This is a genomic window from Streptomyces sp. NPDC053750 (assembly GCF_044544295.1).
Lineage (GTDB): Bacteria > Actinomycetota > Actinomycetes > Streptomycetales > Streptomycetaceae > Streptomyces.
In genome coordinates, this window is the sequence record NZ_JBITXB010000010.1 from 56610 (window position 1) to 112787 (window position 56178).

At 73.1% G+C, this 56178-nt stretch carries 53 protein-coding genes and 1 pseudogene (2 of these 54 running past the window's edge); 26 read left to right on the forward strand and 28 right to left on the reverse strand.

What is annotated here, in order from left to right:
• On the forward strand, window positions 1–440 hold the end of the coding sequence (locus ACIGO6_RS26285; protein WP_399880226.1) for a PDR/VanB family oxidoreductase. Its footprint begins 496 nt before the window's first position; the window shows 440 of its 936 coding nt (coding positions 497–936); its start codon lies off the left edge, out of view; its stop codon occupies window positions 438–440.
• Here ACIGO6_RS26285 and ACIGO6_RS26290 read toward each other — a convergent pair.
• Window positions 391–1209: an IclR family transcriptional regulator C-terminal domain-containing protein gene (locus ACIGO6_RS26290; RefSeq protein WP_399880229.1), complete on the reverse strand. Its 819-nt coding sequence runs from the start codon at window positions 1207–1209 to the stop codon at window positions 391–393. The genes ACIGO6_RS26285 and ACIGO6_RS26290 overlap by 50 nt on opposite strands.
• A 251-nt stretch (window positions 1210–1460) precedes the next feature.
• On the opposite strand from ACIGO6_RS26290, the gene ACIGO6_RS26295 reads away from it, so the two are divergent.
• The 4 genes from ACIGO6_RS26295 to ACIGO6_RS26310 are packed head-to-tail and all read left to right on the forward strand — an operon-like array spanning window position 1461 to window position 4802.
• On the forward strand, window positions 1461–2429 hold the full coding sequence (locus ACIGO6_RS26295; RefSeq protein WP_399880231.1) for an ABC transporter substrate-binding protein: 969 nt from the start codon (window positions 1461–1463) through the stop codon (window positions 2427–2429).
• A complete protein-coding gene (locus ACIGO6_RS26300; RefSeq protein ID WP_399880234.1) occupies window positions 2426–3199 on the forward strand; it encodes an ABC transporter permease in 774 nt (257 codons plus the stop codon). Before ACIGO6_RS26295 ends, ACIGO6_RS26300 begins: the two co-directional genes overlap by 4 nt.
• Complete coding sequence (locus tag ACIGO6_RS26305; protein ID WP_399880237.1) at window positions 3196–3975, forward strand: ABC transporter permease; 780 nt, start codon at window positions 3196–3198, stop codon at window positions 3973–3975. The genes ACIGO6_RS26300 and ACIGO6_RS26305 overlap by 4 nt, the downstream gene beginning before the upstream one ends.
• A 20-nt stretch (window positions 3976–3995) precedes the next feature.
• Window positions 3996–4802, forward strand: a complete 807-nt coding sequence (locus ACIGO6_RS26310) for an ABC transporter ATP-binding protein (RefSeq protein ID WP_399880240.1) — start codon at window positions 3996–3998, stop codon at window positions 4800–4802.
• Here ACIGO6_RS26310 and ACIGO6_RS26315 read toward each other — a convergent pair.
• The 7 genes from ACIGO6_RS26315 to ACIGO6_RS26345 form a co-directional block, all read right to left on the reverse strand.
• The gene (locus ACIGO6_RS26315) at window positions 4796–5476 is read right to left on the reverse strand and encodes a GntR family transcriptional regulator (RefSeq protein ID WP_399880242.1); all 681 of its coding nucleotides are present in this window, start codon (window positions 5474–5476) and stop codon (window positions 4796–4798) included. The genes ACIGO6_RS26310 and ACIGO6_RS26315 overlap by 7 nt on opposite strands.
• Entirely contained in the window at window positions 5473–6474 is a 1002-nt protein-coding gene (locus tag ACIGO6_RS26320) for a proline racemase family protein (protein ID WP_399880245.1), read from the reverse strand. Before ACIGO6_RS26320 ends, ACIGO6_RS26315 begins: the two co-directional genes overlap by 4 nt.
• Before the next feature lie 16 nt (window positions 6475–6490).
• Window positions 6491–7381 (reverse strand): dihydrodipicolinate synthase family protein, encoded by an 891-nt coding sequence (locus ACIGO6_RS26325; RefSeq protein ID WP_399880248.1) that lies wholly within the window; start codon window positions 7379–7381, stop codon window positions 6491–6493.
• Window positions 7382–7419: 38 nt separating this feature from the next.
• On the reverse strand, window positions 7420–8814 hold the full coding sequence (locus ACIGO6_RS26330) for an NAD(P)/FAD-dependent oxidoreductase (protein WP_399880251.1): 1395 nt from the start codon (window positions 8812–8814) through the stop codon (window positions 7420–7422).
• Entirely contained in the window at window positions 8804–9103 is a 300-nt protein-coding gene (locus ACIGO6_RS26335; RefSeq protein WP_399880253.1) for a (2Fe-2S)-binding protein, read from the reverse strand. Before ACIGO6_RS26335 ends, ACIGO6_RS26330 begins: the two co-directional genes overlap by 11 nt.
• Entirely contained in the window at window positions 9100–10251 is a 1152-nt protein-coding gene (locus ACIGO6_RS26340) for an NAD(P)/FAD-dependent oxidoreductase (RefSeq protein ID WP_399880256.1), read from the reverse strand. The genes ACIGO6_RS26335 and ACIGO6_RS26340 overlap by 4 nt, the downstream gene beginning before the upstream one ends.
• Before the next feature lie 85 nt (window positions 10252–10336).
• Window positions 10337–10996, reverse strand: a complete 660-nt coding sequence (locus ACIGO6_RS26345) for a hypothetical protein (protein WP_399880258.1) — start codon at window positions 10994–10996, stop codon at window positions 10337–10339.
• 232 nt (window positions 10997–11228) lie between these two features.
• Here ACIGO6_RS26345 and ACIGO6_RS26350 point away from each other — a divergent pair, with 232 nt between their 5' ends.
• Both ACIGO6_RS26350 and ACIGO6_RS26355 read left to right on the forward strand, forming a co-directional pair.
• On the forward strand, window positions 11229–11885 hold the full coding sequence (locus tag ACIGO6_RS26350; protein ID WP_399880261.1) for a helix-turn-helix domain-containing protein: 657 nt from the start codon (window positions 11229–11231) through the stop codon (window positions 11883–11885).
• A 172-nt stretch (window positions 11886–12057) separates the two neighbouring features.
• Window positions 12058–12294, forward strand: a complete 237-nt coding sequence (locus tag ACIGO6_RS26355) for a hypothetical protein (protein ID WP_399880264.1) — start codon at window positions 12058–12060, stop codon at window positions 12292–12294.
• Window positions 12295–12358: 64 nt separating this feature from the next.
• On the opposite strand, the gene ACIGO6_RS26360 is transcribed toward ACIGO6_RS26355, so the two are convergent.
• The 3 genes from ACIGO6_RS26360 to ACIGO6_RS26370 all read right to left on the reverse strand — a co-directional run bounded on the left by ACIGO6_RS26360 (window position 12359) and on the right by ACIGO6_RS26370 (window position 15382).
• The gene (locus ACIGO6_RS26360) at window positions 12359–13039 is read right to left on the reverse strand and encodes a 4'-phosphopantetheinyl transferase (protein ID WP_399880267.1); all 681 of its coding nucleotides are present in this window, start codon (window positions 13037–13039) and stop codon (window positions 12359–12361) included.
• Between the two features lie 14 nt (window positions 13040–13053).
• Entirely contained in the window at window positions 13054–13929 is an 876-nt protein-coding gene (locus tag ACIGO6_RS26365; protein ID WP_399880269.1) for a metallophosphoesterase family protein, read from the reverse strand.
• Window positions 13930–14044: 115 nt separating this feature from the next.
• Window positions 14045–15382 carry a 6-phospho-beta-glucosidase gene (locus ACIGO6_RS26370; RefSeq protein ID WP_399880272.1) on the reverse strand — a complete coding sequence of 446 codons (1338 nt, stop codon included), beginning with the start codon at window positions 15380–15382 and terminating at the stop codon, window positions 14045–14047.
• Between the two features lie 173 nt (window positions 15383–15555).
• Between ACIGO6_RS26370 and ACIGO6_RS26375 the strand changes: the two genes are divergently transcribed.
• On the forward strand, window positions 15556–16398 hold the full coding sequence (locus ACIGO6_RS26375; protein WP_399880275.1) for a PaaX family transcriptional regulator C-terminal domain-containing protein: 843 nt from the start codon (window positions 15556–15558) through the stop codon (window positions 16396–16398).
• On the opposite strand, the gene ACIGO6_RS26380 is transcribed toward ACIGO6_RS26375, so the two are convergent.
• Genes ACIGO6_RS26380 through ACIGO6_RS26395 form a run of 4 tightly spaced genes read right to left on the reverse strand, consistent with a single transcriptional unit; the run spans window position 16389 to window position 20181 of the window.
• Window positions 16389–16844, reverse strand: a complete 456-nt coding sequence (locus ACIGO6_RS26380) for a MaoC family dehydratase (protein ID WP_399880278.1) — start codon at window positions 16842–16844, stop codon at window positions 16389–16391. The genes ACIGO6_RS26375 and ACIGO6_RS26380 overlap by 10 nt on opposite strands.
• A complete protein-coding gene (locus ACIGO6_RS26385) occupies window positions 16841–18364 on the reverse strand; it encodes a long-chain fatty acid--CoA ligase (RefSeq protein WP_399880281.1) in 1524 nt (507 codons plus the stop codon). Before ACIGO6_RS26385 ends, ACIGO6_RS26380 begins: the two co-directional genes overlap by 4 nt.
• Window positions 18365–18376: 12 nt before the next feature.
• On the reverse strand, window positions 18377–19252 hold the full coding sequence (locus tag ACIGO6_RS26390; protein ID WP_399880836.1) for an amidohydrolase family protein: 876 nt from the start codon (window positions 19250–19252) through the stop codon (window positions 18377–18379).
• 11 nt (window positions 19253–19263) lie between these two features.
• Window positions 19264–20181, reverse strand: a complete 918-nt coding sequence (locus ACIGO6_RS26395) for an SDR family NAD(P)-dependent oxidoreductase (protein ID WP_399880284.1) — start codon at window positions 20179–20181, stop codon at window positions 19264–19266.
• Between the two features lie 206 nt (window positions 20182–20387).
• Here ACIGO6_RS26395 and ACIGO6_RS26400 point away from each other — a divergent pair, with 206 nt between their 5' ends.
• From ACIGO6_RS26400 to ACIGO6_RS26425, 6 genes are all read left to right on the forward strand, one after another.
• On the forward strand, window positions 20388–20813 hold the full coding sequence (locus tag ACIGO6_RS26400) for a MarR family winged helix-turn-helix transcriptional regulator (protein ID WP_399880839.1): 426 nt from the start codon (window positions 20388–20390) through the stop codon (window positions 20811–20813).
• 79 nt (window positions 20814–20892) lie between these two features.
• Window positions 20893–22260, forward strand: a complete 1368-nt coding sequence (locus ACIGO6_RS26405) for an MFS transporter (protein ID WP_399880287.1) — start codon at window positions 20893–20895, stop codon at window positions 22258–22260.
• Window positions 22257–23627, forward strand: a complete 1371-nt coding sequence (locus tag ACIGO6_RS26410; protein ID WP_399880290.1) for a prolyl oligopeptidase family serine peptidase — start codon at window positions 22257–22259, stop codon at window positions 23625–23627. The genes ACIGO6_RS26405 and ACIGO6_RS26410 overlap by 4 nt, the downstream gene beginning before the upstream one ends.
• Window positions 23624–24415 carry an IclR family transcriptional regulator gene (locus ACIGO6_RS26415; RefSeq protein ID WP_399880293.1) on the forward strand — a complete coding sequence of 264 codons (792 nt, stop codon included), beginning with the start codon at window positions 23624–23626 and terminating at the stop codon, window positions 24413–24415. Before ACIGO6_RS26410 ends, ACIGO6_RS26415 begins: the two co-directional genes overlap by 4 nt.
• Window positions 24416–24604: 189 nt before the next feature.
• Entirely contained in the window at window positions 24605–25561 is a 957-nt protein-coding gene (locus ACIGO6_RS26420) for an Ig-like domain-containing protein (RefSeq protein WP_399880296.1), read from the forward strand.
• A 179-nt stretch (window positions 25562–25740) separates the two neighbouring features.
• A complete protein-coding gene (locus ACIGO6_RS26425; RefSeq protein WP_399880299.1) occupies window positions 25741–27141 on the forward strand; it encodes a glycoside hydrolase family 16 protein in 1401 nt (466 codons plus the stop codon).
• Window positions 27142–27376: 235 nt separating this feature from the next.
• Here ACIGO6_RS26425 and ACIGO6_RS26430 read toward each other — a convergent pair whose 3' ends face one another.
• Window positions 27377–28303, reverse strand: a complete 927-nt coding sequence (locus ACIGO6_RS26430) for an oxidoreductase (protein ID WP_399880302.1) — start codon at window positions 28301–28303, stop codon at window positions 27377–27379.
• 97 nt (window positions 28304–28400) lie between these two features.
• On the opposite strand from ACIGO6_RS26430, the gene ACIGO6_RS26435 reads away from it, so the two are divergent.
• Window positions 28401–28976 carry a TetR family transcriptional regulator gene (locus ACIGO6_RS26435; RefSeq protein WP_399880305.1) on the forward strand — a complete coding sequence of 192 codons (576 nt, stop codon included), beginning with the start codon at window positions 28401–28403 and terminating at the stop codon, window positions 28974–28976.
• Between the two features lie 358 nt (window positions 28977–29334).
• Here ACIGO6_RS26435 and ACIGO6_RS26440 read toward each other — a convergent pair whose 3' ends face one another.
• Window positions 29335–30285, reverse strand: coding sequence for an AraC family transcriptional regulator (locus ACIGO6_RS26440; protein ID WP_399880308.1), 951 nt, complete (start codon window positions 30283–30285; stop codon window positions 29335–29337).
• A 157-nt stretch (window positions 30286–30442) separates the two neighbouring features.
• On the opposite strand from ACIGO6_RS26440, the gene tkt reads away from it, so the two are divergent.
• From tkt to ACIGO6_RS26475, 7 genes are read left to right on the forward strand one after another with little or no spacing between them, the layout of a single operon-like run.
• A complete protein-coding gene (gene tkt / locus ACIGO6_RS26445) occupies window positions 30443–32527 on the forward strand; it encodes a transketolase (protein ID WP_399880311.1) in 2085 nt (694 codons plus the stop codon).
• A gap of 30 nt (window positions 32528–32557) precedes the next feature.
• Window positions 32558–33703, forward strand: coding sequence for a transaldolase (tal, locus tag ACIGO6_RS26450; RefSeq protein ID WP_399880314.1), 1146 nt, complete (start codon window positions 32558–32560; stop codon window positions 33701–33703).
• Window positions 33700–35499: a glucose-6-phosphate dehydrogenase gene (gene zwf / locus ACIGO6_RS26455; RefSeq protein ID WP_399880317.1), complete on the forward strand. Its 1800-nt coding sequence runs from the start codon at window positions 33700–33702 to the stop codon at window positions 35497–35499. The genes tal and zwf overlap by 4 nt, the downstream gene beginning before the upstream one ends.
• Window positions 35496–36431: a glucose-6-phosphate dehydrogenase assembly protein OpcA gene (gene opcA, locus ACIGO6_RS26460; protein ID WP_399880320.1), complete on the forward strand. Its 936-nt coding sequence runs from the start codon at window positions 35496–35498 to the stop codon at window positions 36429–36431. The genes zwf and opcA overlap by 4 nt, the downstream gene beginning before the upstream one ends.
• Window positions 36424–38088 carry a glucose-6-phosphate isomerase gene (gene pgi, locus ACIGO6_RS26465; protein WP_399880323.1) on the forward strand — a complete coding sequence of 555 codons (1665 nt, stop codon included), beginning with the start codon at window positions 36424–36426 and terminating at the stop codon, window positions 38086–38088. Before opcA ends, pgi begins: the two co-directional genes overlap by 8 nt.
• A gap of 1 nt (window position 38089) precedes the next feature.
• Entirely contained in the window at window positions 38090–38971 is an 882-nt protein-coding gene (gnd, locus tag ACIGO6_RS26470) for a phosphogluconate dehydrogenase (NAD(+)-dependent, decarboxylating) (protein WP_399880326.1), read from the forward strand.
• A 54-nt stretch (window positions 38972–39025) separates the two neighbouring features.
• The gene (locus ACIGO6_RS26475; protein ID WP_399880329.1) at window positions 39026–40489 is read left to right on the forward strand and encodes a membrane-associated oxidoreductase; all 1464 of its coding nucleotides are present in this window, start codon (window positions 39026–39028) and stop codon (window positions 40487–40489) included.
• On the opposite strand, the gene ACIGO6_RS26480 is transcribed toward ACIGO6_RS26475, so the two are convergent.
• Together ACIGO6_RS26480 and ACIGO6_RS26485 are read right to left on the reverse strand one after the other, a co-directional pair.
• Window positions 40476–42272, reverse strand: a complete 1797-nt coding sequence (locus ACIGO6_RS26480; RefSeq protein ID WP_399880332.1) for a bifunctional sugar phosphate isomerase/epimerase/4-hydroxyphenylpyruvate dioxygenase family protein — start codon at window positions 42270–42272, stop codon at window positions 40476–40478. The two genes, ACIGO6_RS26475 and ACIGO6_RS26480, sit on opposite strands and share 14 nt — an antisense overlap.
• A gap of 15 nt (window positions 42273–42287) precedes the next feature.
• On the reverse strand, window positions 42288–43166 hold the full coding sequence (locus tag ACIGO6_RS26485; protein WP_399880335.1) for a shikimate dehydrogenase: 879 nt from the start codon (window positions 43164–43166) through the stop codon (window positions 42288–42290).
• A gap of 180 nt (window positions 43167–43346) precedes the next feature.
• Here ACIGO6_RS26485 and ACIGO6_RS26490 point away from each other — a divergent pair, with 180 nt between their 5' ends.
• Window positions 43347–44012 (forward strand): TetR/AcrR family transcriptional regulator, encoded by a 666-nt coding sequence (locus ACIGO6_RS26490; RefSeq protein ID WP_399880338.1) that lies wholly within the window; start codon window positions 43347–43349, stop codon window positions 44010–44012.
• Window positions 44013–44181: 169 nt separating this feature from the next.
• Window positions 44182–45540, forward strand: coding sequence for an MFS transporter (locus tag ACIGO6_RS26495; protein ID WP_399880341.1), 1359 nt, complete (start codon window positions 44182–44184; stop codon window positions 45538–45540).
• Window positions 45541–45650: 110 nt separating this feature from the next.
• Here ACIGO6_RS26495 and ribA read toward each other — a convergent pair whose 3' ends face one another.
• Window positions 45651–46310 carry a GTP cyclohydrolase II gene (gene ribA, locus ACIGO6_RS26500; protein WP_399880344.1) on the reverse strand — a complete coding sequence of 220 codons (660 nt, stop codon included), beginning with the start codon at window positions 46308–46310 and terminating at the stop codon, window positions 45651–45653.
• 63 nt (window positions 46311–46373) lie between these two features.
• Here ribA and ACIGO6_RS26505 point away from each other — a divergent pair, with 63 nt between their 5' ends.
• Window positions 46374–47135 (forward strand): creatininase family protein, encoded by a 762-nt coding sequence (locus ACIGO6_RS26505; RefSeq protein WP_399880347.1) that lies wholly within the window; start codon window positions 46374–46376, stop codon window positions 47133–47135.
• A gap of 140 nt (window positions 47136–47275) precedes the next feature.
• Here the strand turns inward: ACIGO6_RS26505 and ACIGO6_RS26510 are convergent.
• From ACIGO6_RS26510 to ACIGO6_RS26530, 5 genes and pseudogenes are all read right to left on the reverse strand, one after another.
• Window positions 47276–48250, reverse strand: a pseudogene (locus ACIGO6_RS26510) (lysylphosphatidylglycerol synthase transmembrane domain-containing protein); the annotation flags it as partial.
• Window positions 48223–49374 carry a hypothetical protein gene (locus tag ACIGO6_RS26515; protein ID WP_399880349.1) on the reverse strand — a complete coding sequence of 384 codons (1152 nt, stop codon included), beginning with the start codon at window positions 49372–49374 and terminating at the stop codon, window positions 48223–48225. The pseudogene ACIGO6_RS26510 and the gene ACIGO6_RS26515, both read right to left, overlap by 28 nt.
• Window positions 49371–50579, reverse strand: a complete 1209-nt coding sequence (locus ACIGO6_RS26520) for a glycosyltransferase family 4 protein (RefSeq protein ID WP_399880352.1) — start codon at window positions 50577–50579, stop codon at window positions 49371–49373. The genes ACIGO6_RS26515 and ACIGO6_RS26520 overlap by 4 nt, the downstream gene beginning before the upstream one ends.
• The gene (locus tag ACIGO6_RS26525) at window positions 50576–50974 is read right to left on the reverse strand and encodes a 6-pyruvoyl trahydropterin synthase family protein (RefSeq protein ID WP_399880355.1); all 399 of its coding nucleotides are present in this window, start codon (window positions 50972–50974) and stop codon (window positions 50576–50578) included. Before ACIGO6_RS26525 ends, ACIGO6_RS26520 begins: the two co-directional genes overlap by 4 nt.
• A 115-nt stretch (window positions 50975–51089) precedes the next feature.
• Window positions 51090–52100 (reverse strand): zinc-binding alcohol dehydrogenase, encoded by a 1011-nt coding sequence (locus ACIGO6_RS26530; protein WP_399880359.1) that lies wholly within the window; start codon window positions 52098–52100, stop codon window positions 51090–51092.
• Between the two features lie 109 nt (window positions 52101–52209).
• Here ACIGO6_RS26530 and ACIGO6_RS26535 point away from each other — a divergent pair, with 109 nt between their 5' ends.
• Window positions 52210–53016 (forward strand): CDP-alcohol phosphatidyltransferase family protein, encoded by an 807-nt coding sequence (locus ACIGO6_RS26535; protein ID WP_399880362.1) that lies wholly within the window; start codon window positions 52210–52212, stop codon window positions 53014–53016.
• A gap of 76 nt (window positions 53017–53092) precedes the next feature.
• Here the strand turns inward: ACIGO6_RS26535 and ACIGO6_RS26540 are convergent, their stop codons facing one another.
• The 3 genes in view from ACIGO6_RS26540 to ACIGO6_RS26550 are tightly spaced (at most 3 nt apart) and all read right to left on the reverse strand, a layout consistent with a single transcriptional unit that may run on beyond the window.
• A complete protein-coding gene (locus ACIGO6_RS26540) occupies window positions 53093–54337 on the reverse strand; it encodes an MDR family MFS transporter (protein WP_399880365.1) in 1245 nt (414 codons plus the stop codon).
• Window positions 54334–56127 carry an ABC transporter permease subunit gene (locus tag ACIGO6_RS26545; protein WP_399880368.1) on the reverse strand — a complete coding sequence of 598 codons (1794 nt, stop codon included), beginning with the start codon at window positions 56125–56127 and terminating at the stop codon, window positions 54334–54336. The genes ACIGO6_RS26540 and ACIGO6_RS26545 overlap by 4 nt, the downstream gene beginning before the upstream one ends.
• Before the next feature lie 3 nt (window positions 56128–56130).
• On the reverse strand, window positions 56131–56178 hold the end of the coding sequence (locus ACIGO6_RS26550; RefSeq protein WP_399880370.1) for an ABC transporter substrate-binding protein. 1455 nt of this gene lie beyond the right edge of the window; the window shows 48 of its 1503 coding nt (coding positions 1456–1503); its start codon lies beyond the right edge, outside the window; the stop codon is at window positions 56131–56133.

A 56178-nucleotide genomic window follows, 5' to 3' on the forward strand; every position in this document is an offset into this window, starting at 1 on the left:
AGGACGAGTCCGGACCGCTGGACCTCGCCTCCGTGCTCGACGACGTGCCGGAGGGAACCCTCGTCTACTGCTGCGGGCCGGAGCCGCTGCTGGACGCCGTCGAGGCGCGCTGCCCGGCCGGGGCCCTGCGCGTGGAACGGTTCCGGCCCAGGGCCCGGACGGAGGCCGGCGGCGACGCGTTCGAGGTCGTGCTGGCCCGCAGCGGCCGGACGCTCACCGTGCCACCGGACGTCTCCGTCCTGGACGCGGTCCGCGGCGCCGGTGTGGAGGTGCTGTACTCCTGTACGGAGGGGACCTGCGGCACCTGCGAGACCGACGTGCTGGAGGGCGTCCCGGACCACCGGGACTCGGTCCTCTCCGACCAGGAACGGGCCGCCGGTGAGACCATGCTCATCTGTGTGTCCCGGTGTCGTGGGCGGCGGCTCGTGCTGGACCTGTGATCCTCAGGTCGGCGTCGATCCGGGCGACGGTCGCCAGCAGGTGCGGCAGCAGGTCCCGGCGTACCGAGTCCACGGAGTGGCGGCCGGCGTGCACCGCGATGTTCACGCCGGCCACCACCTCGCCGTCGCGGTCCCGCACCGGCGCGGCGACCGACCTGAGGCCGTCCTCCAGTTCCTGGTCGACGAGCGCGTAGCCCTGGCGGCGCACCCGGCGCAGTTCCGCGCGCAGGGCGTCCGGGGAGGCGAGGGTGCGGGCGGTGTGCGGGCGCAGGTCGGCGCGGGCGAGGCGGGCCTCGATCGCGGCGTCGGGCAGGTCGGCGAGGATCACCCGGCCCACGGAGGTCAGGTGCGCCGGGAAGCGGGTGCCGACCGTGATCGACGCGGTCATGATGCGGCTGGTCGGGACGCGGGCGACGTACACGACGTCGTCGCCGTCCAGGACGCACAGCGAGGACGACTCCCGTACCTGCGCGACGAGTTGCTCGAGGTGCGGTGCGGCGATCTGCGGCAGCGTGAAACCGGCGAGGTAGGCGTAGCCGAGCTCCAGCACGCGCGGGGTGAGCCGGAAGTACCGGCCGTCGGTGTGGACGTAGCCGAGGTCGGCCAGGGTGAGCAGGAAGCGGCGGGCGGCCGCGCGGGTCAGTTCCGTGGCGCGGGCGACCTCGCTCAGGGTGAGCGCGGGACGGTCGGCGTCGAAGGCCCGGATGACGGCGAGGCCGCGTTCGAAGGACCTCACGAAGTGCGGTGCGCGGGCTGCGTCTGCGGGCATCTGGCCTCCGGCGAAAAGCCTCACGGCAGAGCGTGCGGTACGGACGACCGTACGAAGTGCGCACGCTATGAGTGCGTGACCCGCACTGTCAACGACCCCTCCTTGAATCCCCAACGACCCATCCGGTCAAGGGCATTGACCCGGACTCGGGACGGGCCCTACGTTCCCGCTGAACACGTTCCCGCTGAGCACGCCCGTGCTGTCTGCGCACAGCCTGTCGGAGTACCTGGTCCGGTCCCACAGGGGGAGTCATGCGTCGTCTGTTCGTCGGCCTCACGGCCGTGTCCGTCCTCACCGCCGCGACGGCGTGCGGCTCGTCCGGTTCCGGGGGGTCGGACGACGCCGGCTCGTCCGGCGGCACCACCGCGGTCACGGTGGGCCTCATCCCGATCGTCGACGTCGCGCCGCTGTACCTGGGGCAGAAGAAGGGCTTCTTCGAGGAGCGCGGACTGAAGCTGGACTTCTCCAGTGCGCAGGGCGGCGCGGCGATCGTGCCCGGCGTGGTCAGCGGCCAGTTCGAGTTCGGCTTCTCCAACATGACGTCCCTGATGATCGCCCAGTCCAACAACGTGCCGGTGAAGGCGGTGGCGAACGGCATCGCGTCGACCGGCGTGGTCGGCAAGGACTTCGAGGCGCTCACCGTCAAGGGCGACAGCCCGGTGAATTCGCCGAAGGAACTGGAGGGCAAGAAGGTCGCCATCAACACCTTGAAGAACATCAATGAGACCGCGGTGCGCGCCTCGGTGAGCAAGGCGGGCGGCGACCCCGACAAGGTGGACTTCGTCGAGCTGGCCTTCGACCAAATGCCCGCCGCTCTCGACGGCGGACGGATCGACGCGGCGATGGTGGTGGAACCGGCGCTCGCCACCATCAAGAGCCAGGGCGGACGGGAGATCGCCTCCCCCATGATCGACATCGCGCCGAAGCTCACGGTCGCCATGTACTTCACCTCCACCAAGTACGCCGAGGAGAACCCGGAGGTGGTGAAGAAGTTCCAGGAGGCCATGGCCGAGTCCCTGGCGTACGCCGACGCCCACCCCGACGAGGTCCGCGAGATCGTCACCACGTACACGAAGATCCCGGCGGACGTGCTGGCGAAGGTGACGCTGCCGAAGTGGCCGGTCGAACCGAACCGCTCCTCCCTCCAGGATCTGGGAAAACTCGGTTACGAGGACGGCCTGTTCAAGCGGTCCCCCGACCTGGACGCGCTGTTGCCGTGAAGGGGATGAACGCCGCACTCGGCGCGGCCGGGCTCGCGGCCTTCCTCGCCCTGGGCGAGGCGGCGCCGCGGCTCGGCCTGGTGAAGGAGGAGTACTTCCCGCCGACCAGCCGGATCGCCGACGCGCTCGGCACGGAGATCGCGGACGGCGCGTTCTGGACCGCGCTCGGGGACACCCTCACCGGCTGGGCGCTGGGCCTGGCGATCGCGGTCGGCGCCGGGATCGTCGTCGGGGTGGTCCTCTCGGTGGTGCCGTACCTGCGCGAGGCGACGGCGTCCACGATCGAGTTCCTGCGCCCCATCCCGTCCGTGGCGCTGATCCCGCTGGCGGTGCTGCTGTACGGCACCGAGCTGAGGTCGGTGCTGCTCCTGGTCGTGTACGCCGCCTTCTGGCAGGTGCTGATCCAGGTCCTGTACGGCGTCCAGGACGTGGACCCCGTGGCCGAGGAGACGGCGCGGTCGTACGGCCTCGGCGCCTGGGCACGCGTCCGGCACGTGCTGTGGCCGACCGCGCTGCCGTACGTCATGACCGGCGTGCGCCTCGCGGCGGCCGTCGCGCTGATCCTCGCCATCACCGCCGAACTGGTCATCGGCGCCCCCGGGTTGGGCGCGCGGATCGCCGTGGCGCAGACCTCGCAGGCCGTGCCCGAGATGTACGCGCTGATCGTGGTCGCCGGCCTGCTGGGGCTGCTGATCAACGTCGGGGCCCGGTCGGTGGAGCGGCGGGCGCTGGCCTGGCACCAGTCGGTGCGCGGGGAGGTGGCGGTGTGAGGCGGGCGCTGCTGCGGCTGGTGTTCGTGCTCGCGCTGCCCGCGGTGCTGGTGGCGCTCTGGTGGGCCGCCTCGGCCGGCAGCGAGGACGTGTACTGGCCACCGCTGCGCACGATCCTGGAGACCTTCCCGGACGTGTGGACCGGCGAGCGGTGGCGCGGCGACGTGCTGCCCAGCGTGCTCCGGCTCGCGGCGGGCTACGCGCTCGCGGCCGTCGCCGGTGTCGCGCTCGGCACGCTCATCGGCTCCCACCGGCGGGTGCGGGCGGTGTGCGAGCCGGTACTGGAGTTCCTGCGGGCCGTGCCGCCGCCGGTGCTGGTGCCGGTGATCATGCTGTTCGCGGGCATCGGGGACACGATGAAGGTCGTCGTCATCGCGAGCGGCTGTGTGTGGCCGGTGCTGCTCAACACGGTCGAGGGCGTCCGGGCGGTCGACGCGGTGATGACCGAGACGGCCCGCTCCTACGGCATCACGGGCACCGCACGGCTGCGGCACGTGGTGCTGCGCTCGGCGAGCCCGCAGATCTTCGCGGGTCTGCGCCAGGCGCTGTCGATCGGCATCATCCTGATGGTCATCAGCGAGATGTTCGCCGCCAGCAACGGGCTCGGCTTCACCATCGTGCAGTTCCAGCGTTCCTTCGCGATCCCCGACATGTGGACCGGCATCCTGCTGCTCGGCCTGCTCGGCTTCGTGCTCTCGGTCCTCTTCCAGCTGGTCGAACGGCGGGCCCTCGGCTGGTACCACGGCCTGCGCGCCGCCGCCCGCCGGTCCCGTTGAAGCTCCTGAAAGGGCGTTCCATGCTCGACGTACGCGGGCTGAAGAAGGTGTACGAGGGATCGGGACGGCGCGTCGAGGCGGTGCGCGACCTGACGTTCACCGTGGCGGCCGGTGAACTGGTCTGTCTGGTCGGCCCGTCGGGCTGCGGCAAGACGACCCTGCTCAAGTGCGTGGGCGGGCTGCTCGAACCGACGGCCGGCGAGGTGTTCCTGGCCGGGCGGAAGGTGTCCGGGCCGCCGCCCGGGATGGCGTTCGTCTTCCAGGAGTACGGGCGCAGCCTGTTCCCGTGGATGCGCGTCGGCGAGAACGTCGAACTGCCCCTGAAGCAGAAGGACCTGGGCAAGGCGCGGCGCCGGGAACTGGTCGCCGACTCCCTCGCCTCGGTCGGGCTCGCGGACGCCGCCGGGGCGTATCCCTGGCAGCTGTCCGGGGGCATGCAGCAGCGGGTCGCGATCGCACGGGCGCTGGCCTACGAGCCCGAAGTACTGCTGATGGACGAGCCGTTCGCGGCGGTGGACGCCCAGACCCGCGCCGACCTGGAGGACCTGGTGCGGCGGCTGTGGCGGGAGCGCGGGATCACGATCCTGTTCGTCACCCATGACATCGACGAGGCCGTCTACCTGGGCGAACGGGTGGTCGTGCTGTCCGCCTCCCCCACCGTCGTGCGCGAGCAGCTCGAGGTCGACCTGCCGGGCGCGCGGGACCAGGTGCACACCCGGGTGGCCCCGCGCTTCGCCGAGCTGCGCACCCATGTGTACGAGCAGATCCAGGCGGCCAAGCGCGGGGCGGGACAGCCGGTCAAGACGGACGCGCCGCCACCTCACTGACCGGGGCGCGCCGCCGCCCAGAGGCCGCGCACGTGTCCCAGGTGCCGCGTCATCACCGCGCGTACGGCCTCCTCGTCCCGGGCGAGCAGCGCGTCGAGGATCTCCAGGTGCTCCTCGGCCGACGCCTGCAGCCGCCCCTGCTCCACCAGCGCCGTCAGGCCGTACAGCCGGGAACGCCGGCGCAGATCCCGTACGACCTCCACCAGATGGGCGTTGCCCGCGAGTGCCAGCAGCCCCAGGTGGAAGCGCAGGTCGGCGTCCACGTACGCGATGAGGTCCCCGGCCGCGGCGGAGGTGACGATCTCCTCGGCGACCGGCCGCAGCGCCTCCAGGGAGACGGCGTCGGCGGTGCCGGCCAGGGCGGCGGTGGTCGGGATCTCGACGAGCGAGCGGATGTGGGTGTACTCGTCCAGTTGGCGGTCGGATACGGCGGTGACCCGGAAGCCCTTGTTGGGCACGGTGTCGACCAGCCCTTCCTTGGCGAGGTCGAGCATCGCCTCGCGGACGGGGGTGGCGGAGACGCCGAAGCGGGCGGCGAGGCCGGGCGCCGAGTACACCTCGCCGGGGCGCAGTTCGCCCGCGATCAGGGCGGCACGCAGCGCCTCGGCGACCCGCTCGCGGTGGCTGGGCTTCCTGCTGCCGAGGACGGGCAGGGCGGGACCGGTGGCGTTCACAGCACGAATCCGGCGGGGAAGGGGTCCTCCGGGTCCAGCAGGTACTGGGCGGTGCCGGTGATCCAGGCCCGTCCGGTGAAGCTGGGCAGCACGGCGGGCCGGCCCCCCACCTCCGTGGTGCCGAGCAGCCGGCCCGTGAACCGGGTGCCGATGAAGGACTCGTTCACGAACTCGGTGTGCAGCGGGAGTTCGCCCCGGGCGTGCAGTTGGGCCATGCGGGCGCTGGTGCCGGTGCCGCAGGGCGAGCGGTCGAACCAGCCGGGGTGGATCACCATGGCGTGCCGGGAGTGGCGGGCGGTGGAGTCGGGTGCGGTCACCTGCACATGGTGGCAGCCGTGGATGGACGGGTCCTCGGGGTGGACCGGCTCCTCCTCGGCGTTGACGGCGTCCATCAGGGCCAGTCCGGCCGCGAGGATGTCGTCCTTGCGGGAGCGGTCGAAGGGCAGCCCGAGCCGCTCCAGCGGCAGGACGGCGTAGAAGTTGCCGCCGTAGGCGAGGTCGTACGTCACCGTCCGGCCGTCGGGCAGGGTGGCCTTGCGGTCGAGGCCGACGGCGAAGGAGGGCACGTTGCGCAGGGTGACCGCGCCGGCCGCGCCGCCCTCCACCGCCACCTCGGCGACGACGACTCCGGCGGGGGTGTCGAGGCGGATGGTGGTGACGGGTTCGACGACCTCGATCATGCCGGTCTCGACGAGGACGGTCGCCACGCCGATGGTGCCGTGGCCGCACATGGGGAGGTAGCCGGAGACCTCGATGTAGACGACGCCCCAGTCGCAGTCGGGGCGGGTGGGCGGCTGGAGGATCGCGCCGCTCATGGCGGAGTGGCCGCGCGGCTCGTTCATCAGCAACTGCTTGACGTCGTCGCGGTGTTCGCGGAAGTACAGCCGCCGCTCGTTCATGGTCGCGCCGGGGATGGTGCCGATGCCGCCGGTGATCACCCGGGTGGGCATGCCCTCGGTGTGCGAGTCGACGGCGTGCAGGACGAGTCTGCTGCGCATGATGTGTGGCCCCCCTCTAGGCCAGTCCGGCCGCGAGGGCCTTCTCGGTGGCGGCGCGGACGGCGGCCTCCTGCGCGGGCAGCAGCGGCACACGGGGCGGACGGCAGGGCCCGCCGTGCCGTCCGGCGATGTCCATGGACACCTTGATGGCCTGCACGAACTCGACCTTCGAGTCCCAGCGCAGCAGCGGGTGCAGCTGCCGGTACAGCCGGTCGGCCGTGGCCAGGTCACCGGCGACGGCCGCGCGGTACAGCTCGACGCACGCGGCGGGCAGCGCGTTGGGGTAGCCGGCGACCCAGCCCTTCGCACCCGCGATCGCCAGCTCCAGCAGGACGTCGTCGGCGCCGATCAACAGGTCGAGTTCGGGGGCGAGTTCGGCGATGCGGTACGCGCGGCGGACGTCGCCGGAGAACTCCTTCACACCCTGGACGTACCCCTCGCCGTGCAGCCGGGCGAGCAGCTCCGGCACCAGGTCGACCTTGGTGTCGACGGGGTTGTTGTACGCGACGACCGGCAGGCCGGCCCGCGCGACCTCCGCGTAGTGGGCGAGGACGGAACGCTCGTCGGCGCGGTAGGCGTTGGGCGGCAGCAGCATCACCGCGCCGCAGCCCGCCTCGCGTGCCTGCTCGGCCCAGCGCCGGGCCTCGGCGGACCCGTAGGCCGCGACGCCGGGCATGACCCGCTCCCCGCCGATCGCGGCGACGGCGGTCTCGACGACGCGGGTGCGCTCCTCGGGGGTGAGTACCTGGTACTCGCCGAGGGAGCCGTTGGGGACGACGCCGTCGCAGCCGTTGGCCACCAGCCAGGCGCAGTGCTCGGCGTAGGCGTCGTGGTCCACGGAGAGGTCGTCGTTCAGCGGGAGTGCGGTGGCGACGAGGACGCCGCGCCAGGGGCGGTGGTCGGTCATGAGGGTCCTCTCTCGGGTTGTTCCGGGTGTTGCGGCTGTCACTGGTGGTCCCGGTGCTCCCGGTGCTCCGGGTCTTCCGGCTGCGGCCGGGCCAGTACGCCGAGGGGTACGGGGCGGGCGAACGGGCGCCGGGGCGGGGTGGGTTCGCAGCCCGCGAGGCCGGCGACGGCGGTGGCGCACATCCGGCCCTGGCACCAGCCCATCCCGGCCCGGGTCAGCAGCTTCACGGTGCGGACGTCACCCGCGCCGAGTCCGTCGACGGCCTCGCGGACGGCACCGGCGGTGACCTCCTCGCAGCGGCAGACGACGGTGTCGTCGGTGACCCGGTCGGTCCAGTGGGCGGGCGGCGTGAACGCGGCGTCCAGAGCCGTCGCGCAGGCCCGCAGCCGCTCGCGGCTCCGGGCGGCCGGCGCCCAGAGCGCGGGGTCGGGCTCGGTGCCCCGCAGCCGGGCGGCGATCGAGCGTCCGGCGATGTGGCCCTCGGCGAGCGCGAGGGCGGCGCCGCCGATGCCGGTGGCCTCCCCGGCCGCCCAGACGCCGGGGACGCTCGTACGCTGCTCGGCGTCGACGGCCACCGTCGGACCGTCCGGGCGGCAGCCGAGGCCGTCGGCGAGGTCGGTGTGCGGGAGCATGCCGTGGCCGACGGCCAGGGTGTCGCAGGGGATGTGCCGCCCGGTGCCGCGCCGGACGTGTCCGTCGGCGTCCAGGGCTGCGACGGTGACGCCGGTCAGCCGGTCGTCGCCGTGGGCGCGGACGACGGTGTGCCGGGTGAGGGGGCGGACTCGGTGGCGCAGGAGCCGGGCCGCGTGGCCGGCGCCCTCGGGGAGCTTGCCGGCCAGGGCGCGGGCGTGCCGGGCGACCCGCTTCGGATCGGCCGACTCCACGAGCGCCGCCACCCGCACCCCGGCCGCCGCGAGCCCGGTCGCCACCGGGAGCAGGAGCGGTCCGGTGCCGGCGACGACGGCGGTCCGGCCCGGCACCACCAGCCCGCCCTTGAGCATGGCCTGGGCTCCCCCGGCGGTGACGACGCCGGGCAGGGTCCAGCCGGGGAAGGGCAGGACGTGCTCGTAGCCGCCGGTGGCGAGCAGCACGGCACGGGCGTGCACGGTGGCCGGCTCCTCCTGCCCGGGTCCGACCAGCGCGTGCACGGTGAAGGCACCGTTCCGCTCCTCGACGAACCAGACGTGATGGTCCGTGAGAACCCGTACGTCACTGGCGGCGAGGCCGTCCCGCAGCCGCTCCCAGGTGCGCCACTGGTGGTGCAGCGCCTGTGGCCGCCGGGCGCCGAGCTCGGCGGCGGGCTGCCGGAAGAACTGTCCGCCGGGCCGGTCCGCCGCGTCCACGACCGTGACCCGCACCCCTCGCGCGGCGGCCGCCAGCGCCGCCGCGAGCCCGGCCGGGCCCGCCCCGATCACCGCGAGGTCAGTCCTCATGGCCGGTTCCCTCCTGGGTGCGGATCACGTCGCCCGGGCGTACGGGCACCAGGCAGGCGCGCTGGTTGGGGCGGTCGTTGACGGTGACGAGGCAGTCGAAGCACACGCCGATCCCGCAGAACACCCCGCGCGGGCGGCCCGCGCCCCGCGTGGAGCGCCAGGAGGTGATCCCGGCCCCCCACAGCGCGGCGGCGACCGTCCGGCCGGGCAGCACCTCGACGGTGCGGCCGTCGACGGTGGCCGTACGGGCGGACGCGGGCCGTGCGCGGACCAGCCGGAGCGGATTCACCGGGCCTCCTCGGGAAAGCGGTCGGGGCGGAACGGGGCGAGGTCGAGGGCGGGCCGCTCGCCGCTCAGCAGCTGGGCGATCAGATGTCCGGTGCCGGTGGACAGCCCGATGCCCGCGCCCTCGTGCCCGCAGGCGTGGAAGAGGCCGGGCACCCTGGGGTCGGGGCCGATCGCCGGCAGGTGGTCGGGCAGATACGGCCGGAACCCGGCGTACGTCCGCAGGGCCCGCACCTGCGCGAGGAAGGGGAACAGCCGGGTCGCGCCCGCCGCCAGCGCCCGCAGGGCCGGAAGGGACACCGACCGGTCGAAGCCGACCCGTTCGCGGCTGGCGCCGATGAGGACCGGTCCCGCGGCGGTGCCCTCCACGACGGGGGAGGTCTGCAGGGCCGCCGAGTCGCTGGCGACGTCGGCGACGTAGTCGGCGGCGTACACCTTGTGCCGCACCCGGGGCGGCAGCGGTTCGGTGACGAGGACGTAGCCGCGCCGGGGCAGCACCGGCAGCCGTACGCCGGCCAGGGCGGCCAGTTCGCCGCCCCAGGGTCCGGCCGCGTTGACGACGGCGGGGGCGTGCAGGTCGCCGCGGTCCGTGCGGACGCCGCGCACGGCACCGTCGGGACCGCGCAGGACGCCGGTCACCGTCCGGCCGGTGTGCAGCCGGGCCCCCGACGCGCGCAGCAGGTGGGCGGCGGCCAGGGCGGGCATGACCTGGGCGTCCTGCGGGTAGTGCACGGCGCCCGCCAGGCCGGGGGCGAGGCGGGGCTCGAGGTCGTGGAGCCGGTCGGCCGGGACGCTCACCGCCTCCACCCCGGCCGCCCGCTGGCCCGCGGCGAAGGTCTCCAGGCCGGCCAGCGCCTCGGGGGTCTCGGCGACGACGACCCCGCCCTTGGGTTCGTACTCGACGGCGCGGCCCAGTTCCCCGGCCAGCGCGGCCCACAGACGGCCGGACAGCAGGGCGAGTTCCAGCTCGGGTCCGGGTTCCTTGTCGGAGACGAGGAGGTTGCCCTCCCCCGCGCCGGTGGTGCCGCCGGCCACCGGGCCGCGGTCCACCACTCTCACGTCGAGCCCCGCACGGGCGGCGTACAGCGCGCAGGCCGCGCCCACCATTCCGGCCCCGACAACGACGACATCGCAGGTCAGCGACTCGATCACGTCAGTACTATGTCACACATCACCCCGACTGGGAACAGTGCGGGAACAGTGCGGGAACGGGGCCGCGACCGCTGGGCGCGGGGGTTCACTCGGCGGCCTGGACCACCCTCAGGTGGGAGGCGCCGCGACGGGTGTGCGGCGGGCGGTGCGGGGTGCGGCGCGGCTCGCGCAGGACCAGCGTCAACCGCGTGTAGCCCAGCTCCTCCAGCGCCCTGGGCGTTTCGACCACGACCCGGCACTCGGTGGTGCCCCAGCGGGGATCGGGGTGGTGCAGCGGCCGTACGGCGCCGTCGTGCTCGACGGCCTCCGGGCCGACGGCGCGCATCCAGTGCGGCAGGCCCTGCCGGTAGGCGGCCTCCATGATCGGGTCCTGGGCGATGTCGCGGCGCACGGCCTGCAGGCCGTGGTCGTGTCCGTACCGCTCCAGGGTCGCGGCGAAGTGCGCCAGCATCGGCAGGCACCAGCTCGACTCGTGCTCCCCGAGGACGGCGGACGCGTCCGGGTGGAAGAGGACGAACCTGAGGAAGTTGTCGCCCGGCATGGCCGTCGGATGCGGCCCGGCCCCCCGGAAGAGTGTCCGGAAGGCGCCGTTGGTCAGCACCACGTCCCAGCGGTGGTCGACGACGAGGGAGGGGAAGGGAACGGCCTCCAGGAGAGCCGTGTAGTCCTGGAGGTACGCCTGGGCCTCGGGGGTCGCGGGAGCGGGCCGCGGCGCCGGCCGCTGCCCTCCTGCCTGAAATGCCATCGGGAGGTCACCCCTCTTGCCTATGCGGCCTTCTCGCGGCGCCCCGATCCTGGTGCCCCGACGCGAGGCGTGTCAACTATCGTGGCATTTCGTGCCTGTTGACGGCTGAAATAGGCCACAGTTGTGGCGAGACCTGGATGTGAGTTCGAGCGGCAGGCTAATCTCCGGGAAGTTCACGGCAATCGCTTGTGAGAAGCCTGTGAGGCCTGTGAGAGACGTAGGAGATCTGTCGGTGACGGGTGGCTTCGAGGGTCCCGGTGGCCAACCGACGGCCGCGCTCCCCTGCGTCGTCGCCCGCGTCACCGCACTCGCGGACCGGCTCGGCGTGCCGCACGCCGAGGTCCTCGACGTCGGCCGGCTGTCCGCCGCCTCCGGCGTCCCCGAGCCCGTGGTGGGTGCCCTGCTGTGCGGGCGCCCGGCGGGCGAGCCCGATGTGCAGGCCCGGTTCGTGCAGCGGCTGGACCTGCTGCGCCGCACCCGGCTGAAGCCGAACGGCCGCAAGTACACCCAGCAGGAGATCGCCGACGGCGCCGGCATGTCCCGGCAGCAGGCGGGCGCCCTGATCAACGGCGACCGGCGGCCCACCATGGAGCACTGCGACGCCATCCAGCGCTTCTTCCGGGTGCACGCCGGGTTCCTGACCGCCGAGGACCCGGAGGCGCTCGCGGGCGCCCTGCAGCGCACGGAGCAGGAGCTGTTGCAGCAGCTCGCCGACCGTGAGCGGGAGGCGGCGACCGCCGCCGACGACCCGCTGGAGCGGCTGTTGCAGGACCACGGCGTGCGCGGCATCGCCTGGCGGGCCGCCCAACTGCCCACCGACCAGCACCGCGACAAGGTCGCCGAGTGGCTGGACATGCTCCTGGAGAGCGTCAAGCGCCCCGAGTCGTGAGCCCGGGGACAGGTGAGCTTCGTTGAGGCCGGTTCCCCCGGCCGACGGCTCGACGGGCCCCGGGCGGGCGCGGCTTGGGCGGGATTGTCAGTGGTGGGCGGCAAGCTGGGAGTGTGCCGCCGCCGTGCCGGGGGCGCGTGACCGCTGACGTCGTTGTGGGGAGAGCCGACCGATGACCACCGCCGTACTGACCGACCGCGAGCGCACCGCCGTTCAGGCCTATCTGCGGCTCCTGCACACCGTGCGGGCCGGCTTCGACACCGCTTCCGGACCGGCCGACGCCCCTCGACCGCCCGTCGTTCCGCCCTCCGTGCTGGCCGAGGCGGAGCAGGCGCTGGAGGCCGCCGGACTGGCCGGGAACGAGGCGGAGTTCTTCCGGCTGCTGACCGACTGGTGCCGGCGACCATGACCTGCGCCGCGTCACGGAAACGAGGGGGCGTTCTCCGCCCGCGCCACGCGCGTCGGGTGGCGGCTCAGGTGGGTGGGACCGTCACCGCCGTGGCGACCAGGCCGTGGCGGGCGGTCCAGCGGCCGTCGAAGTGGGTGCGGCGCCGGCCGCCCACCCACGGGCCCGGGACCAGGAGGGCGGCGTGCAGGGAGCCGCGGTGCGGGTCGCTCGGGTCCACGGCGATCTCTATGTCGGCCTCCGTGAAGTCCAGCCACTGCCCGGTGAGGGGGTACCACGCCTTGTAGACGGACTCCTTGGCGCTGAACAGCAGCCGGTCCCAGTGGATGCCGGGCCGCTCCTCGGCGAGTCGGCGCAGCCGCTGCGCCTCGCCCGGCAGGGACACGGCGGCCAGGACGCCGTCCGGGAGCGGACCGTCGGGTTCGGCGTCGATGCCGAGGGAGGCCAGGTCGGTGGCGTGGACCAGGGCGGCGGCGCAGTAGCCGTCGCAGTGGGTCATGCTGCCGACCAGGCCGGCCGGCCAGCGCGGTGCGCCGCGCTCACCGGTCAGCACGGGCTGGGCGGGTATGCCGAGCTTCTCCATGGCCCGGCGGGCGCAGGACCGTACGACGGTGAACTCGCGGCGGCGTTTGGCGACCGCCCGCGCCACGAGCGCCTCCTCCTCCGGGTACAGGGGCAGGTGTCCGGCGTCGTCGTGGCCGTGGGCCTCCACGGTGACGACCGGGTCGGGCAGCAGTTCCTCGATCACCGGCCCACCTCCTCTCACGGCGACGACGGCGACGGCGACGGCGACGGCGACGGCAGGATGCGGCGCAGTCGCCCCGGCGGCTCCGTCCGCTTGCGCCACTCGCGGGGGTAGCCCACCGACACCTCCTCGAAGCGGACCCCCTCGTGCCAGGTGGTCCGGGGTATGTGCAGGTGTCCGTAGACCATGGTGGCGACCCGGAACCGACGGTGCCAGTCGGCGGTCAGCCGGGTGCCGCACCACATGGCGAATTCGGGGTGCCACAGGACGTCGGTGGGGTGCCGGTCGAGCGGGTAGTGGTTGACGAGGACGGTCGGCACCTCGGCGGGGAGCGCGGAGAGCCGGCGCTCGGTCTCGGCGACCCGCGCCCGGCACCAGGCCTCACGGCTCGGGTGCGGGTCGGGGTGGAGCAGGTACTCGTCGTTGCACACGATGCCGGTGCCGCGGGCGTACGTCAGTCCGTCGTCCTTGGTCGCGCATCCGGCGGGCAGGAACGAGTAGTCGTAGAGCAGGAACAGCGGCGCGACGACCGCGGGACCGCCGGCTCCCTCCCACACGGGGTAGGGGTCCTCGGGTGTCGTCACGCCCAGCTCGCGGCACATCTCGACGAGGTGCTCGTAGCGGGCGACGCCGCGGAGGGTGACGGGGTCCTTCGGATGGGTCCACAGCTCGTGGTTGCCGGGCGCCCACACGACGCGGCGGAAGCGGTCCGCGAGGGTGCCGAGGGCCCAGCGGATGTCGGAGACGGTCTCCGCCACGTCGCCGGCCACCAGGAGCCAGTCGTCGTCGGAGGCGGGTCGCATCTCCTCCACCAGGGCGCGGTTCTCCGCGTAGCCGATGTGCAGGTCACTGATGGCCCACAGCTGCCCCGAACGGCCGGCCGTCGACCTCATCCCCACCCCTCCCGGACGCGCGTTCGACGCCACGAGATCACATCACGGGGCTCGGTCACAAGAGTGACGCGCGGGCAGCAGGCCACCCCTCTGCGCTCCCCCACGCCCTGCCTCCCTACTTCAGATAGGCCAGGCCCGGGTGGACGGCCGTGTAGCCGTCGACGAGGCGGTGGGCGACATTGACCGAGTCGACGAGGGGGTGCAGGGCGAAGGCGCGTACCGCGGCCGTCCGGGAGGCTGCCCGGGCCGCCGTGAGTACCTCGCGCTCGACGGCCTTGACCGCGCAGACCAGGCCGGTGGCGTGGCCGGGCAGCGGGTCCACGGCCACCGGGTGGGCGCCGTTCGCGTCGACCAGGCAGGGGACCTCGATCACGGCGTCGGCGTCGAGTGCGGACAGTGTGCCGCGGTTGCGGACGTTGAGGACGAGCGTGGCGCGCTCGTCGCGGGCGACGGCCCGCATCAGGGCCAGCGCCACCTTCTCGTAGCCGCCGGACAGGTCGTCGGCCTCGCGCTCGCCCGCGCCCGCCGCCTCCCGGTTCTCGGCCATGTAGGTGGCCTCGCGCTCGGCGCGGGTGCGGTCCCAGGTCGCCAGCGCCGGTGCTTCGGGGTGGCGCATCTCCTCGTAGAAGCGGGCCTGCTGGTCGCGCAGGAAGGCGCCGCGGGTGCGGTCGGCCTCCTGGTAGGCGCGGACGGTCTCCCGGTTGAAGTAGTAGTAGTGCAGGTACTCGTTGGGGATCGCGCCGAGCGAGCTCAGCCACTCGGGGCCGAAGAGCCGGCCCTCCTCGAAGGAGCCGAGCAGCGCCGGGTCGGCCAGCAGCCGCGGGAGTTCGTCGCGCCCGTCGACGCGCAGGCCGCGCACCCAGCCGAGGTGGTTGAGGCCGACGTAGTCGATGAAGGCCCGGTCCGGGTCGGCGCCCAGCACGCGGGCGATGCGGCGGCCGAGGCCGACCGGCGAGTCGCAGATGCCGATGACGCGGTCGCCGAGGTGCCGGGACATGGCCTCGGTGACCAGACCGGCCGGGTTGGTGAAGTTGATGACCCAGGCGTCCGGCGCCAGCCGGGCCACGCGGCGCGCGATGTCGACGGCGACCGGGACGGTCCGCAGCCCGTACGCGATGCCGCCCGCGCCGACCGTCTCCTGTCCGAGGACACCTTCGGCGAGCGCCACCCGTTCGTCGTCGGCCCGCCCTTGCAGGCCGCCGACGCGGATCGCGGAGAACACGAAGTCGGCGCCGCGCAGCGCCTCGTCGAGGTCGGTCGTGGCGGTCACCGCGGGCGCGTCGGGCACCCCGGCGGCCTGCTCGGCCAGGACCCGGGTCACCGCCGACAGCCGGGCCGCGTCCAGGTCGTGCAGCACGACGTGCGTCACGCGTCCCTCGGCTCGGTCCCCGAGGAGCGCCCCGTACACGAGCGGCACCCGGAACCCGCCGCCGCCCAGAATCGTCAGCCTCACGTCCGCATCCTTCCGTCACCCGTCACCCGTCACCCGGCCGCACTTCCGCCTGGTACCGGTCACCCGGCCGCACAGCCGCCTGGCGCCGATCATGGCACGCCCGGCCCGGCGGTCCGGCGCCCCGCCGACCACCGGGCCGTGGGCCGGTCGCCCGGAGGTACCGTGGCCGCGTGATGGGTGAACAGACGCCGCGGCCCCAGTCGCTCATGCTGACCTTCCTGGGCGACCAGGTGCTCGGGCGGGACGTCTGCGTGTACTCCGGCAGCGTCATCGACGTCTTCGCCCGCGCCGGGATCGGTGAGCAGGCGACCCGGTCCACCCTGACCCGCATGGTGGGCCGGGGGCTGCTGCGCCGCCAGCGCGAGGGACGCCGGATGTACTTCGGGCTGACGGACCGCTCGGCGGCGGTGCTGCGCGACGGCGAGCGGCGCATCTGGCACACCGGTGCGGTCAACCGGCACTGGGACGGCACCTGGACCCTCCTCGGCTTCTCCCTGCCGGAGTCCTGGCAGCGCCGCCGGCACGACCTGCGCTCCCGGCTGGCGTGGGCCGGGTTCGGGCCGCTGTTCAACGGGTTGTGGATCGCGCCCGGCGACGTCGACGTGACGTCCCTGGTCGCCGAGCTGGATCTGGCCGCCCATGTGAAGGTGTTCCGCGCCCAGGCCGACGCCGGCCTGGACATCGGCGCGATGATCGAGGAGACCTGGGAGCTGTCCGACCTGGCGGCGTCCTACGAGGCGTTCGTCCGGGACTGGCAGCCGTACGGGGAGCGGATGCCGGACGCCGAGGACGCCCTGGTGGCGCGGCTGCGGATGCAGACGGAGTGGCTGTGGCTGGTGCGCCGCGACCCGCGGCTGCCGGTCAAGCACCTCCCCGACGACTGGCCGGCCGAGCAGGCGGAGAAGACGTTCCGGACGGTGTACGACCGGCTCGCTCCGCGCGCCCGGGAGGCCTCGGAGCGCCTGCTCGACCTCGTGCCCGTACGGGACGGGACGGAGCGGGACGCTCAGGCGTAGAACCGCGACAGGCTCCGCAGTACCGCCGCCGGTTTGGTGCCGCCCTCGATCTCGAGGGTGCCGTCGACGGCGATCTGCACACCGCCGGGCACGTCCGTGACCTCGGCGAGCCGGCCGGTGAGCCGGATGCGCGAGCCCACCTTCACCGGTGCGGGGAAACGGACCTTGTCCAGCCCGTAGTTGACCTTCGTCGTCACGCCCCGGACGTCCAGCAGCTCGGTGAAGAGCGGGATGAAGAGGGAGAGGGTGAGGTAGCCGTGGGCGATGGGGGCGCCGAAGGGGCCGGCGGCGGCCCGCTCCGGGTCGACGTGGATCCACTGGTGGTCGCCGGTGGCGTCGGCGAACGTGTCGACGCGCTCCTGGGTGACCTCGATCCACTCGCTGGTGCCCAGGTCGCAGTCGGCCAGCTTCTTCAGCTCGTCGAGGCCGTTGACGGTGAGGCTCATGTGTTGTCCTTGACTGAGTAGTTGGTACCGAAACGAGCGCGCACCTGGGGTTTCAGGAGCTTCCCGGAGGCGGTGCGGGGCAGGGCGTCCGCGATCACCACGGACTTGGGGATCTTGTACCTGGCGAGGCGGCCGGCCAGCGACGCGAGCACCTCGTCGGGGTCGAGGGCGGCGCCCTCGCGGGGGACGACGACCGCGCGTGGCACCTCGCCCCACGTGGCGTCGGGTACGCCGATGACCGCGCACTCGGTGATGCCGGGGTGGGCGAGGAGCAGGTCCTCTATCTCGGCGGGGTAGACGTTCTCCCCGCCCGAGATGATCATGTCCTTGAGGCGGTCCGCGATGTAGACGTAGCCGTCCTCGTCGACGCGGGCGGCGTCCCCGCTGCGGAACCAGCCGTCGGCGAACGCGCCGGCCGTCTCCGTCGGCAGCCCCCAGTAGCCGGTCATGACGTGCGGGCCGCGCACCACGACCTCGCCCGCCTCGCCGACGTCGACCGGGGTGAGGTCCGGCCGCACGACCCGTACGTCGCTGAAGAAGTGCGGTACGCCCGCCGAGCCCGCCTTGGCCACGGCGTGCTCGGCGTCCAGGAAGAGCGTGCCGGGTGCGGCCTCGGTCATGCCGTAGCCCTGGAGGAAGGTGAGGCCGCGCCGCTGGTAGGCGGCGATGAGCGGGGTGGGGACCGGGGAGCCGCCGCAGGTCAGGATGCGCAGGGAGGACAGGTCGGCGTCCTCGAAGCGGGGGTGGCGCGCCACCTGGTCGTACATGGTCGGCACCCCGAACATGAAGGTGATCCGGTGCCGTTCGACCAGGTCGAGGGTGCCGCCCGGGTCGAAGGACTCCACCAGCACGCAGGCGCCGCCCTTGAGCAGCACCGGCAGGGTGAGCATGTTCAGGCCGGCCGTGTGGAACAACGGGGCGGAGACCAGGGCGCGTTCGTCGGCGATCAGGTCGTGGTCGACGAGGACGTTGACGGCGTTCCAGGTGAGGTTGGCGTGGGTGAGCATCGCGCCCTTGGGGCGGCCGGTCGTGCCCGAGGTGTACATGATGATGCAGGTGTCGTCGGGGGTGACCGTCTCGTCGATCGGTTCGTCGGCGGCGGCGCTCAGGGCGTCCTCGTACGCGGCCCCGGTCTGGATGCAGGTGCGCAGGTCCGTGGCCCCCGGCAGTCCGGAGACCGGCCCGGCGTGCGACGGGGCGTGGACGAGCACCTTGGCGCCGGAGTCGGTGAGCTGGTAGGCGATCTCCGGGCCGGCGAGGCGGGTGTTGAGCGGGACGAAGACGGCCCCCAGCGTGCCGGCGGCGAACAGGGTCTCCAGGTAGGAGGGGTGGTTGGGGCCGAGGTAGGCGATCCGGTCGCCGCGTCGCACGCCCCGGTCACGCAGGGCGTGGGCGAGGCGGGTGGTGCGCTCGTACAGCTGCGCGTAGGTGACCGTCGTGTCGTGGTGGATCAGGGCGGTGCGGTGCGGGGTCTTGCGGGCCCGGCGTGCGGGCCACGACCCCAGTCCCTCGTTGCGCATCGTGGGGCCCCTTCACGGTGTCGTCAGCCCGAGCAGCCGGGCGGCGTTCTCCTTGAGGATCTTCGGCCGGACCTCGTCCTTGATCGTCAGCTTGTCGAAGTCGGCGAGCCAGCGGTCGGGGGTGAGGACGGGGAAGTCGGAGCCGAAGAGGACCTTGTCCTTCAGCAGGGTGTTGGCGTACTGCACGAGTTGCGGCGGGAAGTACTTGGGCGACCAGCCGGACAGGTCGATGTGCACACCCGGCTTGTGCGTGGCGACGGCGAGGGCCTCGTCCTGCCAGGGGAAGGAGGGGTGCGCCAGGATGATCTTCAGGTGCGGGAAGTCGGCGGCCACGTCGTCCACATGGAGGGGGTTGGAGTACTTCAGGCGGATGCCGCCCCCGCCGGGGACGCCGGCGCCGATGCCGGTCTGGCCGGTGTGGAACAGGGCGATGGCACCGGTCTCCTCGATGACCTCGTACAACGCGTAGGCCACCGCACGGTCGTTGGGGAAGAAGCCCTGGATGCTGGGGTGGAACTTGAAGCCCTTCACCCCGTACTCCTCGACCAGGCGACGGGCCTGGCGCACACCCGCCCTTCCGCGGAAGGGGTCGATGGACGCGAAGGGGATCAGCACGTCCGCGTTGGCGGCGGCGGCCTCGGCGACCTCCTCGTTGGGGACCGGGGCGGTTCCGGTGGCGGACTCGGCGTCCACGGTGAAGATGACGGCGGCCATTCGCCGCTCGCGGTAGTACGCGGCCGTCTCCTCCAGGGTGGGCTTCCGCTTGCCCTCGACCTTGAAGTAGGCGGAGGACGCCGCGTGCAGGTCGTCGTCCAGGGAGGCGTGCCCCTTGGCGGACACCTCGGCGTGGGTGTGGACGTCGATCGCGACGAGCTCGTCGATGTTCATGGAGCGGGACATCACGCCTCCGGGACCTTGGGCGCGGGGATGCCGACCGTCTCCGGCTCGGCGCCGACGGACGTGGGCCAGGCGTCGGCGAGTGCCTCGGGGGTCCAGCCGCCGTCGGCGTACGCCGTCCTGATCTCCTGCGGGTGGGACCAGAGGGCCACCTTGTCGCCGCCGATGCCGATCGCCTGGCCGGTGACGCCGCGGGCGGCCTCGGAGGCGAGGAAGGGGACGAGGGCGGCGCAGTCCTCGGGGGTGCCGAAGCCCTCGCCCTTGCGCAGGAAGTCCGGCAGCGGCTCGCCGTTCCTCATCGCCTCGATGTACGGGGCGAAGGCGGGGATCGTCTCGGTCATCGCGGTGGCGGCGACGGGCACGATCGCGTTGACGGTGATGTTCGCGCGGGCCAGCTCCATGGACCAGGTGCGGGCCATGGCCGCGATGCCTGCCTTGGCGGCGGCGTAGTTGGTCTGCCCGAAGTTGCCGCGCTGCCCGGCCGGGGAGCCGACCAGGACGAGGCTGCCGCCCTCGCCCTGCTCGCGCATCCGGACGGCGGCGGCGCGGGCGCAGGTGAAGGTGCCCTTGAGGTGGGTGGTGAGCACCGCGTCGAAGTCGTCGTCGGACATCTTCCACAGCACCTTGTCGCGCAGGATGCCGGCGTTGGTGACCAGGACGTCGAGCCGGCCGAACTCCTCCACGGTGCGGGCCACCAGCCGGTCGGCGGCCTCGGCCGTACCGACCGGGACGACCTCGGCGACGGCGGTCCCGCCGGCCTCGCGGAGGGACTTCACGGCCGCCTCGGCCACGGCCTCGTCGACGTCGTTGACGACCACCGAGGCGCCGTGGGCGGCCAGGGCACGGGCGTAGGCGAGGCCGAGGCCACGGCCGCTGCCGGTGACGACGGCGGCCTTGCCGGTGAGATCGATGCTGGGCACGTGCGGGTCCCTTCGCTGGGGGCTGCGTTGCGATCGAAGCTAAGAGCAATAATTGTTGACGTCAATAGTTGTTGCCCACCTCCCCGGTGGGACAGACTGGACACAGTCAGCAGCAGCCGCCCCTCCCGGGGGCCTCGACCAGGGAGCCCGCCATCGCACGCCAGCACGTCACGAACCCCCAGCCGATCGACGCGGACGAGCCGTGGATGCGCGGACTGCACGCGGACACCGGCTATCTGCTCTACCGCCTGGGCCTGCGCTCGGGACAACTGTTCAACGCCTCGCTCCAGGAGTCGGGCCTCAGGCTGCGCCACTACGCGGTGCTGCGCCTGCTCGCCACCACCAAGGGCGCGCTGCAACGGGAGTTGAGCACCCGGCTCGGCTACGACCCGAGTGCGATCGTCGGCCTGGTCGACGACCTGGAGAAGCTCGGCTTCGCGGAGCGCCGCCCCTCCCCCGACGACCGCCGGAGCCGGATCGTCGCCCTCACCGACGACGGGCGCGCCTTCCTGCGGGACACCGACGCGGCGGGGGTGCGCGTGACCAACGACCTCCTGGGCCCGCTCGACCCGGCCGAACGGCAGACCCTGCACGCCCTGCTGCTGCGCGTCGCGGAGGACGGACTCAACTGATGTTGTGCAGATGATTGACGGCCGCACGATTGCTGCCTAACTTCACCGGGGCATCGGCACCGTCCCCAGGGAGCTCACCGTGCAGCCGTCCCCCTCGCCCGCCGTCCCTCAACCACCCACCGATCAGCGCCAGTTGCGCCGAGTCGCACTGTCCGGTCTGCTCGGCACCACCGTCGAGTTCTACGACTTCCTCGTCTACGGCACCGTCGCCGCGCTGGTCTTCGGCGATCTGTTCTTCCCCGGCGCCGACCCCGCGGTCGGCACCATCGCCGCCTTCGGCACCTTCGCCGCGGGCTATGTGGCCCGGCCGCTCGGCGGCATCGTCTTCGGCCACTTCGGCGACCGGATCGGCCGCAAGTCGATGATGCTGCTGACCATGGCCCTGATGGGCGGCGGCAGCTTCCTCATCGGCCTGCTGCCGACCTACGACGCCATCGGCGTGTGGGCGCCGGTGCTGCTGGTCGCCCTGCGCGTGGTGCAGGGCCTCGCGATCGGCGGCGAGTGGGGCGGCGCGACCCTGATGGTCGTCGAGCACGCCGAACGCACCCAGGGCACCCGGCGCGGCCTGTGGTCCAGCTTCACCCAGCTCGGCGCCCCGCTCGGCTCCGTGCTCTCGGCCGGCGTCGTCGCCCTCGTCTCCGCGCTGCCCGACGACGACTTCCGCTCCTGGGGCTGGCGGGTGCCGTTCCTGCTCAGCGTCGTCCTGCTGGCCGTCGGTCTGTTCGTGCGGCTGAAGGTCGCGGAGAGCCCGCTGTTCGCGCAGGGCAGGCGGGAGCCGACGGCCCGGCCGCCGGTCGTGGAGGTGCTGCGCCGGCCGAAGCCCGTACTGCTGGCCGCCTGCGTCGGCATCGGCGCGTTCACGGCCCAGTCCCTGCTGACCGGCTTCATGATCTCGTACGCCGTCGACCAGGGCTACAGCCGACCGCAGGTCCTGACCGCGGTGACCGTCGCCTCCTGTGTGGCGCTGGCCGTCCTGCCCGCCGCCTCCGCACTCTCCGACCGGGTGGGCCGCCGCCCCGTCGTCCTCGCCGGCGCGGTCGCCTGCGCCGCCCTCGCGTTCCCGGTGCTAGCCCTCGTCGACTCCGGCTCGCCCGGCCTGCTGATCCTCGCCCTCGTCCTCGGCCACGGCGTCGCCCAGTCCACGATGTACGGGCCGCTCGGCGCCCTGCTCACCGAGCTGTTCGGCACCAAGGTCCGCTACACCGGCGCCTCGCTCGGCTACCAGGCGGCGACCCTGATCGGCGCCGGTTTCTCGCCGCTGATCGCGAGCAGCCTCGTCGCCTCGTACGGCGGTGACAGCACCCCCGTCGCCCTGCTGCTGTGCGCGGGCGCCGCGGTCACCGCGCTCACCGTGTGGCGGATGCGCGAGACGCACACCAACGCCCTCGACTCCGGCGCACCCCAGGCCGCCACCCCCTCCCCCACCCCGGAAGGAACCCCCCGTTGAGGACCCGCCTCGCCCTGCTGACCGCCGCCCTGTGCGCGGCGACCGCACTGCCCGCGCAGGCCGCCACCGCCACGGACACCCACGCCGAGGGAGTGCTCCCCTCGGGCGCCGCCTACGTGATGGACGTACCGGCCGCCTGGAACGGCACCGTCCTGCTCTTCAGCCACGGCTACAACCCGGCCGGCACCCCCAACCCGGCGCAGAACGCCCCCGACGCCACGACGCGGGGCAAGCTGCTGGAGGCCGGGTACGCGCTCATCGGCTCCTCCTACGCCACGACCGGCTGGGCCCTGACGGAGGCGGTGCCCGACCAGCTCGCCACGCTGGATCTGTTCACCGAGCGGTACGGCACGGCCCGGCGGACGCTCGCCTGGGGCCGGTCCTACGGCGGCCTCGTCACCACGGCCCTCGCCGAGCGGCACGGCGACCGTTTCGACGGCTCGCTGGCGATGTGCGGCCTGGTGCAGGGCGGCGTCGCCAACTGGAACAGCACCCTGGACCCGGTGTTCGCCCTGCGCACCCTGCTCGCCCCCGACTCCGGCATCCGGCTGACGGGGTTCGCCGGCCAGGAGTCCGCGCGCGGCGCCGCCGAGGCGCTCACCGCGGCGACCGACGCCGCCCAGCGCACCCCCGCGGGCCGCGCCCGCATCGCCCTGGCCGCCGCCCTGCACAACATCCCCGGCTACAACACCCCCACGCAGACCGAGCCCGGCCCGACGGACTGGGCGGCCCAGCAGGCGGGCCAGTACACGGCCGTCCGCGGCCTCCTCCAGCAGCCCGCCTTCAGCTGGCGGCAGGAGGCCGAGAGCCGCGCCGGCGGCAACCCCTCCTGGAACACGGGCGTCGACTACACCGCCATGCTGCGCAGCTCGCCGCTGTACAAGGAGGTGACCGAGCTGTACAAGGCGGCGGGAGCGTCCCTGCGCTCCGACCTGGCGGCACTGAACCGCGCCCCCCGGATCTCCGCCGACCCCGACGCCGTGCGGTGGATGCGCGACACCAGCGCCCTCACCGGCCGGCTGAGCGATCCCCAGCTGATGATCCACACCACCGGCGACGCGCTGATCCCCGTCCAGGCCGAGAGCGCCTACCGGCGGGCCGCCACCGCCGCGGGCTCCCGGCCCCTGCTGCGCCAGGCGTACGTCGACGGCCCCGGCCACTGCACCTTCACCCCCGGCGAGACGATCGGCGCCCTGCACACGCTGGAGCACCGGCTGGACACCGGCCGCTGGGACACCTCGGCCTCCGCCCTCAACACTCGCGCCCGCACGGCGGATCCGGCGTCCGAGCCCCGCTATCTCCCCCACCACCCGGCGCCGTATCCTCGCCCCTACGACCTCGCCCACCCGGGAGACACCCGGCCATGAGCCCCCTCCCCCACTCTCGGCTTCGCTCGAGCGGGGGCACCCCCACCGCGCCCGACCGGCTGCTGTCCGTGCTCGCCGCGTTCGACCACGAGCACCCGGCGCTGTGCCTGACGGACATCAGCCGGCGGGCCGGGCTGAGCCTGACCACGGCGCACCGGCTGGTGGCCGCGCTCACCGAGTGGGGCGCGCTGGAGCGGGACGAGTCCGGCGTCTACCACATCGGGCTGCGGCTGTGGGAGGTCGCCGCACTCGCCCCGCGCGGCCTGGCCCTGCGGCAGACCGCCCTGCCGTACCTGGAGGACCTGTACGAGGCGACGCACGAGAACGTGCAGCTCGCCGTGCGGGACGGCGGAGAGGTCGTCTACGTCGAGTGGCTGTCGGGCCGTTCCGCGGTCGGCGTGCACATCCGCGTCGGGGCACGCTGGCCGCTGCACGCCACCGGGGTCGGGCTCGCGCTGCTGGCGCACGGCGACCCCGAGTTCCAGCGGGCGTACTGCGCGGGCCCGCTGGCCTCCTTCACCCCGCACACGATCACCGACCCGGCGCGGCTGCGCCGCGTACTGGCCGAGGTGCGGCGCGTCGGCGCCGCGGTCAGCGACCGACAGGTCACCGACGACGCACTGTCGGTGGCCGCCCCGGTACGCGGTCCGGACGGTACGGTGTCCGCCGCCGTCTCGGTCGTCGTACCGCACGCCGGCGCGGCCGTCCCGACGCTCGTCCCGGCGGTGCGGCTGGCGGCGCGGGGGATCTCACGGGCGCTGGGGTGGCGGCCCCGGGTCACCGAGTGAGCCGCGTGCTCCGGTAGCGACCGCGCCGCAACCGGTCGGCCACCGAGAGCCACCAAACCGGCATCCGGGACCTGTCTGCCACATTTCTCACAGCCGTCATAGCCCCCCGACAGGCACACACAGGCCCGACCCAGATATACGGTGCAGAGTGCATACATCCCCCGCCCCACCGCAGAAAGGCCGTATGCCGTGAGCACCCCCCACATACCCGACGGAACCGCCCAGCAGACCGGGTGGTCCCGGCGCGGGGTGCTCGCCGCGCTCGGCGCCGTGCCGGTCGCGGCGGCACTGACCGGCCTGGGAAGCGGCCCGGCACGGGCGGCCACCGGGACCCCCACCGCCGCCAGGAAGACGCTGACCGCCTCCGTCACCCCCAGTACGGGCGGCACGTACGGCGTGGGCATGCCGGTGTCGATCACCTTCTCGCACGCCGTGACGCGCAAGGCCGCGGTCGAGCGGGCGATCACGGTGACCGCCGATCCCGGCGTCGAGGTGGTCGGCCACTGGTTCGGCGACACCCGGCTCGACTTCCGCCCCAAGAAGTACTGGGCTCCGGGTACGAAGATCACGGTCCGTCTGCGCCTCGCGGACGTGCGGGCCGCCGACGGCGTCTACGGCGCGCAGTCGAAGGACGTCGTCTTCACGGTCGGCCCCGCGCGGATCAGCACCGTCGACCTGGCCAAGAAGCGGATGACCGTCAAGCAGGACGGCAAGACGGTCGCCACCTACCCGGTCACGGGCGGCGACGCCGACCACACCACGTGGGCCGGGATCATGGTGATCAGCGAGCAGCTGGCGGAGACCCGGATGGAGTCCTCGACGGTCGGACTCGGCCACGAGTACGACATCGCGGACGTGCCGCACGCCCAGCGTCTGACCACCTCGGGCACCTTCATCCACGGCAACTACTGGACCGCCGCCTCGGTCTTCGGGAACAGCAACACCACGCACGGCTGCATCGGCCTGCACGACGCCAAGGGCGGCGGCGACGAGGCCACGGCGGGCCACGCGTTCTACACCGGCTCCCGGCTCGGCGACGTGGTGATCGTGAAGAACTCGGGTGAGGAGACCGTCGACCCGGCCAACGGCCTGAACGGCTGGAACCTCTCGTGGAAGAAGTGGAAGGCCGGCAGCGCACTCGCCTGACCCTGCCCCCTTCGCGCAATGAACTCCCTTGCGCACGAAGGGACTTTCTCGGGTTCACCTCTTGACGACCGGAGGCCCGGAGAGCACATTGGGCGCACTCTGAGAGCGCTCTCACGCCCCCGTGCGCGTCTCGGGGGCGTTCGTGCTCACCGCTCCCGCACACCGAGAGGTACCCCCACATGAGAGAACCTTCCGGCACGCAGGCGAGACCGCGGCCGTGGCGCCGGGCCCTGGTCGCCGCCTTCGGCACCCTCGGCCTCGCGGCCGCCGCGACCGGCGTCGTCGTCCCGTCCGCGACCGCCACCGCTCCCCCACCCCCCACCGGCTGGACGCAGCTATTCGCCGACGACTTCGACGGCGCCGCCGGCTCCGGCGTGAACACCTCCCACTGGCAGTACGCGACCGGCACCGGATACCCCGGCGGCCCCGCCAACTGGGGCACCGGCGAGATCGAGACGATGACGTCGTCCCCCAGCAACGTCTCGCTCGACGGCAGCGGCAACCTGCGCATCACCCCGCAGCGCGACGGCGCCGGAAACTGGACCTCGGGTCGCATCGAGACCAGGCGCGCCGACTTCGAGCCCCCGGCCGGCGGCAAGCTGCGCGTGGAGGCTCGCATCCAGGTCCCGAACGTCACCGGGGCCGCGGCCAAGGGCTACTGGCCGGCGTTCTGGATGCTGGGCGGCCCCTACCGCGGCAACTACTGGAACTGGCCGGCCGTCGGCGAGATCGACATCATGGAGAACACCCAGGGCCTCAACACCGTCTGGGCCACGATGCACTGCGGCACCTCACCCGGCGGGCCCTGCAACGAGACCAGCGGCATCGGCGGCAGCACCGCGTGTCCCGGCGCCACCTGCCAGGCGGGCTTCCACACCTACCGGGTGGAGTGGGACCGCTCGACCAGCGTGGAGGAGATCCGCTTCTACGTCGACGGCACCAACTTCCACACGGTGCGCGCCAACCAGGTCGACGCCACGACGTGGGCGAACGCCACCCACCACGGCTACTTCATCATCCTCAACGTGGCGATGGGCGGCGGCTTCCCGAACGCCTTCGGCGGCGGCCCGGACGCCGGCACCCAGCCCGGCCACTCCATGCTCGTGGACTACGTCCAGGTGCTGTCGGCCGGTGGGAGCGGTACCACGCCACCGCCGACCGGCGGCGACCGTGACGCGTACGGCGCCATCGAGGCCGAGTCGTACGACGCCCAGTCCGGCACCATGACCGAGGGCACCGCGGACTCGGGCGGCGGGAGCAACCTCGGCGCGCTCGCGAACGGCGACTGGGTCCAGTACAAGGGCGTGAAGTTCGGCTCGAGCCCGGCGACGCAGTTCAAGGCCCGGGTGGCGAGCGGCGCGGCCTTGGGCGTCAGCGGTCTGGTCGAGGTGCGCCTGGACAGCCGTACCGCCACGCCGGTCGGCAGTTTCGCCGTGGGCAACACGGGCGGCTGGCAGTCGTGGCGCACGATCCCGGCGAACATCGGCGCGGTGACGGGGACGCACGACGTGTACCTGACCTTCACCAGTGGCCAGCCGGCGGACTTCGTGAACGTGAACTGGTTCGGCTTCGGCCACTGACCGCTCACCGGCCCGCGGGTGGCCAAGGGGGCTCCACGCACGAGTGGAGCCCCCTTCGCCACGTCGGGCCTGTGGGACTGCTGCGTGATCAGGTGACGGTTGGGGCGTGCAGCCAGAGCCGCGGGTGGGGTCATCGAGCACCCGGCACGTCACCGCCACCGGCACCCATCCGGCACGGGGCAGCCGCGGCGGCTCGACCGGGCGCGACGTGTCGCCTCGCCGCACATCCGGGCGGTCAGGTCTGCAGGGCCGGGAAGCGGACGCCGGTCAGCCGTTCGCTCTCGCGCCACAGCCAGGCTCCGAGGTCGGGGCTGTCGGCACCCCCGGGCAGGGGTGCCGGCCCGGGGGTGCCGGAGGTCTGGTCGCGTCCGGCTGGGCCGATGAAGGTTCCGCTGACGGCGGCGGGGTGGGTTGCGGCATACAGGGAGGGCCAGGCGGCGCCGTCGGCGGAGCCCATCAGGGTGCGGGAAGCCAGGGCGACGAACAGTCGCCCCAGCCGGCTCGCGGAGGTGTGACGCTGCAGGTTGGTGACGGCCGAGCCCGGGTGGACGGACAGGGCGCGGTGCGCGCTGCCGGAAAGGCGGCGGGCGAGTTCCTGGGTGAAGACGATGTTGGCGCGCTTGGACTTGGCGTACGCGCTCATGGGGCGGTAGCGGCGCTCGCTCATCAGATCCGTGAGGTCGCCGGAGCGCCAGGTGGCGGCGATGGCGCTGACGGTGACGACGCGGGCACCGGGGGAGCGCATCAGGGCGGGCATCAGGTGGGCGGTCAGGGCGAAGTGGCCCAGGTGGTTGGTGCCGACCGTGAGTTCGAGGCCGTCGCGGGTGGTACGGCGCTCAGGGACGCCCATGACGCCGGCGTTGTTGACGAGGAGGTCGATGGTCTCCGTCGCGGCGACGGGGGCGGCCGCGTCGCGGATCGCCGTCAGGTCCCCGAGGTCGAGTTCCACGGTCTCCAGGCGGGTGCCGGGCACGTCGTCGTGCAGGCGGCGGGCGGCTTCGGCCAGCGAGGCCGGGTGGCGTCCCGCAAGCAGGATGCGGGCACCGTGCCGAGCCAGGGCCAGCGCGGTGCGGTAGCCGATGCCGCTGTTGGCCCCCGTGATCAGGGCGGTCCGGCCGCTGAGCGGGGGGATGTCGGCGGGCGTCCAGTGTTCGCGAGCCATCGCACACCTTCCTAAATGAATGTTCATTTACTTCCGGCCAGGATGGACGCGCCTCCCCGACTTGTCAAATGAACGTTCATCAAGTGAGGGTGGGGACATGGCAACGCGTGATCCCGACCGCAAGCGGCAGCAGCTGATGGAAGCTGCCCTCGCCGAGTTCGCCGAGTTCGGCGAGGCCGGGGCCCGGGTGGACCGGCTCGCCAAACGGGCCGGCATCAGCCCCGGCCTCGTGTACTCGTTCTTCGCCGGCAAGGAGGGCCTGTTCGATGCCGTCTACGAGGCGATCGTCGAGCAGACGGTGGGCGCGGTATCCATGGACGCCGACGACCTGCCCGGCTACGCAGGCCGCCTGCACGATGCCGCCGCACAGCATCCACAGGTCATGCGGTTCCTGACCTGGTACGCGCTGGAGCGCGCCGAACGGCCGGTACCCGAGATCGTCGCCGCCTCGATGGCGGACAAGATCGCGGCCATCGAGGCGGCACAGCAGCGCGGCACCGTCACACGGGAGAAGCCGGCGGGCGAGATTCTCGCGCTGGTGCTCGCCCTGGCGAACATGTGGCAGCGCCACACCGAGGACGTGAGCCACCTGGTCGCCGACGGGCAGCAGCGCGCCACGATCACCGACGCCGTACGCCGCTTGGTCACCCCGCAAGAGCCCCCTCGCGGCTGACGCCTCACCGTCCTTCGGGCGGACGTGACCGGCCGCGCCATCGCCCACCTGGCCCGCACCGGCCGCATCAGCGCACCGGCCGTGACCGAGGCCGCACTGCGCTCCCTCAGCGAACTCGACCCCGACATGCGGGCCTTCACCGAGGTCCACGGCAACAGCGGCCCGGGCCGGACCATTCGGGCGCACCGGGACCACGCCGAGCCGATCGAGCCGGACCCCCTGGCCGAACGCATCACGGCCCGCATCCTGATGGCACGCGCCTTTCCCCCGGGCGGCGACCGATCGCCCCGCTCCGCCCGGCGGCACCCCGAATGCCCGTCTCAGCAGTGGACCGCAGGGCTCCGGTGGGGCGGGCCCGTCAGCGCAGCTCCGCCCGGAACGCCGCCGGCGTCTGGTCCGTGTGCTGGTGGAAGAACTTGGAGAAGTTCGCCGCGTCCGGGAAGCCGACCGCCGCGCCGACCCGGCCGATCGGCATGTCGGTGTGGGCGAGGAGGCGCTTGGCCTCCAGGACCACGCGCTTGTCGATGAACCCCTTGGGCGTCTCGCCGGTGGCGGCGCGCACCGCGCGGACGAGGGTGCGGCGGGAGTAACCGAGCGCGTCGGCGTAGGCGCTGACGCTGTGGTTGGTGGCGAAGCCGCGCTCGACCGCGTCCCGGAACAGGGTGAAGGTCGTGTCGCCCGGCGTGTCCGCCCGGCCCTGGCGCGCTTCCTGCGCGGAGCTGGCCGCGAGGTGGGCGAGGCGCAGCAGGAACGCGGACAGCGTGTGGCGCAGTACCGCGGTGTGCAGGCTGAGCGGCAGGGTGGTGGCGTCCTCGTACTCGCGCCGGAGCTGGTCGAGCGAGGCCGTCAGAGCGTCGAGCCGCGCCTCGTCGGGGTGGAGCAGGGGCGGCAGGTCGTAGCGGTAGAGGCCGGTGGCCTCGACGGTGGCGCGGGGCAGGAAGCCGGGCTGCATGGTCAGCACCGTTCCGCGGTACTCGCTGGTCTGCGAGAAGCGGTGGACCTGTCCGGGGCGGATCCACAGCAGATCGCCGGCCGTGGCCTCGTACTCGGCGAAGTCGATCATGTGTCGGACGGGGCCGCCGGTGAAGAGCATGACGACGTGGAAGTCGATGCGGTGGACGCGGTGCAGGGGGGCCTGTGCGTGCCAGGTGCGGCCGGCGCCCATGGGACCGACCTGCATACCGACGCCGAGGAGGCTGAGATCGACCGGGAAGGGGAACGTTCTGATCCCGTCGCCACGCCTGACGTCACCGGCACCCTTGGCGTCACCGCCGCCACTGTCATCGTCTTGCGTGTTTTCGTCCGCCATGTCCTTCTCGCGCCGTCCCACCCGTGCGCCGAGGCGCCGGGGCGTGTCCCAGTTTCACCACAGGCTGGCACACCACGACCTTCACTCTCAAAAGTCAGACTTTTAAGTTTGAACACGTCAGCCCAGCAACCCCGCTCCGATCGAGGATTTCTTGAAGATGAGCACGCATACAGCAGGCAGCGCGGACCGCTTCGAATGGACCGAACTCGACCGGCGTGCCGTCGACACCGCCCGTGTTCTGGCGGCCGACGCCGTGCAGAAGGTCGGCAACGGGCACCCCGGCACGGCGATGGCCCTCGCCCCGGCGGCGTACACGATCTTTCAGAAGGTGATGCGTCACGACCCCGCCGACCCCGAGTGGACCGGCCGTGACCGCTTCGTCCTCTCCCCCGGCCACACGTCGCTGACCCTCTACACCCAGCTTTACCTCGCCGGGTACGAGCTGGAGCTGGACGACCTCAAGGCCTTCCGCACGCACGGCTCGAAGACGCCGGGCCACCCCGAGTACGGCCACACCGCGGGCGTGGAGACCACCACGGGACCGCTCGGCCAGGGCGTCGCCAACGCGGTGGGCATGGCGATGGCCGCCCGCTACGAGCGCGGCCTGTTCGACCCCGAGGCGCCCGCGGGCGAGTCCCCCTTCGACCACACCGTCTGGGCGATCGTCTCCGACGGCGACCTCCAGGAGGGCGTCTCCGCCGAGGCCTCGTCGCTGGCCGGCCACCAGAAGCTCGGCAACCTCGTCTTCCTCTACGACGACAACCACATCTCCATCGAGGGCGACACGGCGACCGCGTTCTCCGAGGACGTGCTGAAGCGGTACGAGGCCTACGGATGGCACGTGCAGCGCATCGAGCCCGCCGACAACGGTGACGTCGACGTGCACGCGCTGTACGCGGCGCTGACGGCGGCGAAGGCCGAGACCGGCCGCCCGTCCATCATCGCCATGCGCACGATCATCGCCTGGCCCGCCCCGAACGCCCAGAACACCGAGGCCTCCCACGGCTCCGCCCTCGGCGAGGACGAGGTCGCCGCCACCAAGCGCGTCCTCGGCTTCGACCCCGAGAAGTCCTTCGAGGTGGCCGACGAGGTCCTCGCCCACACCCGCCGGGCCCTGGACCGGGGTGCGGAGGCACACGCCGCCTGGGACAAGCGGATCGACAAGTGGCGCGGCGCCCAGCCGGAGCACGCCGCGCTGTTCGACCGCGTGGTCGCCGGCCGACTGCCCGAGGGCTGGGAGGACACCCTGCCCGTGTTCGAGACCGGCAAGGCCGTCGCCACCCGCGCCGCCTCCGGCAAGGTGCTCCAGGCGCTCGGCCCGGTGCTGCCCGAGCTGTGGGGCGGCTCGGCGGACCTGGCCGGCTCCAACAACACCACGATCGACAAGACCAGCTCCTTCCTCCCCGAGGGCAACCCGCTGCCGGAGGCCGACCCGTACGGCCGCACCGTGCACTTCGGCATCCGCGAGTTCTCGATGGCCGCGGAGATGAACGGCATCGCGCTGCACGGCAACACCCGCGTCTACGGCGGCACCTTCCTGGTGTTCTCCGACTACATGCGCAACGCCGTCCGCATGTCGGCCCTGATGCAGCTGCCGGTGACGTACGTGTGGACGCACGACTCCGTCGGCCTCGGCGAGGACGGCCCGACCCACCAGCCGGTCGAGCACCTGGCCGCACTGCGCGCCATCCCGGGCCTGAACGTGGTCCGCCCGGCCGACGCCAACGAGACCGCGACCGCCTGGGCCGAGATCCTCCGGCGCCACTCCACCAACCCGGCCCCGCACGGCCTCGCCCTCACCCGCCAGGGCGTACCGACGTACGAGGCGAACCCGGACGCGGCGCGCGGCGGGTACGTCCTCGCCGAGGCCTCCACCGGTGCCCCGGAGGTCGTCCTGATCGCCACCGGCTCCGAGGTGCAGCTGGCCGTGGCCGCGCGGGAGGCGCTGGAGGCGGAGGGCACGCCGACGCGCGTGGTGTCGATGCCGTCCGTGGAGTGGTTCGAGGAGCAGCCGCGCGAGTACCGCGAGAGCGTGCTGCCGCCGTCCGTGAAGGCCCGGGTGGCCGTCGAGGCCGGTATCGGCCTGACCTGGTACCGCTTCGTGGGCGATGCGGGCCGCATCGTCTCCCTGGAGCACTTCGGCGCCTCCGCCGACGCCAAGGCCCTGTTCGCCGAGTACGGCTTCACCGCCGAGAACGTCGCCGCCGCCGCCAGGGAGTCCCTGGCCGCCGCCCGCGGCTGAGCCGACCGCACACATCTGCAGAAAGAGAAGATGATCACTGTGACCGAAGCATCCGCACCCGCGGGAGCCCTGCGACGCCTGTCCGGCCAGGGCGTCTCCATCTGGCTGGACGACCTGTCGCGGCGGCGGATCGAGTCCGGCAACCTGGCCGAGCTGATCGAGACCAAGCACGTCGTCGGCGTCACCACCAACCCGTCGATCTTCCAGGCCGCCATCGGCTCCGGCGAGGGCTACGAGGAGCAGCTCGCCGACCTCGCGACCCGGGGCGTCACCGTCGACGAGGCGGTCCGCATGATGACCACCGCCGACGTCCGTGCCGCCGCCGACGTGCTGCGCCCGGTGTACGACGCCACCGGCGGCCGGGACGGCCGGGTCTCCATCGAGGTCGACCCGCGCCTCGCCCACGACACGCGGGCCACGGTCGCCGAGGCCCGTCAGCTGGCCTGGCTGGTCGACCGCCCCAACGTGATGATCAAGATTCCGGCGACGCAGGCCGGTCTCCCGGCGATCACCGAGGTCATCGGCGCCGGCATCAGCGTCAACGTCACGCTGATCTTCTCCCTGGAGCGCTACCGCGCGGTCATGGACGCCTACCTCGCCGGCCTGGAGCAGGCGCAGGCGGCCGGGCACGACCTGTCGGCCATCCACTCCGTTGCCTCGTTCTTCGTCTCCCGCGTCGACAGCGAGATCGACAAGCGCCTGACGCTGCTGGGCACGGACGAGGCCCTCGCCCTGAAGGGGAAGGCGGCGCTGGCCAACGCGCGACTGGCCTACGAGGCGTACGAGGAGGTCTTCGCGGGCGACCGCTTCACCGCCCTGGCCGGGGCCCGCGCCAACCCCCAGCGTCCTCTGTGGGCGTCGACCGGGGTGAAGGACCCGGCATTCCGGGACACCCTGTACGTGGAGGAGCTGGTCGCTCCCGGCACCGTGAACACGATGCCGGAGGCCACCCTGAACGCCGCCGCCGATCACGGCGACGTCCAGGGCGACACGGTCACCGGTGGTTACGCCCAGGCCCGGGCGGACCTCGCGGCCGTGGAGCGGCTCGGCATCTCGTACGACGAGGTGGTGGAGCAGCTGGAGCAGGAGGGCGTGGCCAAGTTCGAGGTGGCCTGGCAGGACCTGCTCGACGCCGTGACGAAGTCCCTGAACAGCAAGGGAGTTGACGGGGAATGAGCGAGGAGCTTCCCGCTACGACGGTCCACGGGACCGATACGACGGTCCAGGAGACCAAGGCGACGAAGGAAGCCAAGGAGGCCGCGGCGGCCCGGGAGGCGGCGGGCCCGCTGCACGCCCAGGAGGCCGAGGAGTCCCGGGCCGCCGGGGCGCCGAAGGCCGGCAGGTCGTCCAGGTCCGCCCGGGCCGGGAAGAAGCCGGGGGCGGCCGGCGCCGCGAAGGGTGCCGAGGCGGCGGACGCGGCCGAGAGGCCCGTCGAGCCCGTGGCGCCCCTCGACTGGAGCAACCCCCTGCGCGATCCCCAGGACCGCCGGCTGCCCCGCATCGCCGGCCCGTCCGGACTGGTCATCTTCGGTGTCACCGGCGACCTGTCGCGCAAGAAGCTGATGCCGGCCGTGTACGACCTGGCCAACCGCGGTCTGCTGCCGCCGGGCTTCTCCCTGGTCGGTTTCGCCCGCCGGGACTGGGAGGACCAGGACTTCGCCGAGGTCGTGCACGAGGCGGTCAAGGAGCACGCGCGCACGCCGTTCCGTGAGGAGGTCTGGCAGCAGCTCGCCGAGGGCATGCGGTTCATCCCGGGCGACTTCGACGACGACGACGCGTTCGACCAGCTGCGCAAGGCCGTCGAGGAGCTGGACGCCTCCCGCGGCACCAGTGGCAACTACGCCTTCTACCTCTCGGTGCCGCCGAAGTTCTTCCCGAAGGTCGTCCAGCAGCTCAAGAAGCACGGGCTGACCGACGCGCCGGAGGGCTCCTGGCGCCGCGCGGTGATCGAGAAGCCGTTCGGGCACGACCTGGGCAGCGCCCGTGAGCTGAACGCGCTGGTGCACGAGGTCTTCGACCCGGAGCAGGTCTTCCGCATCGACCACTACCTGGGCAAGGAGACCGTCCAGAACATCCTGGCGCTGCGCTTCGCCAACCAGATGTACGAGCCGATCTGGAACCGGTCCTACGTGGACCACGTGCAGATCACCATGGCCGAGGACATCGGCATCGGCGGCCGGGCCGGCTACTACGACGGCATCGGCGCCGCCCGTGACGTCATCCAGAACCACCTGCTCCAGCTGATGGCCCTGACCGCGATGGAGGAGCCCGCCTCCTTCGACGCGCCCTCGCTGCTCACCGAGAAGCTGAAGGTGCTCAAGGCGGTGCGGCTGCCGGACGACCTCGGCGAGCACACCGTGCGCGCGCAGTACGCGGCCGGCTGGCAGGGCGGCGCACAGGTGCCCGGCTATCTGGAGGAGGAGGGCATCGACCCGGCCTCCGCGACCGACACCTACGCGGCGATCAAGCTGGGCATCGACAACCGGCGCTGGGCGGGCGTGCCGTTCTACCTGCGCACCGGCAAGCGGCTGGGCCGCCGGGTGACGGAGATCGCGGTCGTCTTCCAGCGGGCCCCGCACTCGCCCTTCGACTCCACCGCGACGGAGGAGCTGGGCGAGAACGCGATCGTCATCCGCGTCCAGCCCGACGAGGGCATGACGGTGCGGTTCGGCTCCAAGGTGCCGGGCACGTCGATGGAGATCCGGGACGTGTCGATGGACTTCGCGTACGGCGAGTCGTTCACCGAGTCCAGCCCGGAGGCGTACGAACGGCTGATCCTGGACGTCCTTCTGGGCGACGCCAACCTGTTCCCCCGTCACCAGGAAGTGGAAGAGTCCTGGCGGATCCTCGACCCGATCGAGGAGTACTGGGCCACGCACGAGCGGCCCGCACAGTACGCCTCGGGCAGCTGGGGACCCCGGGAAGCCGACGAGATGCTCGCACGAGACGGACGGAGCTGGCGCAGGCCATGAGGATCGACCTGACCGACACCACGGCAAGCAAGATCAACAAGGCGCTGGTGCAGGGCCGCCGCGCCATCGGCACCCCGGCCGTGGGCATGGTGCTCACGCTGGTGATCGTCACGGACGAGGAGAACGCCTACGACGCGATCAAGGCCGCCGAGGAGGCCTCGCACGAGCACCCCTCGCGCACCCTGGTCGTCATCAAGCGGCACCCGCGCAACCTGCGCGACCGCACCCGCTCGCACCTCGACGCCGAGGTCCGGGTGGGCTCCGAGGCCGGCACCGGCGAGACGGTCGTGCTGCGCATGTACGGCGAGGTGTCCGAGCACGCCGACTCGGTCGTGCTGCCGCTGCTGCTGCCGGACGCCCCGGTCGTCGTGTGGTGGCCGGTGGAGGCGCCGGACGACCCCGCGGGCGACCCGCTGGGCGCGCTGGCCCAGCGCCGGATCACCGACCTGTACGCGGTCGAGCGGCCGATGGAGGTCCTGGAGCGCCGGGTCCGCACCTACGCGCCCGGCGACACCGACCTCGCCTGGACCCGGCTGACGCTGTGGCGCTCCATGCTGGCCGCGGCGCTGGACCAGGCCCGGGTGCCGGTGACCTCGGCGACCGTGGAGGCCGAGGCCGAGAACCCGGCCGCCGAGCTGCTGGCCCGCTGGCTGGAGGCCCGGCTCGGCGTCGGGGTCGACCGCGTGATCACCGACGGCCCGGTCGTCACCGCGGTCCGCCTCGGTACCGCGAACGGCGAGATCGTCATCGACCGTCCGGAGGGCCCGCTCGCCACGATGACCCTGCCCGACCAGCCGCCGCGCTCCCTCGCGCTGAAGGTTCGCCCCACCTCCGAACTCATCGCCGAGGAGCTCAGGCGCCTCGACGCGGACGAGATGTACGCCGTCGCCCTGCGCGGCGTGGCACCCAAGGAGAACGCCGTCCATGTCTGACTCCCCGAAGCTGACCCGGCGGCCCGAGTGGTCCGCCCTGGAGGACCACCGCGCGGGCGCGCTCGCCCACCCGGACCTGCGCGAGCTGTTCGCCGCGGACCCGGGACGGGCGGAGCGGTACGTCGCGCGCGTCGGTGACCTGCGCATCGACTACTCCAAGAACCTGGTCACCGACGACACGCTGGCCCTGCTGCAGCAACTGGCCGCCGCCACCGGTGTGGCCGAGCTGCGCGACGCCATGTTCCGCGGCGAGCGGATCAACATCACCGAGGACCGGGCCGTGCTGCACACCGCACTGCGCGCCCCGCGCGACGCGGTGATCGAGGTCGACGGCGAGAACGTCGTGCCCAAGGTGCACGCCGTGCTGGACAAGATGTCCGACTTCGCGGACCGGGTCCGTTCGGGTGAGTGGACCGGGTACACCGGCAAGCGCATCCGCAACGTCGTCAACATCGGCATCGGCGGCTCCGACCTCGGTCCGGCGATGGCGTACGAGGCGCTGCGGGCCTTCACCGACCGCTCGCTCACCTTCCGGTTCGTCTCCAACGTGGACGGCGCCGACCTGCACGAGGCGGTCCGGGACCTGGACCCGGCCGAGACGCTGTTCATCGTGGCGTCCAAGACGTTCACCACCATCGAGACGATCACGAACGCGACCTCGGCGCGCTCGTGGCTGCTGGCGGGGCTGGGCGACGGCGAGAAGGGCGACGAGAAGGCGGTCGCCCAGCACTTCGTCGCGCTGTCGACGAACGCCGAGAAGGTCGCCGACTTCGGCATCGACACGGCCAACATGTTCGAGTTCTGGGACTGGGTCGGCGGCCGCTACTCCTACGACTCGGCGATCGGTCTCTCCCTGATGATCGCCATCGGCCCGGACCGCTTCCGGGAGATGCTCGACGGCTTCCGCATCGTCGACGAGCACTTCCGCAACACCGAGGCCCCGGACAACGCCCCGCTGATCCTGGGCCTGCTGGGCGTCTGGTACGGCAACTTCTTCGGCGCCCAGTCGCACGCGGTCCTGCCGTACAGCCACTACCTGTCGAAGTTCACGGCCTACCTCCAGCAGCTCGACATGGAGTCCAACGGCAAGTCGGTCGACCGCGACGGGCAACCCGTCCAGTGGCAGACCGGGCCGGTGGTCTGGGGCACGCCGGGCACCAACGGGCAGCACGCGTACTACCAGTTGATCCACCAGGGCACCAAGCTGATCCCGGCCGACCTGATCGGCTTCGCCCGGCCCGTCGCCGAGCTGAGCGACGAGCTCAAGGCGCAGCACGACCTGCTGATGGCCAACCTGTTCGCCCAGGGTCAGGCGCTGGCCTTCGGCAAGACCGCCGACGAGGTCCGGGCGGAGGGCGTGTCCGAGGAGCAGGTGCCGCACCGCACCTTCCAGGGCAACCACCCCACCACGACCGTCCTGGCCACCGAGCTGACCCCCTCCGTCCTCGGCCAGCTGATCGCGCTGTACGAGCACAAGGTGTTCGTGCAGGGCGCGGTCTGGAACATCGACTCCTTCGACCAGTGGGGCGTCGAGCTCGGCAAGGTCCTCGCCAAGCGCGTCGAGCCCGCCCTCACCGAAGGTGCTGACGTTCCCGGTCTCGACCCGTCCACGGCCGCGCTGGTGGCCGCCTACCGTGAACTGAAGGAAGTGCACTGACATGCAGATCGGTCTTGTGGGTCTCGGCAAGATGGGCGGCAACATGCGCGAGCGTCTGCGCAACGCCGGCCACACCGTCGTCGGATACGACACCGACCCCGAGCGGGCCGACGTCGCCAGCCTGGTCGACATGGTCGAGCAGCTGGAGCGGCCCCGCGCGGTCTGGGTGATGGTCCCGGCCGGCGCCGCCACCCAGAACGTCATCGACCAGCTGGCGACCCTGCTCCGGCACGGCGACACCGTCATCGACGGCGGCAACTCCCGCTGGACGGACGACGAGAAGCACGCCGAGGAACTGGCCCATCACGGCATCAACTTCGTCGACGCCGGCGTCTCGGGCGGGGTGTGGGGCCTGCAGAACGGCTACGCCCTGATGGTCGGCGGCGAGAAGGAGACGGTCGACGACCTCAAGCCGATCTTCGACGCGCTCAAGCCCGAGGGCCCGTACGGCTACGTCCACGCCGGCAAGGTCGGCGCCGGGCACTTCGCCAAGATGGTCCACAACGGCATCGAGTACGCCATGATGCAGGCCTACGCCGAGGGCTGGGAGCTGCTGGAGAAGGTCGACTCCGTGGACAACGTCCGCGAGGTCTTCCGGTCCTGGCAGGAGGGCACCGTCATCCGCTCCTGGCTCCTGGACCTGGCCGTCCAGGCGCTCGACGACGACCACCACCTGGACAAGCTGCGCGGCTACGCGGAGGACTCCGGCGAGGGCCGCTGGACGGTCGAGGCGGCCATCGACAACGCCGTCCCGCTGCCGGCGATCACCGCCTCCCTCTTCGCTCGGTTCTCGTCCCGGCAGGAGGACTCGCCGCAGATGAAGATGATCGCCGCGCTGCGCAACCAGTTCGGTGGCCACGCCGTGGAGTCGGCCAAGAAGTAGGCGGCGCGAAAAGCGCGTTGACGCGACCGGCCGGTTCGGGTCAGAGTCCCCGCGATGGAGATCAACGACCTGACACCGGCCGAGGCGCGTGTATGGCGGGCGTTCGCCACGGGCGAGGCCGTGGACTTCCGGTCCGCGGAGGACGAGGACGCCGCCGACGGCGCGACCTGGGGCGCGGAGCGGACCGTACGCGCCTCGGTGCTGCGGGCCCTGCTTCTGGCGGGCCCGCAGCGCGAGGGCGAGACGGCCGCGCTCCATCTGGCGGGCGCACGCGTCACCGGCCCGCTGGAGCTGCAGTACGCGACGGTCGACCATCCCGTGCGGCTGCGGCACTGCCACTTCGACGACGCGCCGAGGCTGTACGCGGCGCGGCTGCGCGAGCTGAACCTGAGCGAGTCCGTGCTGCCCGGGCTGATCTCCCACGCGGTCCGGGTGGACGGCGTACTGCGGCTGACCCGCACCCGGTTCGGCGGGATGGTGCGGCTCGGCGGGGCGGAGGTCACCGGCAGCCTGTATCTGGAAGGCGCCCGGATCGACGCGCCGGACGCCGAGGGGCCGGTGCTCCAGCTGAACCAGGCCAGTCTCGGTGCCGATCTGTGGGCGCCGGGGCTGCACACCAGCGGGCAGACCCGGCTCACCGGCGCGTCCGTCGCCGGCACGCTCAACCTCAAGGACGCCGTCCTCGACGCGCCCGGCGGCGCCGCCCTGGACGCGCAGGGCCTGTCCGCCGGCTCGGGCGTCACCGCCACGTGCCTGCGCGCCCGTGGCCGGCTCGACTTCCGGGGCGCGCGCATCCCGGGGACCCTCGATCTGGCGCACGCGCGGCTGTCCTGTCCCGGCGACACGGCGCTGCGGGCCAGCAGCTGCGTCATCGGGGAGCTGTGGCTGTTCCGCGGCGAACGCGTCGAGGGCGCCCTGAAACTGCGCCGCTCCCAGATAGACAAGCTCACCCTCGCCCCCGACATGGTCCCGGACGAGGTGTACCTCAGCGACCTCACCTACACCGCCCTGCTGCCGCACGTGCCCGCGGCGCAGCGGCTCCCGGCGCTGGAGCGGGACGGCGACGGCTATGTGCCCTACGCCTACGAGCAGTTGTCCGCCGCCTACCGCAGGATCGGCGACGACGACGCGGCCCGGCTGGTCCAGCTCGCCAAGCAGCGCCGGCACCGCCGCACCCTGCCCTGGTACGGCCGGGCCTGGGGCCTGCTCCAGGACGCCGCCGTCGGCTACGGCTTCCGTCCGCTGCGGGCCGGCGGCTGGCTCCTCTCGCTGCTCGCGGTCGGCTCGGTCGCGTACGGCCTGCACCATCCGCCGCCGCTCAAGCCGGCCGAGTCCCCGGACTTCAGCCCGGTGTTCTACACGCTCGACCTGCTGCTGCCGGTGATCTCCTTCGGCCAGGAGAACGCCTTCGCCCCCGAGGGCGGCTACCAGACCCTGTCGTACGTCCTGATCATCATGGGCTGGATCCTGGCCACCACCGTGATCGCCGGCGTCACCCGCACCGTCAGCCGCCAGTGAACCCTCGCACGGCGTGCTGCGCGGCCAGCCGGACCGGGGCGTTGGTGGCTCCGTAGCCGCGGTAGCCGCCGTCGCGCTGGACGAGTTCGAAGAAGACCCGGCCGACGGTGCGGGTGTAGCAGTGCCGGAAGGTGCCACGGTCGTCGCGGTCGTAGAGGATGCCCAGCTCCCGGTACGTCTCCAGCTCGCCGTCGGCGAACTCGTAGCGGGCGGCGAGGTCGTCGTAGTAGTTGGCGGGGATCGGCAGCAGCGGGCCGCCGGCGGTGCGGAAGGCGCGGGCCGCGGCGACCACGTCGTCGGTGGCCAGGGCGATGTGCTGGGCGTGCGCGGTGTGGTCGATGGGTGCCGCGCCGACGGTCAGGACGATACGGACCCCGCCGTCGTCGGTGGTGACGGCGCGGCTGCGCAGCAGTCCGTAGGGGTCGGCGACGTCCACGCTCTCCTGGGGGCGCAGACCGAGCACGCCGCGGTGGAAGAGCGCGGCCTCGTCGAACTGGTGCCAGGGCTGGGTGAGGGAGAGGTGGTCGACGCGCCAGCCCGACTCGGTCTCGGCGGCGGCCCCCGTGTCCTCGAAGTCCGCCCGCCAGTCGGGCAGTGGAGGGCGCGTTGTCGCGCAGAAGAACAGCTCCGTGCCGTCGGGTGCGGCGACCGCCTCCAGCGGGGCGTCCCCGGGGGCGCGGCGGCGCGGCAGCACCGGGGCGAGCAGGGCCTCGGCGCGGCGGGCGGCCCCGGCGGGGTCGGGCGACTCCAGGCCTACGGCGGCCAGCCGGGTGCCGTCGCGGCGTTCGGCCGGTTTGGTGTTGACCAGGACGCGGGCGTCGCCGCGCTGCCACAGGTCGACGGGCTTGCCCCGGTGCCGTGCGGTGCGGGCGAAGCCCAGTGCGCCGAGCACCGCGGAGACGGGTGCGGCGTCCGGCGTGACCAGTTCGGCGAAGGCGACCCCGGTGGGCACCACGGGCGCGGGCGGCGCGGCGAGGCCGACCGTCTCCTGGAGGGTGAGCAGGGAGCGTTGGGCGTCGACGGCCGTGGGGCCGGCCTCGGACTGCCGGAAGACGTCGTTGAAGACCTCCAGGGAGAGCGGACCGTCGTACCCGGCCCGCAGGACGTGCCGCAGCAGCCCGGCGACGTCGAAGCCGCCCTGGCCGGGGAAACAGCGGTAGTGGCGGCTCCACTGGAGGACGTCCATCGCGAGCAGCGGGGCGTCGGCGAGCTGGAGGAAGAAGATCTTCTCGCCGGGGATGTCCTCGATGCCCTTGGGGTCGCTGCCCCGGGAGAGGATGTGGAAGCTGTCCAGGCAGGTGCCGAGCGCGGGATGCCCGGCGGACTCGACGACGCGCCAGGCGTGGTCGTAGGTGCTGATGTGCCGGCCCCAGGCGAGCGCCTCGTAGGCGACGCGGACGCCGTGGTCCTCGGCGAGGTCGGCGAGCCGGCTCAGCTGTTCGGCCGCGAGGGCGTCGTCGTCCACGGCGTGCGGGGAGACGCTGGAGCAGACCAGGACGGTGTCCGTGCCGAGCCTGCCCATCAGCTCGAACTTGTGCCGGGCGCGGCGCAGCGCGCGGGCGAACTCCTCCGGCGGCAGCGCCTCGACGTCCCGCATGGGCTGGTAGAGGTCGACGGTGAGTCCGAGGTCGGCGCAGCGGGCCCGGATCTCCTCGGGGGTCAGGGGGCTGGCGAGCAGGTCGTTCTCGAAGATCTCCACGCCGTCGAAACCGGCCAGGGAGGCGGCGGTGAGCTTCTCGGTGAGGGATCCGCTGAGGGAGACGGTGGCGATGGACGTCCGCACGTGGCTACCTCTCTTCTACTGCGGGGCGCCGAGGGCGCCCGCCAGGTCGGCGATGTCGGCGAGCATCCGCCCGGCGTCGGGTTCCCGCCCGGTGAACAGCCGGAACGCGTCCACGGCCTGGAAGACGGCCATGCCGCCGCCGTCGAGGGTCGCGCAGCCCAGCGCGCGGGCGGTGCGCAGCAGCTCGGTCTCCAGCGGACGGTAGACGACCTCGGCGATCCACAGCCCGGGGTGAAGCAGCTCGGCGGGCAGGGGCAGCCCGGGGTGGGCGGCCATGCCGGTGGGGGTGGCGTGCACGATGCCGTCGGCGCAGGTCAGCAGCCCGGGCAGGCGGTCGGGGGTGGCGTGGGCGGCGCGGCCGTCCCCGAAGTGCCGGTTCAGCGAGGCGGCGAGGGCGGCGGCCCGCTCGGGCACCGCGTCGACGACGGTGACCCGGCCGGCGCCCAGGGTGAGCGTGGCGTGGGCGACGGCCGCGCCCGCCCCGCCCGCGCCGAGCTGCACGATCCGCTCCAGGGGCGCGTCGGGCAGGCCGCGGGCGAAGGAGGCGGCGAAGCCGGTGACGTCGGTGTTGTGGCCGGTGGCCCGGCCGGCGTCGTCGAGGACGACGGTGTTGACCGCGCCGAGCGCCTCGGCCTGCGGGGCGAGGGCGTCCAGGTGCTCGATCACGAGCTGCTTGCAGGGGTGGGTGATGTTCAGCCCGTCGAAGCCCAGGTCCCGGGCGGCGCGCAGCAGGTCGCCCACCGCCTCGGGCGGGACACCGAGGGTGTCGATGTCGATCAGCCGGTACAGGTAGCGCAGACCCTGCCGGTCGGCCTCCCGCTCGTGCAGTGCCGGGCTGAGCGACGGGCCGATGCCGGAACCGATCAGTCCGACGAGATACGAGTCCTTGGCCACCGGGGACCTCCTGAGCGGCTCGGGTCCATGCCCGAGCGACAATGTACGAACCAGTACGTTAGTAGTCAGTCATAGCAGGAAGGCGGGGCCCATGGGAAGACCAGGGCTTCCAGGGAGGGCTGCCGGCGGAGGCTTCTAGAATCGGCGGCACATCCCCGGCCCGCAGCCCGAAGGAACCCGATGACCAGCGTCGACGAACCGGCACGATCCGCCGCGCGCACCCGCGACGCCGCCCGCACCCGGGCCGAGATCCTCGACGTGGCGACGCGGGAGTTCGCCCGGGCCGGCTACGACGGCGCCCGCGTCGACGAGATCGCCGCCCGCACCCGCACCACGAAGCGGATGATCTACTACTACTTCGGCGGCAAGGAACAGCTGTTCACGGCCGTGCTGGAGCGGGCGTACGGCGTGATCCGGGAGGCCGAGCAGCAGCTCGACGTGGACCACCTGGACCCGGTGGCCGCGATCCGGCGCCTCGCGGAGGTGACCTTCGACCACCACGAGCAGCACCCCGACTTCATCCGCCTGGTCAGCATCGAGAACATCCACGACGCCGAGCACATCGCGTCCTCGGAGATGCTGGGCAGCATAGGCTCGCCGGCGCTCGACGTGATCCGCCGGATCCTGGCGGAGGGGCAGAAGTCCGGCCTGTTCACGGCCGACGTGGACGCCGTCGACCTGCACGCCCTGATCAGCTCCTTCTGCTTCTTCCGGGTCGCCAACCGGCACACCTTCGGCGCCCTGTTCGGCCGCGACCTGGTGGCCGCCGACCAGCGCGAGCACTACCGGGCCATGCTCGGCGACATGGTGATCGCCTACCTGACGGCGGAGCGCACGGCGGACTGAGCGCGGGCCCGCGGGACGGGCGGGACGGCGGGACCTCTTGACAGCGGAGAAACGTGCGCGCAACATCCCTTCCCAACCGCGACTAACTACCCAGTGGGTTAATTAGCCGATCGGCACTTCTCCCCTCCGCTCACTCCGCCTACGGTGGAGACCCCCGAAGGAGCACGCCGTGTCCGTCCCCGCCCCCGCGCCCCAGGGCGCCGCCCCGCCCGGCCAGCCGAAGAAGGCCGCGACCGCCGCCTGGATCGGCAGCGCGCTCGAGTACTACGACTTCTTCATCTACGGCAGCGCCGCCGCGCTGATCTTCCCCGAGGTCTTCTTCGACGAGTCGGACCCGGCCACGGCCACCCTGCTGTCGCTGGCGACCTTCGGCGTCGCGTACGCCGCCCGCCCGGTCGGCGCGTTCTTCCTGGGGCACATCGGCGACCGCATGGGCCGCAAGAAGATCATGGTGTTCACCCTGATCCTCATGGGCGTGTCGACGTTCCTCATCGGCTGTCTGCCCACCCGCGACCAGGTCGGCACGCTCGCCCCGGTGCTGCTGGTGCTGTGCCGCGTCCTCCAGGGCATATCGGCGGCGGGCGAGCAGGCCAGCGCCAACTCCATGACCCTGGAACACGCGCCCCCGCACAAACGCGGCTTCTTCACCAGCTTCACCCTCAGCGGCACCCAGGGCGGGCAGCTGCTCGCCACCCTGGTCTTCCTCCCCGTCGCCGCGCTCCCCGAGGAGCACCTGCTGGCCTGGGGCTGGCGCGTGCCGTTCTGGCTGAGCGTCCTGGTCGCGATCGTCGGCTACGTCATCCGCCGCAAGCTCGACGAGACGCCGGCCTTCGCGCAGCAGGCCGCCACGGAGGGCGTCGCCAAGATGCCGCTGGCCGTGCTGGCGCGCGACCACTGGGCGGACGTACTGCGGGTCGTCGCGGGCGCGCTCATCGCCTCGGTGAGCACGATCTTCACGATCTGGGCGCTGGCGTACGCCACGAGTGACGCGGTCGGCATGTCCCGTACGGCCATGCTGTGGGTGGGCGCCCTCGCCAACGTGGTCGCGCTCGCCGCGATCCCGCTGTGGGCGACGCTGTCCGACCGGATCGGCCGGCGCCCGGTGTTCCTGATCGGCGCGGTGGGCAGCGCGGTGACGATGTTCCTGTACCTGTGGGCGATCTCCACCGGCTCCTACGCGCTGACGTTCGTGCTGGGCATCGTCGCCTTCGGCGTCGTCTACAGCGCCGCGAACGGCGTGTGGCCGGCCTTCTACGGCGAGATGTTCTCCACCCGGGTCCGCCTGTCGGGCGTGGCGATCGGCACGCAGATCGGCTTCGCGGTGGCCGGGTTCGCGGTGACCTTCGCCGCGCAGATCGCCGGTCCGGACGGCGACGACTGGGTCGCGGTGGCGCTGTTCACGGCGGCGCTGTGCGTCCCCCCGGTGATCGCGGCGCTCTCGGCCCGCGAGACCCACAAGGTCCCGACGGAGCAGCTCGGCGAGCGGGCCCACCGGGAGGCGGCGCAGCCGGAGACGGTGACGGTGTGACGCCACCGGGCCGGTGACCGACCGCCCGCCCCCTTCCGACGTGCCGCCGCCGGTTCACGATCCGGCGGCGGCGGTGCGGGTCCGGGGGTGGCCGCTGCGGGTGCGCTCGTTCAGGACAGGTGTGCCACGGCGTCCAGGTGGGGCAGATGGTGGTCCAGCCGCTCCCGCTTGGTGCGCAGATAGGTGATGTTGCTCTCGCACGGCGGTATCAGCAGCGGCACCTGCTCGGCGACCTCGATGCCGTGCCGCACCAAGGCCTCCCGTTTGCGCGGGTTGTTGGACATCAGGCGTACGGACCGCACCCCGAGGTCGTCCAGGATGCGGGCGGCGACGCCGTAGTCACGGGCGTCCACCGGCAGGCCGAGGGCGAGATTGGCCTCGACCGTGTCCAGGCCCTCCGCCTGCAGCGCCATCGCGCGCAGCTTGGCGAGCAGCCCGATGCCGCGTCCCTCGTGGCCGCGCAGATAGACGACGACGCCACTGCCCGCCGCGGCCACCGCCCGCAGCGCGGAGCCGAGTTGGTCGCCGCACTCGCAGTGCCGGGAGCCGAACGCGTCGCCCGTCAGGCATTCCGAGTGCAGCCGGGTGAGGACACTTTCGGCGCCCAGGACACCGTGGACCAGGGCCACCTGCTCGTCGCCCCGCTCGTGGTCGACATAGCCGAACGCCCGGAATTCCCCGTACACGGTGGGCAGCGGCGTCACCACGACGCGTTCCACATCCGTGCGCTGCGCTGCTTTCTTGCCGAGTACACCAATTTTTTCTGTCATGATTCTCGCGTTCCTCAACAGATTGCTCAACAGTTTTCGACCGAGACGAAGGGGCGTGCGGGAATGGACGTTTCACTTGTGCCGGCGGACACGACTGAGGACGTGCGCGGCCGGGGCGCCGAGATGGCGCACCAGGTCGCGGTGCTCCCGGTGGGGAGTTACGAGCAGCACGGCCCGCACCTGCCGCTCGCGACCGACACGCTCGTCGCCTGTGCCGTCGCCCGGGAGATCGCGGCCGGATACCCGGTGCACGTGCTCCCGCCGGTGACGATCGGCTGCTCGCACGAACACGCCGACTGGCCGGGGACCGTGAGCATCTCCTCGGTGACCCTGCACGCGGTGATCCGGGACATCGCCGAATCCCTGCGCCGCTCCGGCGTCGACGCCCTGGTGGTGGTCAACGGGCACGGCGGGAACTACGTACTGGGCAACGTCGTGCAGGAGGCCACGGCGCGCGGCGAGCGGATGGCGCTGTTCCCGGCCGCGGAGGACTGGGAGGCGGCGCGGGAGCGGGCGGGGGTTTCCACCTCGCTGCTCACCGACATGCACGCGGGGGAAATCGAGACCTCCATTCTTCTGCACACGCACCCGGAATACGTCCGGCCCGGTTACGAAACCGCCGACTTCGTCGCGGACGACCGTCGTCATCTGCTCTCCCTCGGTATGTCCGGCTATACCGCTTCCGGTGTCATCGGGCGTCCTTCACTGGCTTCGGCGGAAAAGGGGAAGGAACTGCTGGCGGGACTCGCGGAATCCTTCGCGGCGTGTTTCGGGCTGCTGACGGCGGTGAGGGTCACGGGGACGGACGACGACGAGCGCGGGTAGGGCCCGTCGGGCGCCCGGTGCGGCTCGGGGTGGGCGCGCAGCCCCGCGTACCAGCGGACGACGAGCACGACGACGCCGGGCAGGCTCGCCGCGAGGCTGAGCACCCCGTAGACCACGGCCACGCCCAGCCCGATGCCGGCGCCCAGCCCGGCCGCGCCGAACGCCCAGGCGGTGACGCCCTCCCGGGGCCCCCAGCCACCGATGTTCAGCGGCAGCCCCATGGCCAGCAGCGCCAGCACGGCCAACGGCGTCAGTACGGCGACGGAGGCGGTGCTGCCGGCGACACGGGCGGCGAGGACGAACAGCGCGAGATGGCCGGCCAGCACGACGAGGGACGACACCGCGACCCCGGGCAGGTTCCGGCGGGACAGCAGCGCCTCGCGTGCCTCGCCGAGCGTCGCCCGCAGGGCCCGGCACCGGCGTGAGGGTGCCGCCCGGTTCATCCGGAGGGCGAGGAGGACGGCGAGCGCGCCCAGCAGGGCGAGGCCCACGAGCGGGGTGACCTGACGGACGCCCGCCCGCACCGGGGACGGCATGGTGAGCAGCACGGCCACGCCGACACCGGCCAACGCGACCTGCCCGGCGGCGCGTTCGAGGACGACCGCCCGCACACCCCGCCCCAGGTCGCCGGTGCGCTGCCCGTGCCGTACCGCGCGGTGCACGTCGCCGAGGACGCCACCGGGAAGGGCGGCGTTGAGGAACAGGGCGCGGTAGTAGTCGGCGACGGCCGGTACGAGCGGCAGCCGGATGCGCAGTCCCCGGGCCACCAGGGCCCAACGCCAGGCGCTGCACACCGTGGTGACCAGCCCGATGCCGAGCGCCGCCAGCAGGGTGGGCCCGTCGATCCTGCGCAGGCCGTCCAGGAAGACGCCGGCCCCCAGCCGCCACAGCAGCACGGCGAGGATGACGGCGCCGGCGAGAGTGCCCAGGTGGGGGCGGAGGGCACGGAGGGGGCCCGTGGGCGGGGGCGCGGGCTCCCGGCGTGGGGCCACCGGCCCGGCACCGGCCGGTACGTCCTGCACGGCGGGTACGTCCTGCACGGCAGGTCCGGCAGGTCCAGCAGGTACGACCCGTACCGTCGGTGCGCTCACGAGTCCCCGCCCGTCGGCCGGCACAGCACCAGCAGGTCGGTGTGGTGGACGACGACGCGCAGCCGTCCGGCCGCGCAGGCCGCCAGACGTTCGTCCAGGTACCGTGCGGCAGGCTCCCGCAGCTCGGGGCGCTGTTCCACGGCCGCGCCCACCCAGCCGCGCAGCCAGGGTGCGGTGAGCGCGGACTCGTCGGGGCCCAGGTGCCAGGGGCTGGGATGTGCCAGCACCGTCGCGCCGTGCTCGGCGAAGGCGTCCGCCGCGGCGGTGACCGCGTCCGGGCCCAGGAGGCCGGTGCGCCGCTGGTGGTCGTTGAAGGCCTCGGCGATCTCCGCGTCCAGGGGGTGCTCGGGGGTGACCTCGACGCGTCCGGCGACGGACAGGGTCAGCAGCGCCGCGCAGCCGGCTCCGGCGCAGGCGGCGGCGAGGCCGGCGACCTCCTGCGGGGTGAGGACGTCGAGCAGGGCGGACGCCGTGACCAGCGAGGCCCCGACGAGGGCGTCGGGGGTGAGGCGGGCGAGGTCGCCGCGCCGCGTCTCCACCGTGACCCCGCTGCCGTCGGCGGCGGAGCGCGGGGAGGCGACGGCGGCGAAGTGCAGCAGGTAGGGGTCGCGGTCGTGCAGCACCCAGTGCTGGGCGCCGTCGAGCAGGGGGGCGAGCCAGCGGCCCATGGAGCCGGTGCCGCAGCCCAGGTCGTGCACGACCAGTCCGTCCGCCCGCCTCGGCAGGTTGGCGAGGCGAATCCGCAGCGGGTCGAGCAGATCACGCGCCCGCGCCGCGGCATCGGCACCCTCCCGGAGCTCCAGCCACTCGGGCGCGTAGCGCGGAGGCTCCTCGGTCCGCCCCGGCGCCCGGGCCTCGCGGAGGCGGAGGGTGGCCCGCTCGGCGGAGGGCTGCCCGGTGCCCTGCTCGTGGGGTCGGTCCGGGAGTCCCCCACCTCGCTCGGCCTGGCGCCGGTCCCCACCCGACCCGTCCACGAGGTGGCCGTGCGGCCGCTCACCGGACCGTGCGGCGGCCCAGGCGGTGGGCCACTCGGTAGGGCGGCCCTGGGGCTGTCCCGTGGGTCGGCCGGTCGGGCCCGCGCCGGGGATCACGCCGTCCGCGGGTGGGGCCGGGACGGCTCCCCCGTCCGGTGCCGTCGTCTTCTTCATGCCGCCCTCCGGGGTTCGCCGGGCAGCCGGTGCAGTACTCCGGCCAGGCTCCGAGCCGTCGTCGCCCAGCCGTTCAGGGCGGCGCGACGGCCACGGGCGGCGGACTTGAGCCGACGCCGTACGTCCGCCTCCCCGAACCAGCCCCGCAGTTCGGCGGTGAGCGCGGCGGGGTCCTCCGGCGGGACGAGGATGCCGGGCACCCCGCCGTCGGGGGCGCGTCCCACGGCCTCCGGGACACCGCCGACGTCCGTGGCCAGGACGGGAATGCCGCGTGCGAGGGCCTCGGTCACCGCCATGCCGTACGTCTCGGCGTACGAGGTGAGGACCATCAGGTCGGCGGCGGAGTAGCTGGCGTCGAGTTCCGCGCCGGCCTGCGGCCCCGCCAACTCCACCCGGTCCTGGAGTCCGTGCCGTCGGATCAGGGCCCGCAACCGCTCGACGTACGCCGGGTCCTGGCCGAGCCCGCCGACGCACACGCAGCTCCACGGCAGGTCGGTCACCGCGGCCAGCGCCTCCACCAGCCGGTGCTGCCCCTTGCGGGGCGTGACGGCGGCGACGCACAACAGCCGGGAGACGCCGTCGGTGCCGGGGGCGAGCGGCGCGATGTCGGCGCCGGGGGCGGCGACATGGACGCGGCCCGGATCGAGACCGTGGTGGGAGACGAGGCGGCGGACCGCCCAGTCGCTGGTGGCGACGACGGCCGGGACCGCCCGGAGCACCGCGCGTTCGCGGGCGTCCAGGTCGGCGGCCACGGCGGGGTCGAGCCCGGTCTCGTCACCGAGCGGGAGGTGGACGAGGACGGCCATGCGCAGCCGCTCCGCCTCCGGAACGACGATCTCCGGGACTCCGCAGGCGACCAGTCCGTCGAGCAGGACGACGGCACCGTCCGGCAACCGGCGGAGCACGCGCGCGAGTTCCGCGCGGGCGGCGTCGTCCGGGCGCGGCCAGTCACCGCCCACCGGCAGCCCCCGCACCCGCCAGCCGAAGCCGGGCAGGTCCAGGACCAGGCGCCGGTCGTAGGCGTTGCCGCCGCTCGGCGCGGCCGGGTCGTCGACCCCGCCCGGCAGGACGAAGTGCACGGAGCGCAGGGACATGGGGACGATCCCGCCGTTCCTCGGGGCGGCCGACGTCTGTGCCGGCACGTAGGCGAGACGAGCGCGCGCCCTCGCCGCGGGGACCACCGGTTCGGTGGACGTGTCGCTCACAGCGCACGCTCGTAACTCGCCCACGCGACATGCGACTCGTGCAGGGTGACGGTGAGGCCGGCCAGCCCCTTGGCCCCCTCCCCGAGCGCACCCTTGTGCACGCGCTCGGCGATCCGGTCGGCTATGACCTTGGCCAGGAACTCCGTCGAGGTGTTGATCCCGGCGAAGTCCGGCTCGTTGTCGAGGTTGCGGTAGTTCAGCTCGCTGACGACGGCCCCCAGTTCCTGGGTGGCCAGCCCGATGTCGACGACGATGTTGTCCTCGTCCAGCTGCTCGCGCCGGAAGGTGGCGTCCACCAGGAACGTCGCTCCGTGCAGGCGCTGCGCGGGCCCGAAGACGTCGCCGCGGAAGCTGTGGGCGATCATGATGTGATCGCGGACGGTGATGCTGAACAACGGACGACCCTCCAGGTGTGGCACGTCTGATCCCCCGCCGATCGCTGCGCGGGGTGCCGTCTAGTACGGCTGGGTGCCTTCCCTTGTTCAGCGGCCCGTACGTCTTTCCGCAAGGTCAGGCGCCGGTGTCCTCCCCGTCGTACCCGTCGTACTCGTCGTACCGGATGCGGTGGCACAGCGCGGGGATCTCCCCCGAGGCCAGCTGCGGCAGCACGTCCGGCAGTTCGGTGAACGCGGACTCGCCGGTGACGAGCGCGTCGAGCGCCGGGTCGGCGAGCAGGTCGAGGGCGAGGGCGAGCCGGTCGGCGTACGTACGGGTGGCGGCGCGGGCCGGGGAGACGGTGCCGACCTGGCTGCTACGGAGGGTCAGGCACCGGGAGTGGAAGGCCTCGCCGAGCGGGAGGGCGACGCGCCGGTCGCCGTACCAGCTCAGCTCGAGCACCGTGCCCTCGGGCCGCAGCAGCTCCAGGGAACGGGCGAGGCCCGCTTCCGTCGCGCTGGCGTGCACGACGAGGTCGCGGTCGCCGAGGGCGTCGGCGGGGGCGGCGAAGCCGACACCCAGGGCCTCGGCGACCTTCGCGCGGTCCGGGTCGGCGTCGACCAACTGGACGCGGACGCCCGGGAAACGGGCCAGCAGGGCGGCCACCGAGCAGCCGACCATGCCGCCGCCGACCACGGCGATCCGGTCGCCGACCAGGGGCGCGGCGTCCCACAGGGCGTTCACGGCGGTCTCCACGGTGCCGGCGAGCACGGCCCGCCCGGCGGGGACCGCGGGGGGTACCGGGGTGACGGCGGCGGCCGGGACGACGTAGCGGGTCTGGTGCGGGTAGAGGCAGAAGACGGTGCGGCCGACGAGCGCGTCGGGCCCTTCCTCCACCACGCCCACGTTGAGGTAGCCGTACTTCACCGGCCCCGGGAAGTCGCCCTCCTGGAACGGCGCGCGCATGGCCGCGTACTGGTTCTCGGGGACCCGGCCGCTGAAGACGAGCGTCTCCGTGCCCCGGCTGACGGCGCTGAAGAGCGTACGCACGAGCACCTCGTCCGCCCCCGGCTCGGGCAGCTCCACGTCGCGGATCACGCCCCGGCCGGGGGTGTCGAGCCAGAACGCACGTGCGGTGCGGGTCATCGGATGTCCTCCTGAACGATCGGAAAGCCGTCCACGTACCGAGGGATGCACAAGCCGCGCACAAGGTAGCGGCGTTGATCGACTCTGTCACTCGGCCGGAGGATGTTCGGTGGCCCTGAACAACACGTACGACGCTCACCACGCGCGGCCCGTTCAAGCACGGCCCGTTCAACAGGAGACCGCGGTGGGGGCGGGCGCGCAGATCCTCTTGCTGTCGCTGCTCGGCCCCGCGATCGGCATGGGCACGGCGGGCTGGCTGACCGGCCTGACGTTCGCGTTCGCGACCTGGGCGGTGCTCTCGCGAGCCCTGCACCGCTCCCGGCTGCCGTCGTTCGGCCCGGCCAACCGCGTCACGCTCGGCCGGGCGACCCTGGTGGGTGGGGTGACGGCGCTGGTCGCGGACTCCTTCCGCAGCGCGCCGCCCGTCTCCCTCCTCGTCGGCCTGACCGCCGTGGCCCTGATCCTGGACGGCGTCGACGGCAAGGTCGCCCGCCGCACCGGCACCTGCTCCCCGCTGGGCGCCCGCTTCGACATGGAGGTCGACGCGTTCCTGATCCTGGTGCTGAGCGTGTACGTCGCGACGGATCTGGGCCCGTGGGTGCTGCTGATCGGCGGGATGCGCTACGTGTTCGTCGCCGCGGCCCGCGTATGGCCGTGGCTGACCACCCCCCTGCCGCCGAGCACGGCCCGCAAGACGGTGGCCGCGCTGCAGGGCGTACTGCTGTTGCTGGCGGGCGCGGACCTGCTGCCGCGTCCGGCGAACACGGGCGTGGTACTGCTGGCGCTGGGCCTGCTGGTGTGGTCGTTCGGGCGGGACGTGCTGTGGCTGTGGCGGACGTCGCGGGAGGCCGGGACGGCGGGGGCGGCCGGGACTGGTGACCCTGGGACACCGGTGCCGGAACTCGTCGCCCGGTGACGTGCTGCCAGCACGTCACGCACCGCGTCACGGTGTACGCAGTGACACACGCAAGGGCATGCCGTGAGCGCGCCGATCAGTGGCGCCGCGGCAGCAACCCCACCGCGGCCAGCGGCACGACGGCCAGCACCAGCCACGGCACGACGGCCGGCAGCCCGCTGTCCAGCAGCAGCCCGGTCGCGGAGCTGCCCGCCAGCACGATGAGCCCCGACACGGACGACAACGCCCCGGTGTACAGCCCGAGCCGCCCGTCCTCGGCGAGGTCCGGCACCCAGGCGCGGGCGACCGGCGCGACCAGCATCTGCCCGAGGGTGAGCAGCACGACGAACCCGGCGGCGGGGACCAGTCCACCCACCCCCGTCCACCCGGCGGGCCGCGCGAGCGCGACGACGCCGAAGCCCGCCGCGATCAGCACCAGCCCCGCCACCATCGACCGGCGCGGCGCCAGCCGCTCCCCCGCCCACCGGGTGACCGGCAACTGCGCGGTCACCACCAGCAGCGAGGACAGGGCGAACAGCCAGGCCAGCGGCGCCTGGGACCCGGCGGCCCGCTCCACCTCGGCGGGCAGGGCCAGGTAGAGCTGGTTGTAGGCGAGCAGATAGGCGCCGTACGCGCAGCACAGCGCGAGGAAGCGGCGGTTGCGCAGCAGCAGCCGTGCCCCGCCCTTGACCCGGACCTGGACGCGCCCGGGAATGTGCTGCGGCAGCAGCCAGGCGTGCCCGGCGAGGACGAGTACGAAGACACCGGCCCCGGCGAGGCACGCCGTACGGAAGTCGACGGCCAGCAGCAGGGCCCCCAGCAGCGGCCCGACGAACGCTCCCGCCTGCCCGGCGACGGTGAACAGCGCGAGCACCCGGGTGCGGTCCCCGCCGCTCTCCGCCTCCCAGGCGACGGCCTGCCGGGCGACCTCCGACTCGACCGCCGGCGAGAACAGCGCGGCGGCGAACCCGATGAGCAGCACGGCCCCGACGACCGCCCAGGTCGCCTCGGCGAACCCGAGCCACCCGAACCCGGCGATCCGCAGCACGCACCCGGCGAGTACGACGGGCCGGATGCCGTACCGGTCGGCCAGCGCCCCGCCGACCACGAACAGCCCCTGCTGGCTGAAGGTCCGCAGCCCGAGCACGAATCCGACCAGCCACCCCGCCATGCCGATGGACTGCCCCAGATGTTCGGAGAGGAAGGGCAGGACGGCGAAGAAGCCGATGTTGAAGGCGAGTTGGGTGAGGATGAGCAGCCGGAGCAACGGCGAGAGCGGGGCGCCGCGCGGGCGCCCGCGCCCGGGAGCCTTCGCGAGCCGGCGGCTGGACAGCGAGGTCATCGTGCGCGTACCAGTTCCTTCTCCACGACAGGCTGTGGCGCGACGGCCTGGGACGTACGGCGAGGACGTCGCCGCCGCGGCAGGCGCACTCCGCCCGCCGCCGTGACGGCGAGGGCGCCGAGCAGGGCGAGGACGGCCGCGGGGGCGAGGACGGCCCAGGGAGCACGTTCGGCGTAGGGCTGGTTCTCGGCGAGGAGCAGGCCCCACTCGGGGGACGGCGGCTGGGCGCCCAGGCCGAGGAAGCCGAGCGAGGCGAGCGCGAGGGCGACGCCGGGCAGGCGCAGCAGGGCGTGCCGGAGGACCGGGGGCAGGACGGCAGGCAGCAGTTCGCGGCGCAGCAGGTACCAGCGTCCGGCTCCCAGCCCCTTGGTGGCGGTGAGGTGCAGGGTGGCGCGTTCCTGCCGCAACAGTGAGGAGACGTGCGCGGCGAGCGGCGCCCAGGCGACCGCGCCCACGGCGAACGCGGGCGTGGCCGCACCGCTGCCCGCGACCGCGGTGACGAGGAGAGCGACGAGAACGGGCGGTACGGCGTTGACGGTGTCCACGAGCGGCGCGGAGACGCGGGGCACGAGCCCGAGGAGTACGCCGGCGAGCAGCGCGGCGGCGGTGATGGCGGAGGCGAGCAGCAGCGTGTCCAGGGCCCCGTGACCGATGCGGGCGAGCAGGTCGCGACCGAGCGAGTCGGTACCGAAGGGGTGGGCGAGGGAGGGCGCCCGCAGCCGCTGCCCGGTGTCAAGGGCGAGCGGGTCGCGCGGCAGGCCGAAGCCGATGACGGCGAGCAGGAGGCCGCCGTAGAGGAGGGGCGCCAGTGCGCCGGCGGGCGGCGTGGGCCGGTGCAGGGAGGACAGGGCGCCGTCGCGCAGGGCGGGTCCGGTCATCAGGCGGGCGGCGAGCCGCGTGGCACCGGTGGCGAGGGCGGCGAGCAGCACGAGGGCGAGGGTGCCGGCCTGGAGGACGGGCAGGTCCTGGGCGAGGGCGGCCTGGAGGGTGGTGCGGCCGAGCCCGGGGATGTCGAAGACCTGCTCGACGGCGACGGCGCCGCCGGTGAGGCCCACGACGAACAGCCCGAGGTTGGGCAGCAGCGCGGGCACGCACCGCCGTAGGGCCTGACGTGCGACGGACCGTCCCGTCAGCCCACGCGCCGCGGCGGCCAGCGCCCAGGGCTCACCGAAGGCACCGGGCAGCAGGTCGTCGAGGAGCCGCCCGAGCACGGCCCCGGCGGGGAGCCCGAGGGCGAGCGCGGGCAGCAGGGTCCACTGGGGCCCGTACCACCCCAGCGCGGGCAGCCACCCCAACTGCACCCCGACGACGGTGGCGAGCACGGAGGCGACGAGGAACTCGGGCAGCGAGGCGACCACGGCGGAGGCTGTGCCCCCGCGCCGCCGCCCGCCGAGCTGCCGCCGCGCGCCCAGACGGAGCGTGCGGGCGCAGATGAGCCCCGCGGTGAGGCAGGCGACGACGAGCGCCACCGCCATCAGCAGCAGCGAGGCCCCGAGTGCCTGGAGCACGCCGGGAAGGACGTCGCCCCCGGAGATCCACGACGTCCCGGCGTCCCCGCGCACGAGCCCACCGATCCACCGCGTGAGGATGTGCAGTGGCCCCCCGTCGAGCCCGAGCTGCGCACGGATGTCGGCGAGCACCTCGGGCGTGGGCTCACGCTCGGCGGACCGCGCCTTGAGGACGGTGTACGCCGGATCGGTTCGGGTGAGCCACGGCAGCAGCCCGATCCCGCACACCAGCCCACCCGCGAGCACGACCCGCCACACCACGGTGGCCACCCGCTCCCGCACGGCTCAGCGCCGGGTGCCGGTGCCGACGAGGGTGCGCTCGTACGGGTCGAG

Excerpts from the sequence above, each read along its gene's own strand:
- ACIGO6_RS26310 (WP_399880240.1), top strand. The coding sequence starts at position 3,996 with ATGCTCGACGTACGCGGGCTGAAGAAGGTGTACGAGGGATCGGGACGG.
- ACIGO6_RS26320 (WP_399880245.1), bottom strand. The coding sequence starts at position 6,474 with ATGCGCAGCAGACTCGTCCTGCACGCCGTCGACTCGCACACCGAGGGC.
- ACIGO6_RS26365 (WP_399880269.1), bottom strand. The coding sequence starts at position 13,929 with ATGAGGTCGACGGCCGGCCGTTCGGGGCAGCTGTGGGCCATCAGTGAC.
- ACIGO6_RS26490 (WP_399880338.1), top strand. The coding sequence starts at position 43,347 with ATGACCAGCGTCGACGAACCGGCACGATCCGCCGCGCGCACCCGCGAC.
- ACIGO6_RS26330 (WP_399880251.1), bottom strand. The coding sequence starts at position 8,814 with ATGAGGACTGACCTCGCGGTGATCGGGGCGGGCCCGGCCGGGCTCGCG.
- ACIGO6_RS26325 (WP_399880248.1), bottom strand. The coding sequence starts at position 7,381 with ATGACCGACCACCGCCCCTGGCGCGGCGTCCTCGTCGCCACCGCACTC.
- ACIGO6_RS26295 (WP_399880231.1), top strand. The coding sequence starts at position 1,461 with ATGCGTCGTCTGTTCGTCGGCCTCACGGCCGTGTCCGTCCTCACCGCC.
- ribA (WP_399880344.1), bottom strand. The coding sequence starts at position 46,310 with ATGACAGAAAAAATTGGTGTACTCGGCAAGAAAGCAGCGCAGCGCACG.
- ACIGO6_RS26290 (WP_399880229.1), bottom strand. The coding sequence starts at position 1,209 with ATGCCCGCAGACGCAGCCCGCGCACCGCACTTCGTGAGGTCCTTCGAA.
- tal (WP_399880314.1), top strand. The coding sequence starts at position 32,558 with ATGATCACTGTGACCGAAGCATCCGCACCCGCGGGAGCCCTGCGACGC.
- ACIGO6_RS26515 (WP_399880349.1), bottom strand. The coding sequence starts at position 49,374 with ATGAAGAAGACGACGGCACCGGACGGGGGAGCCGTCCCGGCCCCACCC.
- pgi (WP_399880323.1), top strand. The coding sequence starts at position 36,424 with ATGTCTGACTCCCCGAAGCTGACCCGGCGGCCCGAGTGGTCCGCCCTG.
- ACIGO6_RS26425 (WP_399880299.1), top strand. The coding sequence starts at position 25,741 with ATGAGAGAACCTTCCGGCACGCAGGCGAGACCGCGGCCGTGGCGCCGG.
- ACIGO6_RS26540 (WP_399880365.1), bottom strand. The coding sequence starts at position 54,337 with ATGACCTCGCTGTCCAGCCGCCGGCTCGCGAAGGCTCCCGGGCGCGGG.
- ACIGO6_RS26440 (WP_399880308.1), bottom strand. The coding sequence starts at position 30,285 with ATGGCGGACGAAAACACGCAAGACGATGACAGTGGCGGCGGTGACGCC.
- tkt (WP_399880311.1), top strand. The coding sequence starts at position 30,443 with ATGAGCACGCATACAGCAGGCAGCGCGGACCGCTTCGAATGGACCGAA.
- ACIGO6_RS26385 (WP_399880281.1), bottom strand. The coding sequence starts at position 18,364 with ATGCGCAACGAGGGACTGGGGTCGTGGCCCGCACGCCGGGCCCGCAAG.
- ACIGO6_RS26430 (WP_399880302.1), bottom strand. The coding sequence starts at position 28,303 with ATGGCTCGCGAACACTGGACGCCCGCCGACATCCCCCCGCTCAGCGGC.
- ACIGO6_RS26475 (WP_399880329.1), top strand. The coding sequence starts at position 39,026 with ATGGAGATCAACGACCTGACACCGGCCGAGGCGCGTGTATGGCGGGCG.
- ACIGO6_RS26390 (WP_399880836.1), bottom strand. The coding sequence starts at position 19,252 with ATGAACATCGACGAGCTCGTCGCGATCGACGTCCACACCCACGCCGAG.
- zwf (WP_399880317.1), top strand. The coding sequence starts at position 33,700 with ATGAGCGAGGAGCTTCCCGCTACGACGGTCCACGGGACCGATACGACG.
- ACIGO6_RS26505 (WP_399880347.1), top strand. The coding sequence starts at position 46,374 with ATGGACGTTTCACTTGTGCCGGCGGACACGACTGAGGACGTGCGCGGC.
- ACIGO6_RS26435 (WP_399880305.1), top strand. The coding sequence starts at position 28,401 with ATGGCAACGCGTGATCCCGACCGCAAGCGGCAGCAGCTGATGGAAGCT.
- ACIGO6_RS26345 (WP_399880258.1), bottom strand. The coding sequence starts at position 10,996 with ATGGCATTTCAGGCAGGAGGGCAGCGGCCGGCGCCGCGGCCCGCTCCC.
- ACIGO6_RS26530 (WP_399880359.1), bottom strand. The coding sequence starts at position 52,100 with ATGACCCGCACCGCACGTGCGTTCTGGCTCGACACCCCCGGCCGGGGC.
- ACIGO6_RS26375 (WP_399880275.1), top strand. The coding sequence starts at position 15,556 with ATGGGTGAACAGACGCCGCGGCCCCAGTCGCTCATGCTGACCTTCCTG.
- ACIGO6_RS26355 (WP_399880264.1), top strand. The coding sequence starts at position 12,058 with ATGACCACCGCCGTACTGACCGACCGCGAGCGCACCGCCGTTCAGGCC.
- opcA (WP_399880320.1), top strand. The coding sequence starts at position 35,496 with ATGAGGATCGACCTGACCGACACCACGGCAAGCAAGATCAACAAGGCG.
- ACIGO6_RS26380 (WP_399880278.1), bottom strand. The coding sequence starts at position 16,844 with ATGAGCCTCACCGTCAACGGCCTCGACGAGCTGAAGAAGCTGGCCGAC.
- ACIGO6_RS26400 (WP_399880839.1), top strand. The coding sequence starts at position 20,388 with ATGCGCGGACTGCACGCGGACACCGGCTATCTGCTCTACCGCCTGGGC.
- ACIGO6_RS26415 (WP_399880293.1), top strand. The coding sequence starts at position 23,624 with ATGAGCCCCCTCCCCCACTCTCGGCTTCGCTCGAGCGGGGGCACCCCC.
- gnd (WP_399880326.1), top strand. The coding sequence starts at position 38,090 with ATGCAGATCGGTCTTGTGGGTCTCGGCAAGATGGGCGGCAACATGCGC.